Origin of the sequence: Corallococcus sp. AB032C (assembly GCF_003668935.1) — a bacterium.
GTDB classification, from domain to species: domain Bacteria; phylum Myxococcota; class Myxococcia; order Myxococcales; family Myxococcaceae; genus Corallococcus; species Corallococcus exiguus.
Window position 1 is genome coordinate 1 of record NZ_RAWP01000092.1, and the last position, 41,746, is coordinate 41,746.

The following is a 41,746-nucleotide window of genomic DNA, read 5'->3' on the forward strand; positions in this document are numbered from 1 at the left end:
GGTGGGCTCGCTGGGCGCTCGGGCGGTGGGGGCGAAGCTCTCCTCCGAAGTGGCGTGGTGGACGGGCATCGTCCTGCTGGTGTGGATGGGGCTGGTGCTCTACCTGCTCATGTTCACCCTGGGGCTGGACGTGGTCCGGGGCGTGTTCACCAAGGCGCGCAAGCTTCCGGAGCCTTCGCCCGAGCGCCGGGCCTTCCTCGCCCGGGGGCTCGCGGCGGGTGCCACCGTGGCGGGAGCGGGGATGAGCACCTTTGGCACCTGGCGCGCGTACCATCCGCCGGACGTGCGCGACATCCCGGTGCGGCTGCCCGGGTTGCCCAAGGCGCTGGAGGGGTTCACGCTGGTGCAGCTCACCGACATCCACATTGGCGGGGTGTTGCAGCGCCGCTTCGTGGACGAGCTGGTGGCTCGCGCCAACGCGCTCAAGCCGGACCTCATCGCGGTGACGGGCGACCTGGTGGACGGCACGGTGCCGGAGCTGGGGCGCTACGTGGGCGGCTTCGGCGCGCTCAAGGCCCGGCACGGCGCGTACTTCGTCACCGGCAACCACGACTACTACTCCGGCGTGGAGGCGTGGACGGAGTTCGTCCGGGGGCTGGGCATCACCGTGCTGCGCAACCGCGCCGTGTCCATTGGTGACGCGGGCGCGTCCTTCGACCTCATCGGCGTGGATGACTGGAGCGCGAACCGGCTCGGTGAGGCCGGGTATGACCTGGACGCGGCGCTGAAGGGCCTCAGGCCGGACCGCGCGTCGGTGTTGCTGGCGCACCAGCCCTCCAACTTCGAGGTGGTGGCCCAGCGCGGCGTGGGGCTCCAGATTTCAGGGCACACGCACGGCGGACAGATGTTCCCTGGCAACGTGCTGGGCCACCTCATCTGGGGCGAGCAGAACGCGGGCCTGAGCCAGCAGGGCGACTCGCACCTCTACGTCAGCCGCGGGTGCGGCTTCGTGGGGCCGCCCATGCGCGTCGCCGCGCCGCCGGAGATTGCCCGCATCATCCTGCTGCCGGGCTGAAGAAGAGGCTCACGGTTTGCGGTGGGCTCGCTCCAGGAGCAGGCCATCTTCCTGGAGGATGGTGGGACCGGGCCGGGGCCGGCCATACAGCAGCCCCGAGGCGATGCGCAGCGGCGCGGCCCACGCGGGCTCTTCGCGCACCAGCACGTCCTCGCCGCCGATGCGGACCACCATTCCGTCGGGGGCCACCACGGAGAATCGCAGCGTCCGGCCCAGCGCCGCCTGAAGCGCGGCCATGGTCGTTTCGTCCTCCTGGGAGAAGGCCAGCGGGCCCTCCGGGTGGCTGTGGGTGATCTCCACCAGCGTGTCCCTCAGGCTCCAGATGGCTTCCCACCGAGGGCGGGAGTCCGGGAGCGCCATGGGGTCGTCGAAGGAATCGCCCCACAACACCTGGTCCTCCGGTCCGATGAGCAGACACACCTCGCGCGTCGTCGACATGAAGTTCTTCCTCCCGAATGTCCCGTACCGACGTGGGGAACGGGCCCGGTCGGACACGCGGGTTTCAGACGTGCCGGGTGATGACCAGCGCGTCCGTGTCGATGGCTTCCTTGAGCACCGACGGCAGGCTCTCCAGCGTGACCCGGTTGTCCGCGCCCGCCAGGCACACGCCCGCGTCGCGCACGCGCAGCGTCGCGGCTTCCACCACCGTGACGAAGCGCTCGCCCATGAACGTGTAGACGACCTCGAGCAGGCCATCCCCCAGCCGGCGGTGGTCCAGCAGCCGCGCGCCGGCCTTGTCCAGCGCGCGCTCCACCCACGCGCCGACGTCCGACTCCGCGCGTCGGTGCTGCTGGCGCGTGAAGTTTCGTCCATCTCGCGCGCCCAACGTCTGGCCGGAAGCGCGCGCGGAGGCATCCCGGCGTGTTTCCCACGCCTCACGCTCGTAAGCCGACGGCGTCACCCCGCGGCCGTTCGCGTCCGGCTCCTGGTTCATCCGCGCACGGGCTCCCTCTTCGTGAAGGGTCTCCCAGCGTTCGCGCTCACGCCCTGACAACGCCCGCCCGAGCTCGCGGCCCTCCGCGTCCCGCCAGACCTCCGGCATGCCTGTTTCATGCATCCGCGCACGGGCCTCTGCTTCGCGCCGGGCCTCCAGCTCCGCCTGCATCCGGACGAAGCGCGCACGCTCCTCGGCCAGCCGGTTCAGGCAACGCTCCGCCTCCGCGCGTCCCTCGCGTGCCACGTCGAGCACCCGCGCACGGGCCTCCACGGGCGCGAACGGGATGCCCGTGCCTCGCGACACCGCCTCCAGCACCGCGAAGCCGAACGCCGCGCGCAGCGAGGCACTCACGCCTCGCGTGTCCCCCAGCGCACGGTCCTCCTCCAGCGCTCGGCGCGCCGTCTCCTCCGCCTCGCCTTCGAACTCCACGCCCTCGAAGAGCAGCGTGCCGTCATGCCAGCGGCGCGCCGTCACCGGCGACAGGCGCGGCGGCTCCTCCTCCGGCATCAACGCCAGCGGTTCCGCCACCGCGCCCTCGCGCACCAGCCGCGTCCCCCAGACGTGGCCCCGCACGCGCGGCAGCGCCTCCAGCCCTTCGGGAGACGCCGGCTCTCGCGCGGTGGCCTCCCGGCCCTTCACCTCGAAACGCCACCAGCCCGGGGCGACGGGCTGGGTGACGCGCAGGCGGCGTGAAGGCGCGTCCACGGTCCCACCGCCGAAATACGGCAGCACCGCCGACTCCACCTTTCCGAGCAGCTTCCGGTAGTCCACGCCCCTGTCTCCTTCTTCACGCCGCCTTCAAGAGCGGCGTGCTCATCACCCGGTCCACCCAGCCGGACTGGCTGGCCCCCGCCTCGCGCGGAGCGTCCATCAGCGCCTGGAGCACACGCGGCACCTGGTAGGGGTCCGCGAACTGCCCCACGCTCACCTCACTGAAGGGCACGCCCAGCTGCTTCGCCCCCGAGCGCACCGTGTTGCCGCGCGCCCCCGCCACGCTCACCAGCAGCGCCATGGCCGCCACGCTGTAGCCACACGCGTGGAAGGCCCGGGCGAACTGGTCGCCCGCCTCGCCCGCCTCGTCACCCACCACCATCACCACCAGCTTCGCCTCCGCCGGGATGCGAACCCCGGAGCGGTGCAGCGCGTGGACGCCGGCCGCGTGCACCGTGCCGCCGGACGCCTTCAGCCCGGACAGCATGTGCTGCACCGCCGTGCGGTTCGCCGCCTTGGGCTGCAGCACCGTGCCCATGGTGTCGAACGCCGCCACGTGCAGCTTGTTCAGCGGGAAGCCCGCGAGGATGCGCGACAGCGCCTCCTTGGACTGCTCGATGGCGCCCTCCATGGACCCCGACTTGTCGATGAGGAACATCACCCGCACGTCCGTCTCCGCCGTCGCCTCCGCCACCGCCTTCTTCACCGCGTTGTCGCTCGCCTCCTCCAGCTTGCGACGCACGTCCTCACCGCGGACGTTCTTCGCGATGTTCAGCGAGCGCTGATCCGTGGCGTTCGCCACCGCTCGCTCCCAGCGCGCCTTCACGGACGGCTCCTGCAACAGGCCCAGGTCCTCCAGCGTGGGCGTCATCAGCCGCAGGTCGCGGTCCGACAACGACGGCAGCAGCGTGGCCAGGATGGCGGGCGTGAGGCCCACGTCCTTCGGCAGCCGGCCCACGACCTCCTTGTAGGAGAGGCGCTCCAGTTCAATCCACTCGCAGATCTCCGCCTCGGAGAGGCCGTCGAAGCGCTCGCGCTTCACCAGCGTGAGCCCGTGCAGCCCCACCTGACGGTGGCCGCCGTCCGCCTGCTTCTGCTTCCAGCCGAGCACCTCGAAGAAGCCCTGCGACTGGGGCTTGTAGCCCGCCTTGCGCGCCAGCTTCTTCAGCGTCTCCTTGTAGCCCGCCTTCACCAGGCCCTGGAGCATGGGCAGGTTCGCCTCACGCGCGGCCAGCCACTTCTGGGCCACGCGCTTCCAGCGGCCCAGGGGCGGCTTGCGCGACGCCGGGTCACCGAAGCCCGCGGCGCGGTTGAGGCGCGCGATCTCCGGCGTCTCCAACAGCTCCGCCACGCGCAGCACGGCCTTGGGCGTGAGCATCCGCGTGGAGCGGCGCACGTAGTGCAGCACCATGGCCTCGCCGATGGAGCGGTAGTCGTCGTCGTGGAAGGCGATGGTGCCCTGGCCGTCGCGCACGGGCTGGCCCGCGTGCTCCTGCACCAGCATCAGCGCGCAGGTGGCCACCTTCAGGTCGCGCCAGTCCGTCTGCGTCAGCGCGTACGACGCGAAGTGCGCCATCAGCGTCGGGTTGAGGCGGTAGAGCTCCAAGAGCTGGCCGTACAGCTTCACCGCGGCGGGCACGAACAGACCGGGCGACACCTTGCGGCCGCGCGACAGGGCCTTCGCGTCCGCGCCGGCGACGGCCACCCAGGTGCCGTTCACGTCCAGGCCGGGGCGGTGGTGCCACAGGTGGGCGGAGCCACCGAGCACCACGTCGAGCAGGCGCTCGGCCGGTCCTCGCTGCGTCTCCGGAAGGGTCGTCTGGGTGCGAGCGGTCATGGCGGTCATCCCCCTTTCGGGACGGAGGCATGCCCGGAAGGGCTGCCTGGAGTGAGGAGGGAAAAAGTGAGCGCCCGAGTGAGGAAGCCGGAAGGCTGAATTACGAATTCAGTGCCGGACCGCCGGCGGTCCCCCCGCCTTGCGAGCGGAGGGGTGGAGTCGAACCACGGCGTGTAGGGCCTCTTCGGCCGGGCGCTCGAAAGCGATGCGGCCCTGGACGCCCCCCTGGCCGGAATCCTGACGGCGCATTTCCTGGCCTTTTTCCGGGACCTTACGGGTCTGCTCCGGCCTTTTTGGGGCCTCTATGGAAGCGACCCGCCGCGTCATCCGCGGGCTCTTGAAAAAAGCGTGTCAGGAAACGCAGGGGGCCGGAGTCGGGCGTTCTGGTAACCAGTCGGAGGCTGTTCGCGGATGCAACGTGTTAATTTGCCGCGCCACATCCCCGTAACCCAACCTCTCGGGACGAGGACCTCCCGGGACAGCCTCCAGGGTCTTCCGGTGTACGAGCAGCTCACGGATGAGGAATTGTTCGCGGAGGTGACCCGGCGGCGCGCCACAGGCGAGGCCATCGGGACTCCGTTGGGGGCCTTGTGCGCGCGGTGGGCGCGCCCGGCCCGTTACGTCATTGGCCGGATTCAGGGCAGCTACGGACGCGGTTCGCCGGCGGACGCCGACGAGCTCTTCCAGGACGCGGTGGGGAAGTTCCTCGACCGGGGCCTGGATCAGTTCCGGGGCGTGTCCGAGCAGATGCCGGGCAGGAGCGCGTCTCCCAAGACGTTCTTCCTGCGCATCGTCAAGCACGTCGCCATCGACTTCTACCGGCGGCACCGGGAGGAGCTGGCGCCCGCGCCGGCGTCGCCCGACGACGTCATGGAAGAGACCCCGTCCGAGGTGGCCCGGGCGGTGGAGGGCGCACGGCGTCGCGAGGAGCGAGCCGAGGCGCAGGAAATGTATTGGGCCGCCTACGCCAGGCTCCAGCAGGAGCATCCAAAGGAGGCTTCCGCATGGGAGCTCTATCACCACGAGGACGTGGAGGATCACGAGGAATGCGCACGTCGTTTGAACATCAGCGTGGTGAACTCGTACAAGCGCGTCAGCCGCGCCCAGGCATACCTGCGTTTGTACCTGCTGGAGTTGCAGCGGGACGGACTGCCGGAGGAGCCGTCGTGACGTCTCGCGGGGGCATGATGTCCTCCGCCTCGCCCGGGATGTCGCGATGAAGGGCGACGCGCTGTCCCGCTACCAGGCCCGGTACGCGCGCCTGGGCGCGGGCCCCCTCGCGGTGGGTGAGCTGTTGGAGGTGGTGGGGGATGTGCTGCGCCGCTCGGACCGGCTCGGCACCGACAGGGTGGAAGAGGCCTTGAAGGACCTGGGCCGCCCCGAAGTGGAAGCCTGGCTTGCCCAGCAGAAACCGCAGGCGCTCCAGCCGTTGCTCCTGCGTGCCGCCGAGGAGTCGATGGAGGTGGCGCTGGGCGAGGAGGGTGAGGAAGCGGAGCTGTGGCGCGCGTCCGCGCTGGAAGGACTGGCCGCCCGGGACCGGGCCGCCTCCGCCGCCCGCGCGCTCGTCACCTGGGAGATGTTGAAGGGCCCGCTGGACGGGGATGCGAGCACCGCTCGTGAGCGCTTTCTCGGGGCGCTGGGGCACCTGGACTCCTCGCTGCGCTCCCGGGCGCGCTGGTTCATCCCGCTCAACACCGAGCGCCGCGCCGAGCGCGACCTGCTGGACCCCGTGGAGCGCCCCGGCGCCTGGTGGTTCTCCGCGAGGGCCGGCTGTGATGACCTGGTGGCGTCCTGGACGGGCCGCCCCATGAAGGACCCGGAGCACCTGAAGGACTGCGCCAGCTGTCGCGCGGACCGGGCGGACACGGCGGTGGTGGACACGCCCCCGCGCCGCCACCTCACGGATGACGAGCTGTGGCGGCTGGACTCCGGCGAGATGAGCCGCGAGGAGCGCGAGCGCGTGGAGGCCCACACGGCCGGCTGCGGCGAGTGCGCCCAGGCCGTGCTGGCGCTGGAAGAGGGCGACGCCGCCATCGACGAGGCGCTGGAATTGGATGAGGAAGGCGCGCAGGTTCCGCGCGCGACGCGCGACTCCCGCGCGGACGTGGCCCGGCGCCCCAGCGCGGCCCGCCTGCCGGAGCACCGCGAGGTGCTGGAGGAGCGGCGCGACTTCCGCGTGGTGCTGGTTCGCGAGCGTCAGCGGGTGCGGCTTCTGGTGCAGCCCCTGGGCACGCGCGCCGTGACGGCCGCCGTGTTCCTGTCGCCCGGGCGCCCGTCGCTCAAGCCGACGCAGGGACCGGAGGGGCTGTCCTTCGACCTGTCCACGGCGGCGGCCACCGGCGCGCACGCGGCCCACCTCACGGTGCAGGCCGGGCAGGAGACGCTGGAGCGCGACTTCGCGTTCTGAGTGAAGCGCGGAGCGGCGGAAGGTGGGAACCTTCCGCCTTCGCCCTGCCTCACTGGAGCTGGGAGGAGGGCACGTCCCGGCCGGACGAGTCGTACGGCTGGGCCGAGCGCACCGGCAGCCTGGGCATGGGGAGGGGGCCTCGCGAGGCTCCGGCCCGCACGCCACCGGACAGGAACGCCGCCACGAGCTGCGTGAGCGGCGGCCGGGTGGCGAGCGCCACGCCGCACACCTCCAGCCACTGCCGTTCGAAGCGTCCCGTGGTCTGCCGGTACGCGTTGCATCCCTGCTGCGTGGGCGCAGCCAGGTCCCGCTCGAAGCGCTGGTCGTCGACGCCCCAGCGGATGCGGAGCGAGTCCGACGCGAGCCGGATGAACAGCGGTTCTCCGCCCCAGGTGCCCTCGATGAGGGTGGCGGAGCCTCCAGCGCGCACCTTCACCGAAAGGTCCCGCCGCTCGTAGGAGCCGTTCACCTCGATGCCGTGCTCGAAGAGCTCGTCGCCGAACTCGCCCTTCCACGAAGGGCCCTTGCCGAGCATGAGCGGCGTCGCCGTCTGCACGCGCTGCGTGTCGAACCAGGCGGTGCCGACCCGGCCCAGGGGCGTGTTCGCCTTGGGCAGGGGGCCATCCTCCAGGCCCTGGGGGCCGGAGGGCAGGGGCTGCGGGGTGGCGAGCAGGTCCGTGGTCTTCACCGACGCGTCCACCGTCTCGAAGCGCACGCCGCCGAGCCACGCCTGGCCGGTGCCGCTCATGATGAGGCCCGCCATGATGGAGGTGGCCTCCCTGGGCACGTCCAGCACCACGTCGTAGCGCTTGCAGCCGTGGGTGCCCACCAGGGCGCGCGACTGCATGTTGTCGAAGGCGAGCGGCTGCTTGGGGTCCGCGCCCTCCACGCGCATCCACAGCCCCGCCCAGCCCTTCACGTCCTGGTGGCGCACGGCCGCGGAGAAGCGCAGGCGCTTGCCCCGGAAGTCCTGCGCGCTGAAGGCCTGCATGAAGGTGCCGAAGCTGTCCGTGGCCTGCGTGCGCGAGCGCAGGAAGGCGCTGCGCGTGCCCTCGCACGGGGAGGACTCATCCACGCCCGCCTCGTAGTGCTGGGGCGCGCTCTCCGTGACGTACCAGCCCTGCGGCAGCTTCGTCCGCGTGGCATCCGGCGACGCGGGCCTGCCGCCCGACGCGGGAGGCGCCGTGACGGAGGCCACCTCCGCGCTGGACCTGGGCGCTGGAGCACCGTTTGGGGGCGTCGGGCTCGCCTTCGGCGCCGCGGTTTCGGGCGTGGCCGCCGTCGTGGACGTGAGCGCCGTCGTCGCGACGGCGGGCGGAGTCTGGGCCGCCACGAGGGGCGTCCAGAGCGCGAGCAGCAGGCCGGGGAGGCGGGTTCGGAGCGTCATCACGGAAGTCCTCACAGCGCGGCCGGGCGCGAACTCAGCGCCACCTGGGTCAGCCCGCTGGACGCGTCGTAGCGGGGGACCTCGCCCTGTCCACCGGGGTGATACACGAGCAGCCCGCGCGCGCTCGCGGACTTGAGGCAGTGCTCCTGCGTGGCCAGGTCCGGGCACGCGACCACGATGTCCCGGGGCGCCTCGTCATCCTCAACCGGCGTGTCCTGCACCGCGACGACCGGTGCTTCCACGGGCGTCACGGACGGAGAGACGGCTTCCCCTCCGGACCGCAGCATCAGGAACACGGAGGCCGCTACCGCGACCAGCGCCGCGGCGACGGCGGCCGGACGGCGCCAGCGCGCGGGGCGCACCACGACCGCGTCGCGCGGCGTGGCGGCGGCGACTTCGTACAACTGCTCCTCCAGCAGGGCCTCCTCCTGGAGCAGCCGCGCGCACGGCTCGCACGTGAGCGTGTGGGCCTCCAGCTCCGCCTCGGCTTCGGGCGGCAGCGCGCCCAGCAGGTACTGCTCCGTGCGGTCGCGGGTGAGGTGGGGCGTGGGGCTGATCATGGTTGTTCCTCTTCGAGCGCGGTGCGCAGCTTCTTGCGGACCTCGCACAAAATCTGTCGCACGCGCTGGACGGACAGCCCGACGCGGGAGGCGACTTCTGCATGGGGAAGTCCCTGGCCGTCACAGGCCAGGAGGAAGACGTTGCGCGCGCCCGGTGACACCTGCTCCAGCGCGTCCCGGGCCCGGGCGAGCTGCTCCTCCGACAGCAGGCGCTTCTCCGCGGACTGCGCGGGGTCCACCGGCTGCTGCCGCTCCGGGAGGTCCTCCAGCGTGCCGTCCACCGACTCGCGCCGCATGCGCCGGGTGTCATCCGACGCGAGGAACGCCGCCTGGGTGAGCGCGAGCGCCGGCAGCCGCAGCTCCGCGAGCAGGCCCCGCTGCTGCTGCTGGATGAGGCGCGCCCACGTCTCCTGCGCCAGCTCCTGGGCCCGGTCCACCCGGATGCCTCGCGCGAGCAGCGACACCACCACCCGGCGCTGGTGCCGCGCGATGAGCGCGTCCCACGCCGCCCGCTCCCCCTCCAGCGCGCGCCGGGACAGGGCCTCCTCGTCCGGCGCCGCCGGTCGCGCGGCCCTCTCTGTGTCCTGCCGCGACTGGAGGGTCGTCATCCCCAAGCCCTGTACGGCTGCATCCATGCCGTCTTCCCGTTGCGAGCCGCGCTCGTCCCCCGGAGGCCGTTCCTGCCCCGGGCTCCCAGGGAAACGCGCCGCCTGGCCGGACATATCGACGGGAATGGGCAAGGGAGGCCCGGGGTGGGGGAATGTCAGTTGGTGGCGGGGCTCTCGCCGGAGGCCCACGGCTGGTTGGAGACGCGCACGACGCCCTGGCAGCGGGCGCACACCCGGCCCTCCGCGTCCATCAGCTTCGCGGAGGCGAAGAGGGTGGACGGGCCGCCGTTGTCGATGACGGCCTCCACTCGGAGGTGGTTGCCGGTGGCGGGGCGCTCGAAGCTCATGGACAGCTGGACGGTGGCGCAGCGGCGGGTGGGGTCCCGGAGCGCCGGGGTGCAGCCGATGGCGTAGTCGAAGAGGGCGGAGAGCACGCCGCCGTTGACGGCGGAGGCCCCCAGGCCGCCCCGGTGCTGCGGCTGCACCTCCGGAAGCTCCACCACCACCATGCGCCCTTCGGGGAAGGACATCCGGGCGCCGAAGTGGCGCAGGGTGAGGCTCTCGTTGAAGAGCTCCGCGAAGCGGTCGAGCTGGGCCTGGGACGGGCGGGACGGGGTGTCGGACATGGCAGGTGGGCCCTTTTATATCCCACGCTCCTGCCCGTCCCGAGAGCGGACGGCCCGGCGGGCGACAGGGCTTACCGGAAGACCCGGCACCCGCGCGCGAAAGACGTTAGAAGACGGGGTTCTTCCCCCTGGTGGAACCCTCCGTGAACGCCCACGAAACCGCCCTCCTCGAAGACCTGAACCCGCCCCAGGCGGACGCCGTGCTCCACGGCGACGGCCCCCTGCTCGTGCTGTCGGGCGCCGGCAGCGGCAAGACGCGCGTCATCACCCGCCGTGTGGCCCACCTGGTGAAGGTCCACCGCGTCTTCCCGTGGCGCATCCTGGCCGTCACCTTCACCAACAAGGCCGCGCGCGAGATGCGCGATCGCCTCGCCCATTTGCTGGGCGCGCAGGCCAACGACCTGGTGGTGACCACGTTCCACTCGGCCGCGGCCATGATCCTGCGCCGGGAGGCGGAGGCCGCGGGCCTGACGCGGTCCTTCGTCATCTACGACGACGGCGACCAGCTCAACCTGGTGAAGCGCGCCTTGCGCGACACGAGCGTGGAGCTCGCAATATCTCCACGGGAGATTTTGCACCGCATCGACCAGGAGAAGAACGCCGCGCGGCTGCCGGAGGACATGCGCGTGGAGCAGGAGGACGTGCGCGGGCAGATCGTCAAGCGCGTGTACGCGGGCTACCAGAAGCTCTTGCGCGCGGCGAACGCGGTGGACTTCGGCGACCTGTTGCTCCTGCTCGTGAAGCTCTTCCGCGACCGGCCGGACGTGCTGGAGCGCTACCGCACGCGCTTCACGCACGTGCTGGTGGACGAGTTCCAGGACACCAACCCCGTGCAGTACGCGTTCCTGCGCCAGCTTGCCCCGCCGCCGTCCGCGAACCTGGTGGTGGTGGGCGACGACGACCAGTCCATCTACCGCTGGCGCGGCGCGGACGTGGACAACATCCTCCAGTTCCCCGTGCAGTACCCGGGCGCGAAGGTGGTGAAGCTGGAGCAGAACTACCGCTCCGACCAGAACATCCTCACCGCCGCGCACGAGGTCATCTCCAAGAACCCGCGCCGCATGCAGAAGAAGCTCTGGAGCGAGCGGCCCAAGGGGGAGAACCTGGAGCTGCTGCTGCACCGCGACGAGCGCGCGGAGGCGCAGGAGGTGGCCCGGCGCATCCTCGCCGTCCAGCGCGAGGGCTTCATCAAGTTCTCCAGCATGGCGGTGTTCTACCGGACCAACGCGCAGAGCCGTGTGCTGGAAGAGGCGCTGCGGCTGGGGCGCGTGCCGTACCAGCTGGTGAGCGGGCGCAGCTTCTACGACCGCGCGGAGGTGCGTGACGCCTCCGCGTACCTGCGGCTGATGGTGAACCCGCGCTCGGACGCGGACCTGTTGCGCGTGCTCAACGTGCCGGCGCGCGGCATCGGTGACACCACCGAGGAGCGGCTGACCGACTTCGCGAACGAGCAGGGCCTGAGCCTCTACGAGGCCCTGGGCGAGCGCCACCGCATCCCCTCGCTCAACGCCACCGCGCAGAAGCGGCTGGGCGGCTTCCACCAACTGCTCCAGTCGCTGCACGCCTTCTCCCTCACGGCGAAGGACGCGGCGGGCGCGGTGGATCAGATGCTGAAGGAGTCGAAGCTGGTGGAGACGCTGGTCGCGGAAGGCAGCGACGAGGCGCTCACCCGGGCGGAGAACCTGAAGGAGCTCCTGGGCGCGGCGCAGGAGTTCGACCTGAAGCGCGCGTCCGACATGGTGGCCTCCGCCCAGGCGGCGGAAGCTCGCGAGGAGGAGGCGCCGGAGGGCGTGGACTCCGCGCCGCTCACCGCGGACATCCCGCCCCTGCAATCCTTCCTGGAGCAGATCAGCCTGGTGGGTGAGGCGGACGCGGAGGTGAGCGAGGGCCGCGTGGCGCTGATGACGCTGCACGCGGCCAAGGGCCTGGAGTTCGACGCCGTGTTCCTCACCGGCATGGAGGAGGGCGTCTTCCCGCACGCGCGCGCGCTCAAGAGCGACGACCCGGACGGCGGCGAGGAGATGGCCGAGGAGCGACGGCTTTGCTACGTGGGCTTCACCCGCGCTCGCAAGCGGCTCTTCGTGAGCCTGGCGCAGTGCCGCTCCCTCTTCGGCGAGCTCAAGTACAACCCGCCCAGCCGCTTCCTCGCGGACGTTCCGCAGGCGCTCTTCGGCTTCAAGGAGAACGACCTGCCGCCCCCGCCGCGCGCCTCCGCCGCCATGCCGCAGCGCCGCCGCAACTGGGACGACGACGAGACGGGCCCGCGCGTGGACCGCAGCTATTCGCAGGCGTCGTCCGACATGGACGGCGTGGGCGGCGACGTGCGCGGCATGCGCGTGCGCCACGAACAGTTCGGCTCCGGCCGAATCGTCGCCGCGGAAGGGTCCGGCCCCAACGCCAAGGTCACCGTGGAGTTCGGCGGAACCGTGGGCCTCAAGCGCGTCATCGCGCGCTTCCTCATCCCCGGCTGAGCGCCGGGCGGATCCGGTGTCCACAGCGGTTTCCAGTATTCATGTGACGCCGGGCCCGGTCGGCCGGTGTACGGATTGACTTCCTGACGCTTCCCCAGTGGGATGACCTCCAACGAACGGAGGCGCTTCCCCCCATGGCGCTACGTCAACGACGGTGGACTTCCGCGCTGCTCGCGGGCTCCTTGAGTTTCCTGACTGCCTGCGAAGGCCAGATTTCTGACGCGGCGAATCCGCGCAATCCTGGCCCTGACGGGACGAACAAGCCTCCCCCTGCTGGCGTGGAGCAGGCGGCGCGCTCCGTGCGCGTCGCTCGGCTGACGCATGCGCAGTGGGTGAGCAGCGTGAAGGACCTGCTCAAGCTGGACGCGGCGCCCACGGCGCTGGCGCAGTCGTTCCGCGCGGACCCGTCCCAGAGCGGCTTCCTCTTCGACAACGACGCCCGCGCGCTGTCGGTGGACGAGGCGCTGTGGGGTGCCTACCAGCGCGCGGCGGCGGACCTGGCCGGGCAGGTGGCCACGGACGCGACGAAGCTGGGCAAGCTGCTGCCGGCGGGGAGCACCACGGACGAGGCTCGCGCGAAGGCGTTCGTGGAGTCCTTCGGCCTGCGCGCCCTGCGCCGCCCGCTGACCGCGGACGAGGTGGAGACGTACCTGAAGCTGTACCGCCAGGGCCCTCAGGCGTACCCGACGATGGCCGCGTTCCAGGGCGGCCTGCGGCTGGTGCTGGAGGGCTTCCTCCAGTCGCCCCTGTTCCTCTACCGCGTGGAGCGCAGCACGCAGGCGGCGGATGGCAAGGTGCCGCTGGACGCGTTCGAGGTGGCGTCCCGCTTGAGCTACGCGCTCTGGAACTCCATGCCGGACGACGCGCTGTTCGCCGCCGCTCGCGAGGGCATGCTGGCCAGGCGTGAGGGCGTGGCCTCCGAGGCGCGCCGGATGATGGCGGACGCCCGGGCGCGCGGCGTGGTGGACGCCTACCACCAGGCCGTCTTCGACGTGCCCCGCTACGCGAGCATCCGGCCCAACGCGACGCGCTTCCCCAACGTCACCCCGAAGCTGGCGGAGTCCGCGGCGAAGGAGAATACGCTCTTCGTCGAGGACGTCGTCTTCGGGCGCAAGGGGCGCTTCGCGGACCTGCTCACGTCGCGCGACACCTTCGTCAACGCCGAGCTGGCGCGCATCTACGGCCTCACCGGGACGTTCACCGCGGACTTCGTGCCGGTGACGCTGGACGGGGCGCAGCGCCGGGGCGTGCTCACGCAGGTGGGCTTCCTCGCGTCGCACGCGACGTCCATCGACCCGGACCCCATCCACCGCGGCGTGTTCCTGTCGGAGCACCTGCTGTGCCAGAAGATTGGCGCGCCGCCGGCCAACATCCCCGCGCTGCCCGCGCCCAACGGCCGCACCAACCGCGAGGTGGTGACGTCGCACACGGAGGCGCCCGGCACGGTGTGCGCGTCCTGCCACGCGACGCTGATCAACCCGCTGGGCTTCCCCTTCGAGAACTTCGACGCCGTGGGCGGCTACCGCACGACGGACAACGGGCTCCCGGTGGACGCCTCGTCGACGCCGGGCATCGGCGGACAGAAGGTGTCGGTGAAGGACGCGCTGGACCTGGCGGACGCGCTCGCGGCCACGCAGTCGGTGCATGAATGCTACGCGCGCCACTGGGTGGAGTTCCTGAGCGGACGCCCCGCGGTGGCGGAGGACGATGCGCTGGTGGCGCGGCTGGGCAAGCTGTCGCAGTCCGGTCAGCTGCCCATCGTGGACCTGGTCGTCGAGGTCGTGACGGGCGTGGGCTTCGTGACTCGCCACCCGGAGGAGCTGCCGTGAAACTGAGCCGACGACGCATGTTGCAGGGCCTGGGTGGCGTCATGCTGGGGCTGCCGGTGCTGGAGGGGCTGTTGCCCCGCAAGGCCCAGGCGGCGGAGGCGGACGCGCTGCCCTTCGCCATCTTCCTGCGCCAGGCGGATGGCGTGGCCGCCGCGCAGAGCACCTCCGAGCTGGGCAACGAGCCGGAGCGCTTCTGGCCGGAGCCACTGGGCAACCTCTCCACCACGACGCTCGCGGGCAAGTCGCTGGTGGAGCTGGCGGACCACCGCGCGCGCCTGCTGGTGGTGCGCAACGTCAACATGAAGGACTACAACTACGGGGACGGCCACGCCCGCGGGGCGCTGCAGTGCCTCACCGCGCGCGGCCCCGCCGTGGAGGGCGTGGGCGGCGACTCCGAGGCGTCCGGCGAGTCGCTGGACCACCGCATCGGCCGCGAGCTGAACCCGCAGAAGCGCGACTCGCTCTACCTCTACGCGGGGCAGGCCGGCGGGTGGCTGGGTGGCCCCTGCATCTCGCACCGAGGCAGCGCTTCGCGCCGGGCCGCGCTGCACGACCCGTGGGTGGCCTACCAGACCATGGTGGGTGGCCCCGGAGGCCTCTCGCCGGAGGCGCGCGAGCAGCTGCTGGTGCGCCAGAAGAGCCTCAACGACCTGGTGTCGGGCCAGCTGAAGGCGCTCCAGTCGCGGCCGGAGTTGAGCAGCACGGACAAGCAGCGCCTGGACCTGCACCTGTCCAATGTGCGCGACCTGGAGGTGGCGCTCAGCTGCCGCGCCCGCGCTGACGAGGAGCTGCGGCTCCAGCAGCAGGCGCCCGGCTACAACAGCACGGACGGCGACGAGGTGCTGGCCACGGTGCGGCTGCACATGGACATCGCGGTGCTGGCGGTGGCGTGCGGCACCACGCGCTCGGTGGCCATCCAGGTGGGCAACGGCAACGACAGCGCCACGCGCTACCGCGACCCCACGACGGGGCAGCTGATGGAGAACTTCCACTACATCTCCCACCGCCGCGCGTCGCACGACGCGTCGGGTGGCATCATCGCCGGGTCGGACGTGCTGCACTCGCGCGTGGACGCGCAGTTCGCGCAGACCTTCAACTACCTGTTGGATCAGCTGGCGGCGTACTCCCTGCCGAACGGCAAGAAGCTGGTCGACCAGGGTGTGTCCGTCTGGTTCAACGACCTGGGCAACGGGCCGGCGCACTCGGCGCGCCACATCCCGTTCATCCTGGCGGGCAGCTGCAACGGCTACCTCAAGCAGGGCGTGGCGGTGACGGCGGCCGGCGGCAACAGCAGCCCCAACCTCAACAAGATGCTCAACACCCTGGGCGCCGCGGTGGGCCTGAAGAACGCGGCAGGCGGGCCGCTGGATGACTTCGGCGACTCCACGCTGCCCAAGGGCCTGCTGACGGAGCTGCTGGCCTGAGCGGCCGTTGACCCGATTCGCCTGTGCCTTTCCTCCTTTGTTTTCGAACAGAGGAGGAAGGGATGTTCCCAGCAATCCGCAAGGCCTTCACCGCGTCACTCGCTTTCGTCTCCCTGCTGTCCGCCGGTCCGGCGGCGGCGCACGGCTCCATGGAAGTACCGCTGAGCCGCGTCTATGGATGTTTCAAGGAGGGGCCGGAGAGTCCCAGGTCCGCCGCGTGCAAGGCCGCCGTGCAGACCGGTGGGACGCAGGCGCTGTATGACTGGAACGGCGTCCGGCAGGGCGCCGCCAACGGGCGTCACCGCGAAATCATCCCTGACGGCAAGCTGTGCAGCGCCGCCAATGAGAGTCACAAGGGCCTGGACCTGGCGCGCACGGACTGGCCGTCCACGCTGATGACCCCGGACAGCAGCGGCCGCTTCGAGTTCGTCTTCCACGCCACCGCGGTGCACGCCACGGGCTACTTCCAGCTCTTCGTGACGAAGGAGGGCTACAACCCGGCGCTGCCCCTGAAGTGGTCGGACCTGGAGTCGACGCCCTTCTGCAACGTCACCAACGTGTCCGCGGTGAACAACCGCTACCGGCTCAACTGCCCATTCCCGGCGACCCGGACGGGCTCGCACGTCATCTACGCCGTCTGGCAGCGCGCGGACAGCCCGGAGGCCTTCTACGCCTGCACGGACGTGAAGTTCAGCAACACGCCGCCCCCGCCGGTGTCGTGGAAGGAGTTGGGCCAGGTGCAGGCGCGCGAGGACCTGCCCAAGTCCAGCAAGGTGACGTTCCGCCTCTTCGACAGCGCGGGCCGCGACGCCGAGTCGTATCCGCTGACGCTCGACGCGGCCACGCCCGCGGCCACGTGGATGTACCGGCTGGCGCAGCAGGTGAACGCGGGCTCCAGCCGCGTGCAGGTGGGCGTGCTCCAGACGACGGGCAGCGTGACGCCGGTGCAGGACGCACTGGGCAACCGCGTGTACGCGAAGGAGACGGGCTACGCGTTCCAGGTGGACATCGAGAAGCCCTCCACCGGCGGATCCGCGCAGTACAAGTACCCGGCGGGCATCGACAGCTACGCGGCGGGCACGTTGGTGGAGGGCACGGACGGGCTCATCTACCGCTGCAAGCCGTTCCCGTACTCCGGCTGGTGCAAGGGCGCGGCGTCGCACTACGCGCCGGGCACGGGCATGGCGTGGCAGGACGCGTGGGAGCTCGCCAACCAGGCCAGGTGAGAGGCGGTCATCAATCACTCGGAGTGAAATTGACAGGACTCCGCGTGCTTCGTGGTCCTCAGGGCTTCCCCCCATTTTCTTGGGGTTTCGACACTGTATACTGGTGGACAATTACGCTGATCATGGAACGAACGGGGGCAAAGGTCTGAGTCTGTCTGGACCCTCCGCCATGAGCGTGATCCTTCCGGTGGCAGCACGCCCCCACGGGTGCTGCCGGCGGGAGTTCCCCTGCATGCTGTGGAGTCAATTCCATGCCCAAGCCGTGGCCCCGGTGGCCTCTGCTCCTCGCCGGTGTTTTCTCGGCGAGCTCATCCCTCGCGGCTGAGAAACTCACCCCTGTCGCACCCTCCACGCTGATGCAGCTCCAGGTCCAGGAGCCATCGCGTGTGGCGCAATCCCTGGCCAGCCTCAAGGCGCAAAGCCTCAAGCTCGGGCTGGGCTCGCGGGACGACTTCCAGCTGTCCAGCTCCAGCACGGACGCCTTTGGCCAGACGCACGCGCGCTTCGAGCAGACGTACCAGGGCGTCCCCGTGTGGGGCGCCATGGCCATCACCCACCAGGGAGTGTCCGCGGGGGACATCCGCATCACCACCGAAGGCCTGCGCAAGAACATCCGCCTGGGCGTGACGCCCGCGCTGGACGCGAAGTCCGCGGCGGCGAAGGCCACCCAGGAGCTGGCGCCCAAGGGCGAGCTCGCCGTCACGCCGAAGAGCGAGCTCATCGTCTACCCCCAGACGCGGCTCGTGAACCGCTACCCCGGCAAGCCGGTCGCGGAGCAGAACGCGGCGGACTTCGACACCCAGGTCGTCGCCTACCGGCTCGCGTACCACGTGCACACCGAGCTGGAGAACGCGAAGGACGGCGTCAAGCACACGGACTTCATCGTCGACGCGAACTCGGGCGAGGTTCTCAAGCAGTGGAACTCGCTCGAGACGGCCGCCGCCAAGGGGCTCGGCCACTCGCAGTACAGCGGTGACGTCCCGTTGGACGTCTTCCAGAACGCCCAGGGCCTCTTCGAGCTGCGCGACGTCACGCGCGCCGGCGGCGAGGGCATCCGGACCTACGACGTCAACCACGCCGCCGTGCAGAACGGCGTCGTCCCCACGCTGACCCTCTACACGGACGCCGACAACGTCTGGGGCGACGGGCAGAACTACATCGTCGGTGCCAACAACACCCTGAGCACCAACGGCCAGACGGCCGCCGTCGACGCGCACTTCGGCCTGCTGGCGACCTGGGACTTCTACAAGAAGATCCTCGGCCGCGACGGCATCGACGGCGTCGGCTCGCCCACCTACAACCGGGTGCACGCCAGCAACCTCTACAACAACGCCTTCTGGAGCGACGGCTGCTTCTGCATGAGCTACGGCGACGGCTCGTTCCCTGCCGCCGGCGGCTTCAGGTCCCTGGGCGTGCTCGACGTGACGGGCCACGAGATGTCCCACGGCGTCACCTCGCACTCGGCCGGCCTCATCTACGACGGCGAGTCCGGCGGCCTCAACGAGGCCAACTCGGACATCTTCGGCGCCATGACGGAGTTCTGGGTGGCCAACGGCCGCGGCAGCTCCATTGGTGACACCGGCGGCAACTGGCTCATGGGCGAGCAGCTCAGCAGCTTCCCGCTGCGCATCATGTTCCGCCCGTCGCTGGACGGCGCGAGCGTGGACGCCTGGTTCCCCGGCCTGGGCAACATCGACGTGCACTACAGCAGCGGCCCGATGAACCGCGCCTTCTACTTCCTGTCCCAGGGCGTGCAGCCGCTGGCGATCAGCACCGACTTCTCCAGCACCTACCTGCCCGCGGGCATGAGGGGCATCGGCAACGACAAGGCGGCGGCCATCTGGTACCGCGCGCTCACTGTCTACCTGTTCCCGTCGTCCAACTACCTGTCGGCCCGCACCAGCAGCCTCCAGGCCGCGGCGGACCTCTTCGGCTCCCAGTCCAACGAGTACCGCGCGGTGCAGAACGCCTTCGCGGCCATCAACGTGGGCTACACCGCCGGCACGTACGACGACCGCACGGCCCCCACCGTCGCCGCGAGCGTCTCTGGCAGCGCCTCTGAGATCCTGCTGAAGGCGCAGGCCGACGACAACGTCGGCGTGGCCCGCGTGGAGTTCTACGTCGACGGCGCCCCGGTGGGGACCGTCTCCTCCCAGCCGTTCCAGTTCGCGCTGGATGCCACCTCGCTGACCAACGGCTCGCATGCGCTGGTGGCGGTGGCGTTCGACGCGGCCGGCAACTCCACCGCGTCCGCTCCGGCGAGCTTCACCGTCTCCAACACCTTCGATCAGCTCCTGATCAACCCGGGCTTCGAACAGGACACCCTGGGCTGGACGGATGATCCGACGAACATCAACTTCCCGGTCTCCTCCGGCCCGCGCAACGGCCAGGGCTTCGCGTGGCTCAACGGCTATGGCACGACGCACGTCGACCGGCTGTGGCAGGACGTCACCATTCCCGCCGGCGTCACCCAGGCCGCGCTGACCTTCTTCCTCAACATCAGCACCGCCGAGACGACGACCACCGCCGTGCGCGACACGCTGACGCTGCAGGTGCGCGACACCTCCGGCACGGTGCTGGGGACGGTGGCGACGTGGTCCAACCTGGACGCGACGCTGGGCTATGCGCAGCAGAGCGTGGACCTGACGGCCTACGCGGGCCAGACGGTGCGCATCTTCATGGAAGGCAGCGAGAACGCCTCGCTCGCCACCAACTTCCAGGTGGATGACTTCTCGCTGCGCGTCATCCGCGCGGCGGACGCCGAGGCGCCCCGGGTGAAGGCCAGCGTGGTCTTCTCCGGCACGCGCGTGGGCTACTTCGCGGACGTGTCCGACAACGGCTTCGTCAACGCGGTGGAGTTCCTCGTCGACGGCGCGTCCCTGGGCAACTCGGTCAAGTCGTTCACCCGGGCCGTCAACCTCTCCACGCTGACGGCCGGTCCGCACACGCTCGTTGCCCGGGCCACGGACGCGGGCGGCAACGTGGGTGACTCCGCCACGGTGACGTTCTACGTGGACACCACCGCCACCCAGCGCGTGCTCAATCCCAGCTTCGAGACCGCCGGGAGCTGGACGAGCGCGACGACGCAGTCGGGCTCGACGGGCATCCTCAGCAGCGCGTCCTTCGCGCACACGGGCAGCCGCATGTACGTCTTTTATACGAACGCGGGTCCGGCGCGGCACTCCGTCCGTCAGTCCGTGGCCATCCCGGCGACCGCGACCTCGGCCATCTTCAGCTTCTGGCTGCGCATGTACAACGGCGCGTTCAGCGACGGCTTGCCCCACCACACCATCAGCGCGAAGGTGCGGGACGCCGCCGGCACCGAGCTGGCGACGCTGAAGACGCTCTCCAACGTGGATGACACCGCCGGGGAGTACCGCCAGCACCGCTTCGACCTGACCGCGTACAAGGGCCAGACGGTGCAGTTGTTCTTCGACGCGGACCAGACGGCGGCCCCGCAGATCACGGGCGGAGTCACCCAGTACTTCGTGGACGACGTCAACCTGGTCACCTCGACCCAGGCGGACATTGAGAGCCCCACGCTCTCCGCGGCGGTCGAGGGCAGCTACGGGACGGTGCAGCTCACGGCCTCCGTGAGCGACAACATCTGGACGTCCAGCCTCGCGTTCCAGGTGGATGGCGCCCCGGTGAGCTCCTTCACGGACGTCCAGGGCATCTACGCGACGGCGTTCGACACGAAGACCCTGTCCAACGGCCCGCACCAGTTCAAGGCGACGGCCACGGACAAGGCGGGCAACACGACGGAGCGCACGGTGACCTTCGAGGTGCGCAACTCCACCATCCAGGACCAGGGCGCGCCGCACATCACCGCCAGCGTGGAGGGCCTGTTCGAGACCTACACGATGCGGGCCGAGGCCACCGACGACACGGGCGTTGCGTACGTGGAGTTCTACGTGGACGGCGCCCTGAAGGGCCGGACCTCGTCCGCGCCGTACCTGCTGCCGCTGTTCCTGATTCCGCTGGCGCCGGGGGAGCACATCCTCGAGGCGGTGGCGTACGACGCCTACGGCAACTGGTCCAAGGCGACCACCCCCTTCACGCTCCTGCCCGTCGCGGTGGAGTTCGTGGTGGCGCAGCACGTGGTGCCGGTGGGTGGCTCCGTCGCCCTGCAGGCGAACGTGGCGAACGTGGTGAACACGGCGGTGAGCTGGTCCGTGGCGGAGGGCCGCGTCTGCGGCACCGTCGGCACGGACGGCGTCTACGCCGCGCCGGTGGCCCGTGGCCTGTGCCACGTGTCCGCGGCGAGCGTCGTGGTACCGACGGCGAAGGCCGTGGCGGCCATCCAGGTCTACACGGGCGACATCAATGGCGACAACGTCGTGGACGGAGAGGACATGGGCCTGCTCGCGCAGGACTACGGCACCAACGGCTCCGAGGAGACCAACCTCGACGGCGCCGGCTCTGTGAACGACAACGACATCACCCTCTTCGTCAGCCAGTTCGGACGGTAATTCCCCATGAAAACGTGGATGAAGCTCATTGTTCCGCTCCTGATTGGGGCGCTGGCGGCCTGCTCCGACCCCGACACGGGGCCGGTGACGGTGACTCCGAAGAACGTCACGGTGAAGGCCGGTGAGAAGGCGACCTTCAGCGCGGCGGTGAAGGACGCGAAGGACCCGCGCGTGCTCTGGTCGGTGGAGGGAGGCGACTCCCACGGCACCATCAGCAGCTCGGGCATCTACACCGCGCCGGCCGAGGCCGGCACGTACACCGTGGTGGCCACCAACGCGGTGGACACCTCGAAGAAGGACTCGGCCACCGTCAAGGTGGAGGCAGCTCCGACTCCGACGGTCATCGTGAAGGTGACGCCGGAGACGGTGACCATCGGGCAGGGGACCGTCACGGACCTCACGGCGGAGGTCTCCGGTTCCTCCATCACCGCGGTGCAGTGGGCCGTGGAGGGTGGCGACGAGAACGGCACCGTCAGCAGCGCGGGCCGGTACACGGCGCCGAACAAGGCGGGCACGTTCAGCGTGACGGCCACCAGCGTGGCGGACCCGACGAAGAAGGGCTCCGCCTCCATCACGGTGGAGCCTGTCGTCGTCGGGGAGGTGAAGGTGACGGTGAGCCCCACGTCGGCCACCACCACCTGGGATGGCACCGTCCAGCTGACGGCCGAGGTCACCGGCACCAACAACCTGGCGGTGCAGTGGTCCGTGGAGGGTGGCGACGCGAACGGCTACGTCAGCACCACGGGCGTGTACCGCGCGCCGAAGAAGACGGGCTCGTTCACCGTGACGGCCACCAGCGTGGCGGACCCGGCGAAGAAGGCCACGGCCACCATCCGGGTGGACCCCGTCGTCATCGAGTCGGTGGTGGTGAGTGTCACTCCGAAGACGGGCACGGTGGCGCAGGATGCCGCCTTCTCGCTGTCCGCGCAGGTCACCGGCACCAACAACGTCGCGGTGCAGTGGTCCGTGGAGGGCGGTGACGATAACGGCACCGTGAGCAGCACGGGTGTGTACCGCGCGCCTCGCCGCGAGGGCACGTTCACCGTGACGGCCACCAGCGTGGCGGATCCGACGAAGTCCGACTCGGCCACCCTCACCGTGAGCGGCGTCGTCGTTCCGGCGGTGACGGTGACGGTCTCTCCGAAGACGGCCACCGTGGACCAGGGGGCCTCCGTCAACCTCGCGGCCGAAGTCACGGGCAGCTCCGTCGTCGCGGTGACCTGGGCCGTGGAGGGTGGTTCGGCCAACGGCACCGTCACCAGCGCCGGCGTGTACACCGCGCCGAACAAGCCGGGCACGTACACCGTGACGGCCACCAGCGTGGTGAATGCGTCGCAGAAGGACTCCGCCGTCATCACCGTGCCCGTCGCCGGCACGGTGAAGTACGTGGACCCCACGGGTACGGGCTGGCGCCTGGTTCGCAACGCCACCCTGTCCTCGGGCAACACGCTGGTGCTGGACCTGGTGGGCCCCACGGGCCTGTCCGGCCGCGGCGCGGACCTGACGCTGGGGCTGGATGCGGCCACCGCGGCCTGGTCCACCGTGGACGGCACCGAGTACGTGGCCAACGCTGGCTACGACCTGGGCGCCGCGCCCCAGCTGCTCAAGTCGGGCGTGAAGGGCAGCACGCTGAGCGTGGGCGTGTACCAGAAGGGCGCTCCGGCGCACGCGTACAACGGCGCGCTGCTGTCCGTGGCGCTGACCGTGAAGGCCACCGCCGAGACGCCGGCCGGTACCGCGGTGCCGCTGACCGTCCTCAAGGCGCACGCGCTGCCGGCCTCCGGCTCGCTGCAGGCCATCAACGTGGCGGTGGGCACCATCACCACCGCTCAGTAGTCCGGAGCCCGAAGCAGTGAGAGCGGCGGCCTTCCCCAGGGAAGGCCGCCGTTTTCATTGGGGGCCGCGTGGCTTCACGGCGGCGCTGCCTCCACGGTGAAGGTCACCTCGCCTCGGGCGGGAATCTGCACCTTCCGGGGCGTGAAGCGGGGCCCTTCGTCCGGGTCTGCCGCGCGGGCATCCAGCAGGTACTCGCCGGGTTCGACGCCTCGGAGAATGAGGGTGCCCTTCGGGGCGGGGGCCTGGTAGCGGGTCATGGGAAATCTCCCCACCTCCTTCAGCGAGACGAGCGCGGGCAGTGGCGTGCCGTTCGTGTCCTGGGCCAGGAGCCGCACCGTCGCGGCGCGGTCCAGCGCCACGGTGAGCGTGTCCACGCGGGCCGTCACCTCCTGCTCGAAGGGACGCGCGTTGCGGCTGTGGAGCGCCAGGGTGAAGGGCGGGGGCGGCAGCTGCGACAGGGTGTAGACGCCGTCGCGAAGGGAGACGTTTCGGGGACGCGCCATCGCGCGGGCGATGTCGGAGTCTCCTGGCTCGGTGATGGTCGCGCGGAAGGACTCCAACTGGGACAGGGCTTCGCCCGTCTCCACGTCGTGGACGGCGAGACGCAGCGTCCAGCCGGGGTCGAGCGTCAGCACGCCCAGGTCCACGTCCACGCCTTCCGTCAGGTTCACGGGGCGCTTCAGCGGCATGAAGCCGGGGGCCGTCACGGTCAGCATGGCCGGGCCCGCGGCGGTGAATGGGACGTCCAAGGCACCGTCCGGCAACCCGGTGGACTGTTCGAAGTCCTTGAGGTCCGTGCCCGTCACCTGGAACGTGGTGACGGCCTGGCCTCCAGGTTCCACGACGCGGCCCCGGATGCGTCCGTCGCGCTCCAGCACGAGTTGGAGGGGAGCCTCGCTGGAGTCCACCCAGATGCCTCCGAACTCCGGGGCGGGCTCGCCTCCCTGGGAGCGCCTGGGACGGAAGGTGTAGCCCGGCAGCTGGGCCATCAGGGCGTAGCGAGGAGCCACGAGCCCGCGCAAGGTGAAGCGTCCGTCCGGGCCCGTGCGGAGGCCGGGAGGCCACTCGTCATCAGTGGCTCGCGGATCGGATGAATCACTCTCGAGGAGGACCGCGATGAGACTGACGCCCGCGAGCGGCTGGCCCTTCCCATCCACCGCGATGCCGGAGCGCTCACGGCCTGCTTCCAGGCGCAGGGACACGTCCCGGTGTTCGCGCGCCTTGAAGGTGATGGACTGGGACACCGACGCGTCCATCAGGTCTCCCTGGACGACGGCCCCCAGGAGATAGGTGCCTGGGGCAATCCCTTGCAGGTGGAAGCGGCCCTGTTCGTCCGTGAGGGTCTGACGCGGCTCTTCGTATGGCGCGTCCTCCTGCGCCTCCGTCCCCAACGTCACGGTGGCTCCCCGCAGCGGCAGCCCTCGCGAATCGGAGACGGTGCCGGACACGGAGGCGCCCCGGTCCAGCACCACGACGACATCCCGCGAGGGGACGCGCACCGCGAGGGTTTGACGCTGGAAGGACGGATCCTCCACGGACAGCTCACCCGTCCCCGCGCGCTTCACGTCCAGGACGAAGTGCCCGGTGGCATCCGAGCGCAGGGCGCCACCCGAGTCGATGCCGTCACCGTCGCCCAGGCGATTCCCTGAGAGCGTCAGGAGGATGCCTTCGAGCGGAGCGCCCGACGTGTCGACGACACGGCCCTCCACGCTCTGCGCGCGCCGGAGCGTGAAGTCCAGGGGCGCCATGCCCTGCTGTAGCTTCTGGGCCTGCAGCTCCACGTCCAGGTGGTGGGGCGCGAGGATCCGGAAGGTATGTGGCCCGGCACGCGTGGGGCCCAGTTGGTAGCGGCCCGCGGCGTCCGTCACGGTGGTTGCCTCGGCGGCGACGGGACCGCCGTCCTCGCGGTAGGTCTCCACGCGTGCGTTCGGGATGGGGTGGCCTGCGTCGTCTCGCACCGTGCCTGTGACGAACACGCCGTGCTGGAGCCGCAGCTCCACGTGCTCCAGGGGTGGTGTCACGTCCAGCGTGGCGAACGCGCCCCCGGCTTCCGCGGTGAGTTGGTGGAGGACGGCGGGCGCGGTGAAGCGAAAGCGCCCCTCACCATCGGTCGTGGCGCGCTGGGTGGACGCCGTCGCGGTGTCGCCTTCGAGGTGCACCAGGATGCCCGGCACCGGCGCGCTCTCCACGGAGAGGACCTGTCCCGTCAGGGCGAGCGCACGCGCGAGCACCACGGTCGTCATCGCGGTGGGTGATTCGACTTCCGGCTGGAACCACGGGGCCCGGTCCTCGGCGGTGACGAAGGCGGCGTAGGCGCCCTGGGGCAGGGGGCCCACGATGAAGCGGCCCTCGGCGTCGGTGGACGCGTCGAAGAAGCGCGTATGCCAGCGGGAGATGAGCGTCACCCGCGCGTCGGGAATGGGCGTCTTCCGGTCCGTGTCCGTGACGGTTCCCTCGAAGAGGACGCCCTGCTCCAGCGTCAGCGTCACGTCGTTCGAGCCCACCGCCACGCCACCCTGCGACACCGCGCCCGTGTCGCCCAGGGCCCAGAGCGTGACGAGGCCCTCGGGCAGTCCCGCCAGTACGAAGCGGCCCTCTGTGTCCGTGGCCGCCTCCGCGAACACGAGGGCTTCGCCGTCGCGGGCCTCCACGGACTCCCACTGCATGCGCTCGGAGTCGAAGCTGCACGCGCCGCTCTTGAGGACCGGAGCCCGCGCGTCGTCCTGGCCGGAAGGATTGGGACAGGACCGCTCCGACAGCGTGACTCCGGGCTCCACGCGGGAAGCGGAGACGCGCACGCCCGCGGCGGGGCCGTGGCTTCCCAGCACGCGGCCCGTGATGCGCGCGGTGCCCGCGGGACGTGGGGGCGTGGTCACCCGTGTCGGCCGTGCCACGGGTTTCTGCGCGGACGACGCCGTGGTCACGGGCGAGTCCTTCGCGGACGAAGGCGCCTGGGTGTTCCACAGCAGGAAGGCGAGGAGCGCGACGACGGCCAGCGCGGCTCCTCCCAGCCAAGGCTTCAGTCCCCCGGGTCTGCCATTCCCCATGCGCGGCAGGATAGCGCGTGAGTCAGCGCGCGAGGGGCATCCACACCGGCTTCACGTCGCGAGACAGCGTGCCTTCGGCGGGCACGTCCAGCTCTTCGCGGTGGATGCGGTCCTTGCCGCGGTTGCCCGCGATGACGGTGTAGTGGCCGGCGGGAACGCGGCGGAACGTGACGGACGTGCCGGTCCATTCCTCACGGGGGTATTGCTGGAGGCTCAGGTGTTCGAAGGCCCTGGCGCTGTCGGGCGCGGGAGCCTGGCCGGACAGCAGGAACGCGGTGTCGACGTCCTCCGGCAGTCGCAGCGTGACGGTGGCGCCGGTGCCCAGGGCGTCGAAGGTGAGGGTGACGTCGCCGCTGGGAGGAACCCGCAGGGTGCGGGGCGGGAAGACGGTGTCGCGCGGTCCGTTCTCCATCCAGGCATTCACCGTGTAGAGCCCTGGAGGAATGGCCCGGAGGGTGAAGGCCCCGGTGCTGGGATAGCGTTGCAGCGTCAGGCCGTCCGAGCGCGTGAAGGTGAGCTGGACGTCCACGGGTTTGCCTCGCGCATCGCGGACGTGGCCCGTCACGCGGGCGCCGGAGTCGAGCGAGAGCGTGATGCTGTCTTCCGCTTCGCCCACCATCACCCGCGCCGGCAGGTGGAGCTGGGTGTCCACCTCGAGCGTGAACGCGGTGGTGGGCAGGTTCTCCAGCAGCAGCGAGCCATCTTTTCGTGGCACCGCCCCGGTGGCGGGCAGGTAGGGCGGTCCGTCCGCGACGCCTTCGCCATGGATCCGATAGCCGGTGGCGATGGTCGCCCATTGCCCGGAGTCACCGCGCACGCGTCCGGTGAAGGGCTCGCCCGTCGCGGCATCGCGAAGGAGCACCCGCACCGTCCTGCCCCGCGTCAGCGTGAGCGTGCCCAGGTCCACGTCGTTCTCTCCGTCCGGCGTGACGGTGCGATCCACCGTCGCGAAGCCCTTGGCGCGCACCACGAACCGCTGCGGTCCGGTGGCTTCGTACAGGGGCTGGTCGAAGCGGCCGTCCGGCTGGGTGTATCTGTTGCCGTTCACTTCGAACCACTCCAGCGTCGCGCCGGCTTCCGCCACGACCTGGCCCCGCAGGTGCGGAATGCGCCGCAGCACCAGCCGGACCTCTCCCGTGTCGCCTCGCACCACCACGGTCTTGTCCTCGCCAGGAGTGGTGCCCTGTGACAGGGAGGCGTCGATGACGTGCCCCGGATGCCTCGTGATGAGCGCGTAGCGGGCCGTGCTCAGCGAGCGCAGGGTGAAGCGGCCTTCGGCATCCGTGCGGACACCCTCGGGGGGCACGCTCATGCTGGAGGGCTCGCCACGGTAGCGGGGCCGATCCGCGTCCAGGAGCTCCGCGCGGACGGCGACACCGGACAGGGGCAGGCCCTGGGGACTCACGACGAGGCCCCGCAGGAGCCGGCCCTGCTCCAGCCTCAGCGTGGCGGACGCCGCTGCTCCCGCCTGGACCTCCAGCTCTTGGGATGCGTGCACGTCCACGGCCCGTTCCGAGACCGTTGCCTCCGCCACATAGGCGCCGGGGGCCACGCCCTGGAGCGTGACCTGTCCGTGCGCGTGAGTGACGCCGGCATGGTCGGATTCGCCGCGCGCGTCGCGCTGCCAGAGCGTCACCCGGGCGTCCCGCACCGGTGCGCCCAGCGCGCTCAGGACGGTGACGGAGACGCTGACGCCCCGGCGGAGCACCAGCCGCGTGTCCCGTGACGGAAGCTCCACGGCGAAGCGCTGCGGAACGAAGGTCGCGTCGTCGACTTCCAGCCACACGGTGCCTGCTTCCACCGCGTCCAGGGTGAAGCGTCCGGCTTCGTCCGTCTGGGTGTGATCCGTGACCAGGTCCATGGTGAGATCCGACGTCGGCTCTGGATGGAGCCGGACTTCGCGGCCCGCGAGCGGTCGGCCTGCCTCGTCCACGACGACGCCCTCCACGGAGACGGCACGCGGCAGCGTGAAGTCGAGGGTCTCCTGGACGTCGCCAAGCTGCTGGTGCTCCGGCTCCACGTCGGTGTAGTGCACGGCGCGAACCGCCACGAAATGCGGCAGCCGGAAGAGCGGGCCCAGCCGGTAATGGCCCTTCGCATCCGTGACAGTCTGCCCGCGCGGTGACGGCGCGTTCGCATCCCAGAGATCCGCCATGACCCGAGCGCCGGGAATCGGCCTTCCGCCCTCATCGCTGACGTTGCCCTGGAGGACCATTCCGGGCCCGAGCGTGAGGACGATGTCCTCGCGAGGCTGCGTCCTGAGATGGACCAGACCGTCATGCGCCGCCGTCTCCGCGAAGAGCTGGCCGGGCACGTCTTCGAAGGAGGGAAAGGAGAAGCGCCCCTGCGCATCCGTGAGGGCGGTGCGCGACTCGGGCGCGGCGCTGGGCGTGTACAGCCGGACAGAGACGCCGGGCGCGGGGGCTCCCTTCGCCGTCACCACCGTGCCCGCGTACTTCGCGGGGCGGTCCATGATGAAGGTGTCCTCCACCAGCGGATCCGCATGCATGCCCAGGTTGGGGCCGCGGTCGAGCGCCGTGACGAGGATTCCGTAGTCGGCCGGAGGCACGGGCCCGATGCGGTAGCGTCCGTTCGCGCCGCTGGTCGCGGGGAAGAAGCGCGTGTGTTCGTGGGAGAAGACGGTGACGCGGGCACCTTCAATGGGCTCGGTTCCCGTCGGCCCGTCCAGGACGATGCCCTCGAAGAAGGAACCTTCCTCGAGCACGAGGACCACGGCCTGCTGCCCCGTCGTCACGTCAGGGCGCATCGCCACGTCCTGACCGCGGGAGGCATGGAGCGTGACCGTTCCGTCGGGAAGTCCTTCCAGGACGAAGGTGCCGTCCTCCGCGCTGGTGGTCTCCGCGATGGTGGGGGCTTCTCCCTCGCGCTTGTCGACCTGGTCCACCAGCTCATCGAAGGCTTCGTTCCAGCACTGCATCAGCCGACGTGGAGGTTCACCGGACGCGTCATCGGAAGGAGGACACGAGCGCTCTGACAGCGTGACCTCGGGCTCCGCGCGGGACGCGGACACGCGCACGCCTGCGGCCGGGCCGTGGGTGCCCAGCACGCGGCCCGTGATGCGCGCGGTGCCCGTGGAACCGGGTGCCGTGGTCACCCGTGTGGTGCGCGCCACCAGACTCGCGGCGGAGGCATTGGGGGACGGCGCCGCGCCCTTTTCGGAGGACGCGTCCTGGGACCTCCACAGCAGGAACGCGAGGAGCGCGACGACAGCCAGCGCGGCCCCTCCCAGCCAAGGCTTCAATCCCCCAGGTCTGCCATTCCCCATGCGCGGCAGGATAGCGCGTGAGTCAGCGCGCGAGGGGCATCCACACCGGCTTCATGTCTCGGGACACGGTGCCTTCGGCGGGCACGTCCAGTTCCTCGCGGTGGATGAGGTCCTTGCCTCGGTTGCCCGCGATGACGGTGTAGTGGCCGGCGGGCACACGGCGGAACGTGACGGACGTGCCGCTCCATTCGGTCAATGGGTGGCCCTGATGGATCAGGTGACGGAAGGCCCTGCTGTTGTTGGGAGTGGGGGCCCGTCCGGACAGCAGGAACGCGGTGTCGACATCCTCCGGCAGCCGGAGCGTGACGGTGGTGCCCGCGCCCAGGGCGTCGAATTCGAGCGTGACGTCGCCACTGCTGGGGATTCGCACCACGCGGGGCTGGAAGATGACTTCATTCGTCCGCTCCTCCGGCCAGACATCCACCGTGTAGAGCCCCGGAGGAATGACCGCGAGCGTGAAGTCACCCGGGCGGGGCTTACGTCGAAACTCCGAGCCGTCGGGACGCGTGAAGATGAGCTGGGCCTGCACGGGCTGGCCTTGCGCGTCGCGAACGTGGCCCGTCACGCGGGCGCCCTTCTCGAGCGAGAGGGTGAGGTGCTCCACCTCCGCGCCCACCGTCACGCGCAGCGGCAGGTGGAGCTCGGTGTCCACCTCGAGCGTGCACGCCGTGGTGGGCACCTGCTCCAGCAGCAGCGAGCCGTCCTTCGAGGGCACTGCTTGCGTCGGCACCCGGAAGGACGGGCCGTCCGCGACGCCGTCTCCTTCGACGTGATAGCTGACGGCCACCGTCGTCTCCTGGCCTGAATCGTCGCGAACGCGTCCGGTGTACGGCGCACCCGTCGCTGCCTCACGCAGGAACACCTTCAGGGACCTCCCTCGCGTCAGCGTGAGCGTGCCGAGGTCCAGGTCATTTTCTCCGTCCGGTGTGACGGTGCGGTCCACCGGCGCGAACCCGCGGGCTTGCACCACGATCCGCTGGGGGCCGCTCACTTCGATCAGCTGCTGGTCGAAGCGGCCATCCGGGTCTGTGTACTCGGCGTCGTTCACGACAAAGGACGCCAGCCTCGCGCCGCCCTCCGCCACCACCCGGCCCCGCACATGAGGGATGCGCCGCATCACCAGGCGGACTTCCGTTGTGTCCCGGTCCACCACGGCGGTCTCGTATTCGCCAGCACGGACGCCCTGCGAGGACTGGGCGTCCAGGAAATGCTCCTGGAGCGACGCGGTGAGCTCATAGCGGGAGGCGCTCAGCGAGCGGAGGAGGAAGTGGCCTTCGGCATCCGTGTGGACACCCTCGGTGCGCCGCTCCACCCTGAACCCGTGCTGGTCGCGACGGTAGAGGGGGCGGTCCGCGTCCAGGACTTTCGCGCGGATGCGGACCCCGGGCAGGGGCCGGCCCTGGGACGTCACGGCCACGCCCCGCAGGGTCCGGCCTTCCTCCATCCGCAGCGTCACGGACGGCGCCTCTCCCGGCAGGACCTCCAGCGATTGCGAGGCATGGACGTCCACGGCCCTTCCTGGAACGAGGGCCTCCGCCACGTACCTGCCCGGAGGAACACCCTGGAGTGTGACCTGGCCCCGAGCGTCGGTGCCGCCGGCATGGTCGGCTTCTCCGCGCGCGTCGCGCTGCCAGAGCGTCACCCGGGCGTCCCGCACCGGCGCCCCCGCCGCGCTCAGGACGGTGACGGCGACGCTCGCGCCCTGGCGCAGCACCAGCCGCAGGTTGCTCGATGGAAGCGTCACGTTGACGCGCTGGGGAATGAAGTTCGTGCCACTGACGTCCAGCCACGCGGCGCCCGCCTCCTTCGCGTCCAGGAGGAAGCGTCCGGCTTCGTCCGTCACGGTGTAGTCCGTGATGACGCCTAGGTAGGGGGAGAGCCTCGGCGCCACGCCCGGACGCAGCTGGACTTCGAGGCCCGCGAGCGGCTGGTCCGCTTCGTCGACGAGGACGCCCGCCACGGAGACAGCACGCTGCAGGGTGAAGTCGAGCGACACCTCGGTCTGTTCGGGCTCCTCGTGCTCCTCTGTCCTGTCGACGTGTCGCTCGGCGCGGGCCGCCACCAGGTGCTGCATCCGGAACAGGGGACCCAGCCGGTAATGTCCCCGGGCATCCGTGACGGTCTTGACTCGCTGCGACGGTGCGTCCTCATCGAGGCGAAAGGCCTCGACCTGGGCGCCGGGAATCGGGTTGCCGCTCTCGTCGCTGACGGTGCCCTGGAGGAGCATGCCGGGCCCGAGCGTGAGGATCACGTCCTCGCGCGGCTCGGTCGCGATGGTCGCGAAGCCGTCGTGCGCCGGGGTCTCCGCGAAGAGTTGGGCGAACACGCCTTCGCTGGACGGGAAGGAGAAGCGTCCCCGCGCATCCGTGAGGGTGGTGCGCGATTCAGGGGCGAGGCTGGGAGTGTGGAGGCGGACGGAGATGCCGGGCGCGGGAGCTCCCTTCGCCGTCACGACCGTGCCCGCGATCTTCGTGGGGCGGTCCAGGACGAAGGTGTCCTCCTGAGGCTCCGCTTCCATTTTCAGGAGCGGACTGAACCCCGGGGCCGTGATGAGGAGGCCATGGTCGGCCGGCGGTACCGGCCCGATGCGGAAGCGTCCATCCGCGCCGCTGGTCGCGGGAAGGAAGCGCGTGTGTTCCCGGGTGAAGCCGGTGATGCGGGCACCCGCGATGGGCTTGTCTTCCACCACATCGTCCAGGACCACGCCCTCGAAGAAGCGGCCTTCATCGAGCACGAGCACCACGTCCTGCTGACCCGTCGCCACGTCCGGGAGCATCGCCACCTTCTGGCCGCTGGAGGCATGGAGCGTGACCGTTCCGTCGGGAAGTCCGTCCAGCGCGAAGGTGCCATCCTCCGCGCTGGTGGTCTCCGCGACGGTGGGGGCTTCTCCTTCGCGCTTGCCGATCTGATCCACCAGCTCATCGAAGGCTTCGTTCCAGCACTGCATCAGCCGGGGCGGAGACGCAGCGGGTGCATCCTCGGAAGGAGGGCAGGAGCGCTCCGACAGCGTGACCTCGGGTTCTGCTCGGGACGCGAACACGCGCACGCCCGCGATGGGACCGCGCGCATCACGCACCACGCCCGTGATGCGCGGGCTTCCCGTGGCGGGAGCCTGCTTCGCATGGGGGCCGGTGAAGAATCGGGAGGCCTTGGTGGAGTGCTGGGACGCAGGACCCGGAGCACTCCCATGCTCGCGCAGGACGAAGAAGCCCAGGAGCAACAGTCCGACGACGACCGCGACCGTGAAGACTATTGCCCTCCGCATGCGCTGCGTCTCCTCAAGTCCGAAGTCGCACGATAGCTGTTCGCCTGACTCAACGTTCCGGGCCGGGCACCCGCAGCGTGACGCTCTCCTGGGTCGCATCCAAGGCCACGTCCTTTTCGGTCTCCGCGTTCGTGAACACGCTGACGAAGAAGGAGGCGCTCTCGAAGGGCACTCCCTCCAATGCAATGCCGCCTTCCGCGTCCAGGTTCCCGTAGTGGGATGGCAGCGCGTGGCCGTGCGGAGTCCGGGTTTCGAAGGAAGGAGCAATCGCGACGCTGACGCCCGCGAGCGGTGCGCGGGTGACTTCATCCAGGACCCTGAAGCGTACCGTCCGGCCCCGGCTCATCCGGAGCGTTCCCAGGTAGATGTCCCTACCAGGACTCACGACGAGATCGCGCTGGAGGTCCAGGAAGCCCTTCGAACGCACCTGGATGCTCGTAGGCCCATCCTCTGGCAGTGGGATCTCGAACGCCCCGTCCGGAGCATGGACCCACGGGGACCGTTCCCGGACCTCACAGGACAGCGGAGTCCCGTTGTCGCTCACGACCTGTCCTCGCAGGCGCGGTCTTCGCTCCAAGACCAACCGGACGTCCTCCTGCCCTGTCGTGACGAGGAGGGCGGTGGTATCGGGCGTCCCGCCCCGTGAGCGCGAGGGCGCGAAGGCCTCGCCTTCCTTCCAGGCGATGAGCCGGTATGCCGGGGCCGTCAGGTGCTTGAAGACGAAGCGGCCATCCGGTCCGGAGAGGATGCCGCCCTCTGCGCTAGAGAGACAGTCGGGGGCATCCGTCTGCCACGCCGGGACGTCCTCCTGGAGGAGACAGGCCTGGATCCGGACGGCAGGCACCGGCTGCCCGGCGCTGTCGACCGTCATGCCCCGCACCGTGCGTCCTTCCTGGAAGCGCAGGGACACGGTGGCCTGTGTCCGTTCCTCCAGGTCCAGGGGTTGCGACACGGCGCGCTCGATGCCAGGACTCCGCAGCCGGGCCTCCACGACGTAGTGCCCTGCCTCCAGTCCGCCCAGGGAAAAGGCCCCCTGCGCGTCCACGTCGGTGATGTGGGCGTCTCCACTCAGCGGCGCGGTGTTCCAGAGCCAGACCTGCGCGTTGGACAGGGGGCGTCCCGTCGCATCCAGGACCCCTCCGGACACGGAAGCGCCGCGGCTCATCACCACCCGGACCCCTGTGGACGGGACCTCCACGGGGAGCAGCACGGAGCGGAACCCCCGGGCCGTGACAAGCACCCGGCCGGAGCCCTTCCTCTCGCTGTCCACGAAGAAGTGGCCTGTCTCGTCCGACTCGGCGATCCCATCCTCGGGGAAGTGCGAGCGGAAGAGCCTTTCAGGCACATCGTGGGTCATGTCGAGCGTCACCTGCGCACCCGCGAGCGGCAGTCCTTCCGTGTCGACCACCCTGCCTTCGAACTGCTGGGCCCGCGTGAGCGTGAAGTCCCACGGTCCTTCATGGGCCTTCCCAAGGCTGACGGGCTCGAGTCTGTCGATGTAGTGCTCGCGCATCAATTCGAGGTTGATCGCGGGGTTCAGCAGCAATCCAAGCCGGTAGCGGCCCGCCGCATCCGTCAGCGTCGCGGGAGGGGGCTGGCCGCCCAGTCGATGGCTGCTCACGCGCAGACGCACGCCAGCCAGGGGCCTGTGCTGTTCGTCCCTCACGGTCCCCTCCATGGACCAGGATGGCTTCATCCGGAGGACCACGTTCCCGGGAGGCGTCACCCAGGCCTCGCCATGGGTGGTCCCGTCCCTGGCTTGGGTCCAGAGCTCCTGCGGAGCAACGGAGACCTCCTCGAAGACGAACCGGCCGTGTGCATCGGTCCGGGTGCTCGACGTGTCTCCTCCTTCCTTCGTGGGACGCAGATGGACGTCCAGGCCGCTCGCGGGAAGTCCCTCGGGTGTCAGCACGAGCCCTTCCAGCCATGTCCTCCTTTGGAGCTCGAGCGTCACGTCCGTGTCCGCGTCCCTCCAGACGTCGTCGTCGAAGGCCTTCGTCCGCCATCCCTTCGCGCTCGCGACCTTCAGGTAGCGGCCCGCGGGAAGGGGACCGGCTCGGAAGCGCCCTTGGGCGTCCGTGAGCGCATCGAAGAATCGAGACCCGTCCTCGTGGATCATCGTCACCTGGGCACCGGGAACAGGTGCCCGCGTGAGCTCTTCGACGACCCTGCCAGAGAAAAAGAAGCCCGGCTCCAGCAACAGCGTCACCCCGTCGCTGCCCGCCGGGATGCCCGGCCGCACGGTCGCGCCCGTGTCGCCCAGGGCCCAGAGGGTGAAGGCCCCGGCGGGCAGGCCCTCGAGCACGAACATGCCGTCGTCCGCCGTCAGCGTCTGTGCGAACACAGGCGCTTCACCCTCACGGGCTTCCACCCAACGTGCGAACCCAGAGGCCATCTCCACGAAGCAGCAGTTCCCGTGATGGAGCCACGGAGAGGCGTGCCGGTGGTCTGATGGCTGCTGAGGACAGGGGCGCTCCGACAGGGTGTCCGCATCCACGCGGGACGCGGACACCTGCACTCCCGCGACCGGACCGCGCGCATCGCGCACGACGCCGGTGATGCGCAGCGAGCCTTCCGCATGCGGAGCCAACAGCGGGGCGAATCGCGCTCTCGCGCGCTCTGTCTCCGCAGCACGAACATGCGGACTCGAGGATGAGTCACCGCCTGGCGGCTCCCGGAAGCACACCACGGCCACGCCCAGTCCGAGGACGAGCACGGCGGCCCACCACCCCAGCTTCCCAGCGCGCATGTGCCGCCAGGATAGCAGCGGACGTCAGGGCGTGGCGAAGCCCACCGCGTGTGCCTCCACGCCCGCGGGAGCCGGGTCCTCGCGGAAGGCGACCCAGGCCTCGCGCTGGGAGTGGCGCGGCACGTACGCCAGCACGAACTCCGTCTCTTCCTTCGGCTCGCGACCGCCTCGAAGCGACACGCGCACGTGGACCTCCTCCGCCGCCGTGTCGCCGTGGTTCGTCACCGTGACGGGCACCCGCCACTCCCGGGCTCTCTCGCTGGCCACTGGCGCGCCCACCTGCACGGTCAGGTCCGGCGGGCCGCTGCCCGTCGTCCATGCGTCCACCGCCAGGTAGCCCATGACCAACGCCATGAGCACGCAGCTCGCGATGAAGACGACGCCCTCCAGCCAGTTCCAGTTCGTCTTCATGATTGGATGAGCAACCTCCCCGCCGAAGCCCCCAGCGTCGACGCCAGGCCCAGCACCACCACCTGCGCCACGCAGATGCTCAGGCCGTTGCCGTTGAACCGGCCGAAGAACCACAACACCAAGCTGCTCGACAGCAGCGCGACCGCGTAGGTGACGAACGTGCCCGCCAGCACGTCCCGGCGCAGGCGGCGGCGCGTGAAGCGGTGCGCGCGGGTGAAGTCGCTCTGGAAGAGGATGAGCCCGCCCAGCAGCAGCGACAGCACGGCGAGCCCCAGCAGGCACCAGGGCGGTGTCTCCACGGCGATCATCACGATCTCCTCCGTGGGCGCCACGTTGGCCGCGAACAACATCGCGCCGCAGAACGCGATGACCAGCTGGCCGGGAACGTGATCCGCGGACTCCAGCCGTTTCTTGTCCTCGTCCTCGTTCTCCTCGCGGTGCTGGCCTCCCAGTTGCGCGGTGCCCACGGACACGCCGATGGCCACCGTGCCGGCCTCCACCACCACCATGCCCACCGCTTCCTGGAGTGACGTGCCCTGTCCGATGCGGCCGATGAGCACGAGCACCCCCAGCGACACGAGCAGCCCCAGCCCCAGCTCCTCCAGCGAGTCCGTGAAGACGTCGAACCAGCACACGTCCCGGCGGAAGCCGCCGTAGCGGTTGTACCCGAGCAGCAACACGTACGTGGCTACCAGGTAGCCCAGCACGCTGGCCGGATGGGACGTGAAGCCCGCCCACCACACCTCCATCGTGTAGAGCAGCGGCAGGCTGAAGAGCAGGCCTCCCGCGATGCCCCGGCCGTATTCTCGCAGGGAGTCCGGCACCGGTCGTCTTCGGCGGGCTGCGTCGGCTGGGAGACTGTCGGCCATCTCAGGCCAGAGTCTAGGTTCGGTTCCTGGAGAGGGAAGTGCCCCGCGCATGACACCGGACACTCCCCGCCGTGCCTGGGGACGAGCCGTCAACCCGCGGGGCTATAATCGCCGCCGTCCATGACCGAGCGTCCCGCCCAATACATCCTCACGCTGTCGTGCCCGGATCAGCGCGGCATCGTCCACGCTGTCTCCGGCTGGCTCGCCGAGCACGGCTGCAACATCCTCGACAGCGCCCAGTACGGCGACCCGCAGACGCGGCTGTTCTTCATGCGCGTGCACTTCGCGGATGAAGAGGGGAAGGCGCAGCCCGCGGCGCTGCGCGAGGCCTTCGGGGCGCTCGCGGGGCGCTTCTCCATGGAGTGGCACCTGCACGACGCGGCGGAGAAGCCCCGCGTGCTGCTGATGGTCTCGAAGATTGGCCACTGCCTGAACGACCTGCTGTATCGCTACCGCAGCGGCATCCTGCCGGTGGAGATCCCGGCCATCGTGTCCAACCACCGGGACTTCTACCAACTGGCCGCGTCCCACGACATTCCGTTCCACCACCTGCCGGTGACGCCGGAGAACAAGGAACGGCAGGAGTCGCGCCTGCTGGAGTTGGTGCGCGAGCAGCGCGTGGACCTGGTGGTGCTCGCCCGGTACATGCAGATCCTCTCCGCGGAGACGTGTGATGCGCTGCGCGGGCGGCTCATCAACATCCACCACTCGTTCCTGCCCAGCTTCAAGGGGGCGCGGCCGTACCAGCAGGCCTACGACCGGGGCGTGAAGCTGATTGGCGCGACGGCCCACTTCGTCACGGGCGACCTGGACGAGGGACCCATCATCGAACAGGACGTGGAGCGCGTGGACCACACGCTGTCACCCGAGGCGCTGACGGCGATGGGGCGCGACGTGGAGAGCGTGGTGCTGGGCCGCGCGGTGACGTGGTTCGTGCAGCACCGCATCCTGCTCAACGGCCACAAGACCGTCGTGTTCCGCTGAATCAGCCGGCGGGGCACGCGGCGCCCGCGCCGAGCACGTCCGCGTCGTGGTGCACCTGCACCGCGCCGGACGCCTCCAGGTGGCGCACGAACAGCGAGCCGAAGACCTCCGCGTTGCCGCTCAAGTTGAGCTGGGCCTGGGGCGCGTAGAGGTTGCCCGCGAGCGTGCTGCCCGCGGAGATGTCCAACGCCTGCGAGCCCGCCACGTAGACACGCACCCGCGAGGGCAGGGCGGCGGACCCCAGCGTGAGGTCGCCGGACACGATGAAGCCCCCTGCGAGGAAGAGGTCCAGTTCGCCAGGAGGCTGCACGTCCACGGTGAGTGCTTCCTTCAGGTCCACGCCACCGGGGATGAACAGCGCGGTGCGACCCCGGATGCGCAGCGTGGCCCGGCCCGGCCCCGCGATGCGCGTCAGCAGGAAGCGGCCACAGGGCAGCTCCAGCACGCGCTCGCCGGTGACGTCCGTCAGCGTCGCCGGGTCCAGGCCGATGGCCGCGTTGTCGTTGTCCACGGTGTGGTGGGCGATGAGCGCGGCCGGGTCGAAGCGGGAACCCTCGTCGCAGTCACAGGGGATGACCGAGGGCACGGGCTCGCGGCGCAGCTCCGACGCCTGGGCAGGGCCCGGAGAGAACTCCGGAGGGACGGTGAGCACGCCGCCCACGGTGAGCGCGGCGAGCCCCACGTCCCCGTTCACCCGAGCGTCACCGGTCACGGTGGCGGAGGTGCCGGGTCCGGAGAGGGGACCGTTGCTGTCCAGGCCGCCGCCCACCGTGAGCGGGCTGCTGATCTGGACGCCCCCCACCTGGAGCAGGCCACCCACCGTGACGCGGTCGTTCGCGGACAGGACTCCATTCACGCCCACGTCGCCGCCCGTGCCACCGGGGGCGTAGGGGCCCGCGGAGCTTCGGAACGCATCCACGGTGAAGGGGGCACTGAGGGACAGTCCCTCGCAGGAACACGCCGCGCGGCGGAACAGCGTCTGCGCCAGTTGGCCGCTGCACACCTGAGGCCCCGACGCGGGATTGCCCAGCAGGAGCGGAGGCCCGCTGTCCTCGCAGTGCGCTGCCCATTCATCCGGAACGTCGGTCCCCGCGTCGGGTGAGCGCAGCGTGGCCACCGGATCATCCACCGTGCACCCTGCACCCAGCAGCGCGGTCCAGGCCATGAACCCCGCGATGTGGAGCCTCATTGCGGCGACAGCTCCCGGAGCCGCGCGCGCGACGCCGCGCTCAGTGGCGAGTCCGGATGCAGCGAGAGGAACTCACCCAGCGCTCGGGCCTCCGCGGCCGTGTCGCCCAGGGCGCGGTGGGCTTCCGCCACGCCGTGGCGCGCCTCCGGATCCAACATGCCACCGGGTTGCAGCCGCACCGCGTCCTGGTACTGGCGCAGGGCGCCTCGCGCGTCGCCCAGGTGCTCCAGCCGCAGCGCCCCCGACGCCACGCGCGCGACGTACGCCGCCAACGACGACGGCTCCGCGCGGATGACGCGCAGGTAAAGCCCTTCCGCTTCCTTCCAATTCCCCGCCGAACGGAACGCGTTGGCCTGTCGCAGCAGGTCCTCCGGTTTCGACGACTCCTTCACGGTGATGCTCGGACGCAGTGGCCGGGGATGCTCGATGACGAAGGGCTCGGGCGGCGCGGGCGGGGGCAGGGGCACCGGCTCCAGCGTGGCCATCCGCGTCGGCTCCGGCACGGCCGGCGTCAACACCTGCGGGTGCGGCTGCGCGGGCCGCGCATAGCGCCACACGGCGGCGGCCGCGGCTCCGGTGAAGACGAGCGCCGCGCCCGCCATCAGCCACACGGGAGGCCGCCTGCGTCTTCGCGGAGGCTCCGGCGCCTGCTGGAGCGCCGCGTCCAACGCCGCCTGGACGAGCGCGCTCGAACGCTGCCGGGACAGCCGCCGCGCGGGCCCACTGCCGTTGTCCAGGGGCCGCAGCAGGTCGTCCAGCGGCTCACCGTCACCGTCGTCGGGGGGGCGGGGGCTCATGACGATTCCCCCTCGGGTGCCTCGCCATCCGAGGCCAGCGCGCGCAGGGCGGTGCGTCCCAGGCGCAGGCGGCTGCGCACGGTCTCGAAGGGGACGCCCAGCTCTGTCGAAATCTCCTGCACGCTCAATTCCAGGACGTGGTGCAGCACCAGCGCGTGCCGCTGCTCCGTCGACAACCTGTCCAGTAACGTCACCAGATGACGGCGGTGCACGTATTCGTCCGCCGGCGCTTCGTCGGACGGCACCGCCAACAACTCCACCGGGTCCCCACTGTAGCGGGCCTCGCGGCTGCGTGAACGCTTGAGCCACGCGAACGTGGTGCGCACCACCACCCGGTCCACCCAGCCATGGAAACGCCCGTCGCCGCGATAGGTGGGCAGGCCCCGCACCAGCGCGATGAGCGACTCCTGGGCGATGTCCTCCACGTCCATGTCCCCCCGCACCAGGTAGCGCACCAGGTTGCGCACGCGCGGCAGCAGCTCCAGGAGCAGGGACTCCGTCGCGTCGCGCTGTCCCCGCATGGCCGCCGTCAGCCGGGCGTCCTCGCCACGGGGCGCGACGGTCGCATGTGAGCCCGAGCTCCTCATGCCCCCCAAGGAGAAGGGACGCCGCCAATTCGGGTCATCGGTGCTCACGGAAAAATCACCATCCCCACGCCCAGTCGGGGACGCACGGACGCACCGTCCTCCCGGAGCACGAAATCGCCGTCCACCGCGTAGCCCAGCCGTGGGCGTCCCAGGAGCACCTCTCCCGACAGCGCCGCCTCCAACGCGAGCGCCGGCCCCAGCCGCCACGCCACCCGCACCGCCGGCCCCACAACGAAGGCCACCACCCTGCGAGAGGGCGCCGGCTCCACCTCCGCGGCCCGCGCCTCCGTACGCCGCCAGAAGCCCGCGACCCCCGCCCCCAGGCCTACCGTGCCCTCCCACGCGCCCGTCTTCACGAAGGGCACGTCCGCCCACGCCAGCGCGGAGCCCTGCGTGAGGCGGATGTCCGCGTACGCGTCCTGAAGGTGCACCGGCAGCGCCGCCAGCACCTGCGCGCGAAGGCGCAGCACGCGGCCCGCCCATCCCGCGCCCACGGACAGACCCTGCTGTCCCCAGGGGTGATAACCGTCCAGCGCCGCGTGCACGCCCACCTGGACGAAGGCCCCGTCCGCCGGAGCCACTGGAGCCGCGACGACCGGAACCGGCGCGGCAGGGGGCGGAGGAGGCGCAGCCACCACGGGAGGCGGGGGAGGGGGCGCGACCACTTCCCCCAGCGGTTCGCCCGCGTCCACCGCGCGCAACGCCGAGCGCACCGCCAACGCCAGGGCCTCCGCGCCCACGGACCACATCAGCGTCTCCGGTGCACCCTCCACCCGCGCGCTCCGCACGAACAGGTGTCCCGTGCGCGGAGCCGCCACCGACACCCGCAGCTCCGCCCCGTCGCGCGTGAACCACAACACCGCGCGAGCGTCCTTCCGCGAAGCCAGCCGCTCCGCCTCACGCCACGCACCGCCGGGGCTCGAGTCCATGGACGGACCTGCTTCCATCTCCAGCACCACCGGCAGGTCGCTGCTCTGCCCGCGCACCCGCTCCTGCAGTGCGCGGTCCTCGGTGGACGCCACGCGCACGACTGCCCGCCACGGCCCGGCCGCCCACGCGGGGCTCCACAGCCCCAGCACCAGGGCCAGCACCACCACGCGCTGCCTCGCCACGGCCTCCAACACGGACATGCAGTAAAACCTACCTTCCAGGGAATTCTACTGGAAGCACCTCGCCGTGTGGATTGCTTGTCACGCTCCGGTGGGGAGGGCGGGAG

Annotated in this window: 27 protein-coding genes; 10 read left to right on the forward strand and 17 right to left on the reverse strand. The window is 70.6% G+C overall.

The features are described from left to right. Positions 1 to 1,015: metallophosphoesterase (locus D7X99_RS31295; RefSeq protein WP_147476310.1), on the forward strand; the 1,015-nt coding region annotated here is incomplete at its 5' end. Between the two features lie 9 nt (positions 1,016 to 1,024). On the opposite strand, the gene D7X99_RS31300 is transcribed toward D7X99_RS31295, so the two are convergent. The 3 genes from D7X99_RS31300 to D7X99_RS31310 form a co-directional block, all read right to left on the reverse strand. Continuing rightward, the gene (locus tag D7X99_RS31300) at positions 1,025 to 1,453 is read right to left on the reverse strand and encodes a Mov34/MPN/PAD-1 family protein (protein ID WP_121780962.1); all 429 of its coding nucleotides are present in this window, start codon (positions 1,451 to 1,453) and stop codon (positions 1,025 to 1,027) included. Between the two features lie 64 nt (positions 1,454 to 1,517). Then, a complete protein-coding gene (locus tag D7X99_RS43970; RefSeq protein WP_233613861.1) occupies positions 1,518 to 2,723 on the reverse strand; it encodes a hypothetical protein in 1,206 nt (401 codons plus the stop codon). A 16-nt stretch (positions 2,724 to 2,739) separates the two neighbouring features. Continuing rightward, on the reverse strand, positions 2,740 to 4,500 hold the full coding sequence (locus D7X99_RS31310) for a VWA domain-containing protein (RefSeq protein WP_121780982.1): 1,761 nt from the start codon (positions 4,498 to 4,500) through the stop codon (positions 2,740 to 2,742). Between the two features lie 498 nt (positions 4,501 to 4,998). Between D7X99_RS31310 and D7X99_RS31315 the strand changes: the two genes are divergently transcribed. Both D7X99_RS31315 and D7X99_RS31320 read left to right on the forward strand, forming a co-directional pair. After that, positions 4,999 to 5,670, forward strand: coding sequence for an RNA polymerase sigma factor (locus D7X99_RS31315; RefSeq protein WP_121780963.1), 672 nt, complete (start codon positions 4,999 to 5,001; stop codon positions 5,668 to 5,670). A 46-nt stretch (positions 5,671 to 5,716) separates the two neighbouring features. Further along, positions 5,717 to 6,907 (forward strand): anti-sigma factor, encoded by a 1,191-nt coding sequence (locus D7X99_RS31320; protein ID WP_121780964.1) that lies wholly within the window; start codon positions 5,717 to 5,719, stop codon positions 6,905 to 6,907. Between the two features lie 49 nt (positions 6,908 to 6,956). Here D7X99_RS31320 and D7X99_RS31325 read toward each other — a convergent pair whose 3' ends face one another. From D7X99_RS31325 to D7X99_RS31340, 4 genes are all read right to left on the reverse strand, one after another. Further along, the gene (locus D7X99_RS31325; RefSeq protein WP_121780965.1) at positions 6,957 to 8,294 is read right to left on the reverse strand and encodes an AraC family transcriptional regulator; all 1,338 of its coding nucleotides are present in this window, start codon (positions 8,292 to 8,294) and stop codon (positions 6,957 to 6,959) included. Positions 8,295 to 8,305: 11 nt separating this feature from the next. Further along, positions 8,306 to 8,854: a zf-HC2 domain-containing protein gene (locus tag D7X99_RS31330; protein WP_121780966.1), complete on the reverse strand. Its 549-nt coding sequence runs from the start codon at positions 8,852 to 8,854 to the stop codon at positions 8,306 to 8,308. Further along, a complete protein-coding gene (locus D7X99_RS31335) occupies positions 8,851 to 9,489 on the reverse strand; it encodes an RNA polymerase sigma factor (RefSeq protein WP_121780967.1) in 639 nt (212 codons plus the stop codon). Before D7X99_RS31335 ends, D7X99_RS31330 begins: the two co-directional genes overlap by 4 nt. 128 nt (positions 9,490 to 9,617) lie before the next feature. Next, positions 9,618 to 10,088 (reverse strand): PaaI family thioesterase, encoded by a 471-nt coding sequence (locus D7X99_RS31340; protein WP_121780968.1) that lies wholly within the window; start codon positions 10,086 to 10,088, stop codon positions 9,618 to 9,620. Positions 10,089 to 10,219: 131 nt separating this feature from the next. On the opposite strand from D7X99_RS31340, the gene D7X99_RS31345 reads away from it, so the two are divergent. From D7X99_RS31345 to D7X99_RS31370, 6 genes are all read left to right on the forward strand, one after another. Continuing rightward, positions 10,220 to 12,559 (forward strand): ATP-dependent helicase, encoded by a 2,340-nt coding sequence (locus D7X99_RS31345; protein ID WP_121780969.1) that lies wholly within the window; start codon positions 10,220 to 10,222, stop codon positions 12,557 to 12,559. A gap of 182 nt (positions 12,560 to 12,741) precedes the next feature. After that, positions 12,742 to 14,388, forward strand: a complete 1,647-nt coding sequence (locus D7X99_RS31350) for a DUF1592 domain-containing protein (protein WP_233613863.1) — start codon at positions 12,742 to 12,744, stop codon at positions 14,386 to 14,388. Further along, on the forward strand, positions 14,385 to 15,812 hold the full coding sequence (locus D7X99_RS31355) for a DUF1552 domain-containing protein (protein ID WP_120596651.1): 1,428 nt from the start codon (positions 14,385 to 14,387) through the stop codon (positions 15,810 to 15,812). The genes D7X99_RS31350 and D7X99_RS31355 overlap by 4 nt, the downstream gene beginning before the upstream one ends. Positions 15,813 to 15,874: 62 nt before the next feature. Further along, positions 15,875 to 17,038 carry a lytic polysaccharide monooxygenase gene (locus tag D7X99_RS31360; RefSeq protein ID WP_121780970.1) on the forward strand — a complete coding sequence of 388 codons (1,164 nt, stop codon included), beginning with the start codon at positions 15,875 to 15,877 and terminating at the stop codon, positions 17,036 to 17,038. Positions 17,039 to 17,424: 386 nt separating this feature from the next. Further along, positions 17,425 to 21,510 (forward strand): M4 family metallopeptidase, encoded by a 4,086-nt coding sequence (locus tag D7X99_RS31365; RefSeq protein ID WP_158627096.1) that lies wholly within the window; start codon positions 17,425 to 17,427, stop codon positions 21,508 to 21,510. Positions 21,511 to 21,528: 18 nt separating this feature from the next. After that, positions 21,529 to 23,346, forward strand: coding sequence for a hypothetical protein (locus tag D7X99_RS31370; protein WP_121780972.1), 1,818 nt, complete (start codon positions 21,529 to 21,531; stop codon positions 23,344 to 23,346). A 74-nt stretch (positions 23,347 to 23,420) separates the two neighbouring features. On the opposite strand, the gene D7X99_RS31375 is transcribed toward D7X99_RS31370, so the two are convergent. From D7X99_RS31375 to D7X99_RS31400, 6 genes are read right to left on the reverse strand one after another with little or no spacing between them, the layout of a single operon-like run. Beyond that, complete coding sequence (locus D7X99_RS31375) at positions 23,421 to 26,393, reverse strand: carboxypeptidase-like regulatory domain-containing protein (RefSeq protein WP_121780973.1); 2,973 nt, start codon at positions 26,391 to 26,393, stop codon at positions 23,421 to 23,423. Between the two features lie 22 nt (positions 26,394 to 26,415). Beyond that, the gene (locus D7X99_RS31380; protein WP_158627097.1) at positions 26,416 to 29,655 is read right to left on the reverse strand and encodes a carboxypeptidase regulatory-like domain-containing protein; all 3,240 of its coding nucleotides are present in this window, start codon (positions 29,653 to 29,655) and stop codon (positions 26,416 to 26,418) included. A 46-nt stretch (positions 29,656 to 29,701) separates the two neighbouring features. After that, positions 29,702 to 32,944: a carboxypeptidase-like regulatory domain-containing protein gene (locus D7X99_RS31385; protein WP_158627098.1), complete on the reverse strand. Its 3,243-nt coding sequence runs from the start codon at positions 32,942 to 32,944 to the stop codon at positions 29,702 to 29,704. A gap of 49 nt (positions 32,945 to 32,993) precedes the next feature. Further along, entirely contained in the window at positions 32,994 to 35,693 is a 2,700-nt protein-coding gene (locus D7X99_RS31390; protein ID WP_121780976.1) for a carboxypeptidase-like regulatory domain-containing protein, read from the reverse strand. A gap of 24 nt (positions 35,694 to 35,717) precedes the next feature. Next, on the reverse strand, positions 35,718 to 36,104 hold the full coding sequence (locus tag D7X99_RS31395; RefSeq protein ID WP_121780977.1) for a hypothetical protein: 387 nt from the start codon (positions 36,102 to 36,104) through the stop codon (positions 35,718 to 35,720). After that, a complete protein-coding gene (locus tag D7X99_RS31400) occupies positions 36,101 to 36,928 on the reverse strand; it encodes a TIGR02587 family membrane protein (RefSeq protein WP_233613865.1) in 828 nt (275 codons plus the stop codon). Before D7X99_RS31400 ends, D7X99_RS31395 begins: the two co-directional genes overlap by 4 nt. 165 nt (positions 36,929 to 37,093) lie before the next feature. Between D7X99_RS31400 and purU the strand changes: the two genes are divergently transcribed. Continuing rightward, positions 37,094 to 37,957: a formyltetrahydrofolate deformylase gene (purU, locus tag D7X99_RS31405; protein WP_120578292.1), complete on the forward strand. Its 864-nt coding sequence runs from the start codon at positions 37,094 to 37,096 to the stop codon at positions 37,955 to 37,957. A 1-nt stretch (position 37,958) separates the two neighbouring features. On the opposite strand, the gene D7X99_RS31410 is transcribed toward purU, so the two are convergent. From D7X99_RS31410 to D7X99_RS31425, 4 genes are read right to left on the reverse strand one after another with little or no spacing between them, the layout of a single operon-like run. Continuing rightward, positions 37,959 to 39,146 carry a hypothetical protein gene (locus tag D7X99_RS31410; protein ID WP_121780979.1) on the reverse strand — a complete coding sequence of 396 codons (1,188 nt, stop codon included), beginning with the start codon at positions 39,144 to 39,146 and terminating at the stop codon, positions 37,959 to 37,961. Continuing rightward, positions 39,143 to 39,943, reverse strand: coding sequence for a tol-pal system YbgF family protein (locus D7X99_RS31415; RefSeq protein WP_121780980.1), 801 nt, complete (start codon positions 39,941 to 39,943; stop codon positions 39,143 to 39,145). The genes D7X99_RS31410 and D7X99_RS31415 overlap by 4 nt, the downstream gene beginning before the upstream one ends. Next, the gene (locus D7X99_RS31420) at positions 39,940 to 40,530 is read right to left on the reverse strand and encodes an RNA polymerase sigma factor (protein ID WP_233613867.1); all 591 of its coding nucleotides are present in this window, start codon (positions 40,528 to 40,530) and stop codon (positions 39,940 to 39,942) included. Before D7X99_RS31420 ends, D7X99_RS31415 begins: the two co-directional genes overlap by 4 nt. Positions 40,531 to 40,574: 44 nt before the next feature. Then, positions 40,575 to 41,660: a hypothetical protein gene (locus D7X99_RS31425; RefSeq protein ID WP_121780981.1), complete on the reverse strand. Its 1,086-nt coding sequence runs from the start codon at positions 41,658 to 41,660 to the stop codon at positions 40,575 to 40,577. Positions 41,661 to 41,746 lie beyond the last annotated feature (86 nt).

Coding starts and splice junctions, on each gene's coding strand:
- D7X99_RS31310 (WP_121780982.1), bottom strand. CDS start 4,500: ATGACCGCTCGCACCCAGACGACCCTTCCGGAGACGCAGCGAGGACCG.
- D7X99_RS31375 (WP_121780973.1), bottom strand. CDS start 26,393: ATGGGGAATGGCAGACCCGGGGGACTGAAGCCTTGGCTGGGAGGAGCC.
- D7X99_RS31325 (WP_121780965.1), bottom strand. CDS start 8,294: ATGACGCTCCGAACCCGCCTCCCCGGCCTGCTGCTCGCGCTCTGGACG.
- D7X99_RS31410 (WP_121780979.1), bottom strand. CDS start 39,146: ATGAGGCTCCACATCGCGGGGTTCATGGCCTGGACCGCGCTGCTGGGT.
- D7X99_RS31390 (WP_121780976.1), bottom strand. CDS start 35,693: ATGCGCGCTGGGAAGCTGGGGTGGTGGGCCGCCGTGCTCGTCCTCGGA.
- D7X99_RS31320 (WP_121780964.1), top strand. CDS start 5,717: ATGAAGGGCGACGCGCTGTCCCGCTACCAGGCCCGGTACGCGCGCCTG.
- D7X99_RS31330 (WP_121780966.1), bottom strand. CDS start 8,854: ATGATCAGCCCCACGCCCCACCTCACCCGCGACCGCACGGAGCAGTAC.
- D7X99_RS31385 (WP_158627098.1), bottom strand. CDS start 32,944: ATGCGGAGGGCAATAGTCTTCACGGTCGCGGTCGTCGTCGGACTGTTG.
- D7X99_RS31425 (WP_121780981.1), bottom strand. CDS start 41,660: ATGTCCGTGTTGGAGGCCGTGGCGAGGCAGCGCGTGGTGGTGCTGGCC.
- D7X99_RS31300 (WP_121780962.1), bottom strand. CDS start 1,453: ATGTCGACGACGCGCGAGGTGTGTCTGCTCATCGGACCGGAGGACCAG.
- D7X99_RS31395 (WP_121780977.1), bottom strand. CDS start 36,104: ATGAAGACGAACTGGAACTGGCTGGAGGGCGTCGTCTTCATCGCGAGC.
- purU (WP_120578292.1), top strand. CDS start 37,094: ATGACCGAGCGTCCCGCCCAATACATCCTCACGCTGTCGTGCCCGGAT.
- D7X99_RS31415 (WP_121780980.1), bottom strand. CDS start 39,943: ATGAGCCCCCGCCCCCCCGACGACGGTGACGGTGAGCCGCTGGACGAC.
- D7X99_RS31340 (WP_121780968.1), bottom strand. CDS start 10,088: ATGTCCGACACCCCGTCCCGCCCGTCCCAGGCCCAGCTCGACCGCTTC.
- D7X99_RS31370 (WP_121780972.1), top strand. CDS start 21,529: ATGAAGCTCATTGTTCCGCTCCTGATTGGGGCGCTGGCGGCCTGCTCC.
- D7X99_RS31335 (WP_121780967.1), bottom strand. CDS start 9,489: ATGGATGCAGCCGTACAGGGCTTGGGGATGACGACCCTCCAGTCGCGG.
- D7X99_RS31420 (WP_233613867.1), bottom strand. CDS start 40,530: ATGAGGAGCTCGGGCTCACATGCGACCGTCGCGCCCCGTGGCGAGGAC.
- D7X99_RS31360 (WP_121780970.1), top strand. CDS start 15,875: ATGTTCCCAGCAATCCGCAAGGCCTTCACCGCGTCACTCGCTTTCGTC.